This window comes from Acidobacteriota bacterium (assembly GCA_018268895.1).
Taxonomy (GTDB): Bacteria; Acidobacteriota; Terriglobia; order Terriglobales; family Acidobacteriaceae; genus Edaphobacter.
Genome location: JAFDVP010000007.1, coordinates 57,672 through 115,012, shown reverse-complemented (window position 1 = coordinate 115,012; position 57,341 = coordinate 57,672). Strand labels below are relative to the sequence as shown.

At 61.0% G+C, this 57,341-nt stretch carries 54 protein-coding genes and 2 pseudogenes (2 of these 56 cut by a window edge); 28 read left to right on the top strand and 28 right to left on the bottom strand.

The genetic code is table 11. The features are described 5' to 3' along the window. Positions 1–422, top strand: partial view of an MBL fold metallo-hydrolase gene (locus tag JSS95_08060; protein MBS1799762.1) — the 3' end only. Its footprint begins 496 nt before the window's first position; the window shows 422 of its 918 coding nt (coding positions 497–918); its start codon lies off the left edge, out of view; its stop codon occupies positions 420–422. Between the two features lie 218 nt (positions 423–640). Here JSS95_08060 and JSS95_08055 read toward each other — a convergent pair whose 3' ends face one another. After that, on the bottom strand, positions 641–2,143 hold the full coding sequence (locus tag JSS95_08055) for a galactose oxidase (GenBank protein MBS1799761.1): 1,503 nt from the start codon (positions 2,141–2,143) through the stop codon (positions 641–643). A 257-nt stretch (positions 2,144–2,400) separates the two neighbouring features. On the opposite strand from JSS95_08055, the pseudogene JSS95_08050 reads away from it, so the two are divergent. Continuing rightward, a pseudogene (locus JSS95_08050) lies at positions 2,401–3,359 on the top strand (tyrosine-type recombinase/integrase). Positions 3,360–3,537: 178 nt separating this feature from the next. Here the strand turns inward: JSS95_08050 and rpmA are convergent. From rpmA to JSS95_08025, 5 genes and pseudogenes are all read right to left on the bottom strand, one after another. Next, positions 3,538–3,801, bottom strand: coding sequence for a 50S ribosomal protein L27 (rpmA, locus tag JSS95_08045; GenBank protein ID MBS1799760.1), 264 nt, complete (start codon positions 3,799–3,801; stop codon positions 3,538–3,540). Between the two features lie 113 nt (positions 3,802–3,914). After that, positions 3,915–4,220 (bottom strand): 50S ribosomal protein L21, encoded by a 306-nt coding sequence (gene rplU, locus JSS95_08040; protein MBS1799759.1) that lies wholly within the window; start codon positions 4,218–4,220, stop codon positions 3,915–3,917. 598 nt (positions 4,221–4,818) lie between these two features. Beyond that, positions 4,819–5,850: an L-glyceraldehyde 3-phosphate reductase gene (gene mgrA, locus JSS95_08035; protein MBS1799758.1), complete on the bottom strand. Its 1,032-nt coding sequence runs from the start codon at positions 5,848–5,850 to the stop codon at positions 4,819–4,821. A gap of 71 nt (positions 5,851–5,921) precedes the next feature. Continuing rightward, positions 5,922–7,159: pseudogene (locus JSS95_08030) on the bottom strand (hypothetical protein). Positions 7,160–7,283: 124 nt separating this feature from the next. Beyond that, on the bottom strand, positions 7,284–8,198 hold the full coding sequence (locus JSS95_08025; GenBank protein ID MBS1799757.1) for a UDP-3-O-acyl-N-acetylglucosamine deacetylase: 915 nt from the start codon (positions 8,196–8,198) through the stop codon (positions 7,284–7,286). A gap of 172 nt (positions 8,199–8,370) precedes the next feature. Between JSS95_08025 and JSS95_08020 the strand changes: the two genes are divergently transcribed. The 11 genes from JSS95_08020 (at position 8,371) to JSS95_07970 (ending at position 15,876) form a co-directional block, all read left to right on the top strand. After that, positions 8,371–9,519 carry a M20 family metallopeptidase gene (locus JSS95_08020; protein MBS1799756.1) on the top strand — a complete coding sequence of 383 codons (1,149 nt, stop codon included), beginning with the start codon at positions 8,371–8,373 and terminating at the stop codon, positions 9,517–9,519. A 171-nt stretch (positions 9,520–9,690) separates the two neighbouring features. After that, positions 9,691–10,071, top strand: a complete 381-nt coding sequence (locus JSS95_08015) for a winged helix-turn-helix transcriptional regulator (protein ID MBS1799755.1) — start codon at positions 9,691–9,693, stop codon at positions 10,069–10,071. Between the two features lie 21 nt (positions 10,072–10,092). Next, positions 10,093–10,548 carry an SRPBCC domain-containing protein gene (locus JSS95_08010; GenBank protein MBS1799754.1) on the top strand — a complete coding sequence of 152 codons (456 nt, stop codon included), beginning with the start codon at positions 10,093–10,095 and terminating at the stop codon, positions 10,546–10,548. 145 nt (positions 10,549–10,693) lie between these two features. After that, positions 10,694–11,200, top strand: coding sequence for a DinB family protein (locus JSS95_08005; protein MBS1799753.1), 507 nt, complete (start codon positions 10,694–10,696; stop codon positions 11,198–11,200). 31 nt (positions 11,201–11,231) lie between these two features. After that, complete coding sequence (locus JSS95_08000; GenBank protein MBS1799752.1) at positions 11,232–11,402, top strand: hypothetical protein; 171 nt, start codon at positions 11,232–11,234, stop codon at positions 11,400–11,402. Positions 11,403–11,482: 80 nt separating this feature from the next. Then, the gene (locus JSS95_07995) at positions 11,483–11,878 is read left to right on the top strand and encodes a GntR family transcriptional regulator (protein ID MBS1799751.1); all 396 of its coding nucleotides are present in this window, start codon (positions 11,483–11,485) and stop codon (positions 11,876–11,878) included. After that, positions 11,875–12,813: an ABC transporter ATP-binding protein gene (locus JSS95_07990; protein ID MBS1799750.1), complete on the top strand. Its 939-nt coding sequence runs from the start codon at positions 11,875–11,877 to the stop codon at positions 12,811–12,813. The genes JSS95_07995 and JSS95_07990 overlap by 4 nt, the downstream gene beginning before the upstream one ends. Beyond that, positions 12,800–13,537 (top strand): ABC transporter permease, encoded by a 738-nt coding sequence (locus JSS95_07985; protein ID MBS1799749.1) that lies wholly within the window; start codon positions 12,800–12,802, stop codon positions 13,535–13,537. Before JSS95_07990 ends, JSS95_07985 begins: the two co-directional genes overlap by 14 nt. 11 nt (positions 13,538–13,548) lie before the next feature. Continuing rightward, positions 13,549–14,283: a hypothetical protein gene (locus tag JSS95_07980; protein MBS1799748.1), complete on the top strand. Its 735-nt coding sequence runs from the start codon at positions 13,549–13,551 to the stop codon at positions 14,281–14,283. A 230-nt stretch (positions 14,284–14,513) separates the two neighbouring features. Further along, positions 14,514–15,074, top strand: coding sequence for a sugar O-acetyltransferase (locus tag JSS95_07975; GenBank protein MBS1799747.1), 561 nt, complete (start codon positions 14,514–14,516; stop codon positions 15,072–15,074). Positions 15,075–15,276: 202 nt separating this feature from the next. Further along, complete coding sequence (locus JSS95_07970) at positions 15,277–15,876, top strand: single-stranded DNA-binding protein (GenBank protein ID MBS1799746.1); 600 nt, start codon at positions 15,277–15,279, stop codon at positions 15,874–15,876. Positions 15,877–16,023: 147 nt separating this feature from the next. On the opposite strand, the gene JSS95_07965 is transcribed toward JSS95_07970, so the two are convergent. Next, positions 16,024–16,689, bottom strand: coding sequence for an RNA polymerase sigma factor (locus tag JSS95_07965; GenBank protein MBS1799745.1), 666 nt, complete (start codon positions 16,687–16,689; stop codon positions 16,024–16,026). 318 nt (positions 16,690–17,007) lie between these two features. Here JSS95_07965 and JSS95_07960 point away from each other — a divergent pair, with 318 nt between their 5' ends. Continuing rightward, a complete protein-coding gene (locus tag JSS95_07960; protein MBS1799744.1) occupies positions 17,008–17,463 on the top strand; it encodes a DoxX family membrane protein in 456 nt (151 codons plus the stop codon). Positions 17,464–17,492: 29 nt separating this feature from the next. Beyond that, the gene (locus JSS95_07955) at positions 17,493–17,834 is read left to right on the top strand and encodes a hypothetical protein (protein ID MBS1799743.1); all 342 of its coding nucleotides are present in this window, start codon (positions 17,493–17,495) and stop codon (positions 17,832–17,834) included. A gap of 119 nt (positions 17,835–17,953) precedes the next feature. Here JSS95_07955 and JSS95_07950 read toward each other — a convergent pair whose 3' ends face one another. The 4 genes from JSS95_07950 to JSS95_07935 all read right to left on the bottom strand — a co-directional run bounded on the left by JSS95_07950 (position 17,954) and on the right by JSS95_07935 (position 22,598). Then, entirely contained in the window at positions 17,954–18,928 is a 975-nt protein-coding gene (locus JSS95_07950; GenBank protein ID MBS1799742.1) for a methyltransferase domain-containing protein, read from the bottom strand. 437 nt (positions 18,929–19,365) lie between these two features. Then, positions 19,366–19,806 (bottom strand): hypothetical protein, encoded by a 441-nt coding sequence (locus JSS95_07945; protein MBS1799741.1) that lies wholly within the window; start codon positions 19,804–19,806, stop codon positions 19,366–19,368. Between the two features lie 180 nt (positions 19,807–19,986). After that, positions 19,987–20,754, bottom strand: coding sequence for a hypothetical protein (locus JSS95_07940; protein ID MBS1799740.1), 768 nt, complete (start codon positions 20,752–20,754; stop codon positions 19,987–19,989). Between the two features lie 353 nt (positions 20,755–21,107). Beyond that, positions 21,108–22,598 (bottom strand): Smr/MutS family protein, encoded by a 1,491-nt coding sequence (locus tag JSS95_07935; GenBank protein MBS1799739.1) that lies wholly within the window; start codon positions 22,596–22,598, stop codon positions 21,108–21,110. Between the two features lie 1,474 nt (positions 22,599–24,072). Here JSS95_07935 and JSS95_07930 point away from each other — a divergent pair. Next, complete coding sequence (locus JSS95_07930) at positions 24,073–24,642, top strand: zinc ribbon domain-containing protein (protein MBS1799738.1); 570 nt, start codon at positions 24,073–24,075, stop codon at positions 24,640–24,642. Between the two features lie 225 nt (positions 24,643–24,867). After that, positions 24,868–25,857 (top strand): porphobilinogen synthase, encoded by a 990-nt coding sequence (hemB, locus tag JSS95_07925; protein ID MBS1799737.1) that lies wholly within the window; start codon positions 24,868–24,870, stop codon positions 25,855–25,857. A gap of 185 nt (positions 25,858–26,042) precedes the next feature. Here the strand turns inward: hemB and JSS95_07920 are convergent, their stop codons facing one another. From JSS95_07920 to JSS95_07875, 10 genes are all read right to left on the bottom strand, one after another. After that, on the bottom strand, positions 26,043–26,693 hold the full coding sequence (locus JSS95_07920) for a Bax inhibitor-1/YccA family protein (GenBank protein MBS1799736.1): 651 nt from the start codon (positions 26,691–26,693) through the stop codon (positions 26,043–26,045). 252 nt (positions 26,694–26,945) lie between these two features. After that, positions 26,946–27,692, bottom strand: a complete 747-nt coding sequence (locus JSS95_07915; protein MBS1799735.1) for a PEP-CTERM sorting domain-containing protein — start codon at positions 27,690–27,692, stop codon at positions 26,946–26,948. A 211-nt stretch (positions 27,693–27,903) separates the two neighbouring features. Continuing rightward, positions 27,904–28,242 (bottom strand): hypothetical protein, encoded by a 339-nt coding sequence (locus JSS95_07910; GenBank protein ID MBS1799734.1) that lies wholly within the window; start codon positions 28,240–28,242, stop codon positions 27,904–27,906. Positions 28,243–28,611: 369 nt separating this feature from the next. Then, positions 28,612–30,615, bottom strand: coding sequence for an SMP-30/gluconolactonase/LRE family protein (locus JSS95_07905; GenBank protein ID MBS1799733.1), 2,004 nt, complete (start codon positions 30,613–30,615; stop codon positions 28,612–28,614). A gap of 17 nt (positions 30,616–30,632) precedes the next feature. After that, positions 30,633–31,064, bottom strand: a complete 432-nt coding sequence (locus tag JSS95_07900) for a GNAT family N-acetyltransferase (GenBank protein MBS1799732.1) — start codon at positions 31,062–31,064, stop codon at positions 30,633–30,635. Positions 31,065–31,203: 139 nt separating this feature from the next. Then, positions 31,204–31,746, bottom strand: coding sequence for a phage tail protein (locus JSS95_07895; GenBank protein MBS1799731.1), 543 nt, complete (start codon positions 31,744–31,746; stop codon positions 31,204–31,206). A 236-nt stretch (positions 31,747–31,982) separates the two neighbouring features. Continuing rightward, positions 31,983–34,040: a DNRLRE domain-containing protein gene (locus JSS95_07890; GenBank protein MBS1799730.1), complete on the bottom strand. Its 2,058-nt coding sequence runs from the start codon at positions 34,038–34,040 to the stop codon at positions 31,983–31,985. Between the two features lie 275 nt (positions 34,041–34,315). After that, positions 34,316–35,914 carry an acido-empty-quinoprotein group A gene (locus JSS95_07885; GenBank protein MBS1799729.1) on the bottom strand — a complete coding sequence of 533 codons (1,599 nt, stop codon included), beginning with the start codon at positions 35,912–35,914 and terminating at the stop codon, positions 34,316–34,318. After that, positions 35,911–37,008 (bottom strand): c-type cytochrome, encoded by a 1,098-nt coding sequence (locus JSS95_07880; GenBank protein MBS1799728.1) that lies wholly within the window; start codon positions 37,006–37,008, stop codon positions 35,911–35,913. The genes JSS95_07885 and JSS95_07880 overlap by 4 nt, the downstream gene beginning before the upstream one ends. A gap of 78 nt (positions 37,009–37,086) precedes the next feature. Beyond that, entirely contained in the window at positions 37,087–37,989 is a 903-nt protein-coding gene (locus tag JSS95_07875; protein ID MBS1799727.1) for a sugar phosphate isomerase/epimerase, read from the bottom strand. A 490-nt stretch (positions 37,990–38,479) separates the two neighbouring features. On the opposite strand from JSS95_07875, the gene JSS95_07870 reads away from it, so the two are divergent. Together JSS95_07870 and JSS95_07865 are read left to right on the top strand one after the other, a co-directional pair. Further along, on the top strand, positions 38,480–41,644 hold the full coding sequence (locus JSS95_07870) for a TonB-dependent receptor (protein ID MBS1799726.1): 3,165 nt from the start codon (positions 38,480–38,482) through the stop codon (positions 41,642–41,644). A gap of 159 nt (positions 41,645–41,803) precedes the next feature. Beyond that, the gene (locus tag JSS95_07865) at positions 41,804–43,831 is read left to right on the top strand and encodes an FAD-dependent oxidoreductase (GenBank protein ID MBS1799725.1); all 2,028 of its coding nucleotides are present in this window, start codon (positions 41,804–41,806) and stop codon (positions 43,829–43,831) included. A 55-nt stretch (positions 43,832–43,886) separates the two neighbouring features. Here the strand turns inward: JSS95_07865 and JSS95_07860 are convergent, their stop codons facing one another. After that, positions 43,887–44,375 carry a hypothetical protein gene (locus JSS95_07860; GenBank protein ID MBS1799724.1) on the bottom strand — a complete coding sequence of 163 codons (489 nt, stop codon included), beginning with the start codon at positions 44,373–44,375 and terminating at the stop codon, positions 43,887–43,889. 92 nt (positions 44,376–44,467) lie between these two features. Here JSS95_07860 and JSS95_07855 point away from each other — a divergent pair, with 92 nt between their 5' ends. The 6 genes from JSS95_07855 to sugE all read left to right on the top strand — a co-directional run bounded on the left by JSS95_07855 (position 44,468) and on the right by sugE (position 47,760). After that, positions 44,468–45,022, top strand: a complete 555-nt coding sequence (locus JSS95_07855) for a YraN family protein (GenBank protein MBS1799723.1) — start codon at positions 44,468–44,470, stop codon at positions 45,020–45,022. Continuing rightward, a complete protein-coding gene (locus tag JSS95_07850; protein MBS1799722.1) occupies positions 45,013–45,513 on the top strand; it encodes a DinB family protein in 501 nt (166 codons plus the stop codon). The genes JSS95_07855 and JSS95_07850 overlap by 10 nt, the downstream gene beginning before the upstream one ends. Positions 45,514–45,595: 82 nt before the next feature. Next, positions 45,596–46,177, top strand: coding sequence for a TetR/AcrR family transcriptional regulator (locus tag JSS95_07845; GenBank protein MBS1799721.1), 582 nt, complete (start codon positions 45,596–45,598; stop codon positions 46,175–46,177). Between the two features lie 39 nt (positions 46,178–46,216). Continuing rightward, positions 46,217–46,768 (top strand): cupin domain-containing protein, encoded by a 552-nt coding sequence (locus JSS95_07840; protein MBS1799720.1) that lies wholly within the window; start codon positions 46,217–46,219, stop codon positions 46,766–46,768. 167 nt (positions 46,769–46,935) lie between these two features. Next, complete coding sequence (locus tag JSS95_07835) at positions 46,936–47,247, top strand: hypothetical protein (protein MBS1799719.1); 312 nt, start codon at positions 46,936–46,938, stop codon at positions 47,245–47,247. Between the two features lie 186 nt (positions 47,248–47,433). After that, complete coding sequence (sugE, locus tag JSS95_07830) at positions 47,434–47,760, top strand: quaternary ammonium compound efflux SMR transporter SugE (protein MBS1799718.1); 327 nt, start codon at positions 47,434–47,436, stop codon at positions 47,758–47,760. Between the two features lie 21 nt (positions 47,761–47,781). On the opposite strand, the gene JSS95_07825 is transcribed toward sugE, so the two are convergent. Next, positions 47,782–48,081, bottom strand: a complete 300-nt coding sequence (locus JSS95_07825) for a hypothetical protein (GenBank protein MBS1799717.1) — start codon at positions 48,079–48,081, stop codon at positions 47,782–47,784. Positions 48,082–48,301: 220 nt separating this feature from the next. Between JSS95_07825 and JSS95_07820 the strand changes: the two genes are divergently transcribed. Further along, positions 48,302–49,978, top strand: coding sequence for a tannase/feruloyl esterase family alpha/beta hydrolase (locus JSS95_07820; GenBank protein MBS1799716.1), 1,677 nt, complete (start codon positions 48,302–48,304; stop codon positions 49,976–49,978). Positions 49,979–50,084: 106 nt separating this feature from the next. Next, positions 50,085–50,861, top strand: a complete 777-nt coding sequence (locus tag JSS95_07815) for an SDR family oxidoreductase (protein MBS1799715.1) — start codon at positions 50,085–50,087, stop codon at positions 50,859–50,861. Between the two features lie 44 nt (positions 50,862–50,905). Here the strand turns inward: JSS95_07815 and JSS95_07810 are convergent, their stop codons facing one another. The 3 genes from JSS95_07810 to yidC form a co-directional block, all read right to left on the bottom strand. Beyond that, positions 50,906–51,439 carry a DinB family protein gene (locus JSS95_07810; GenBank protein MBS1799714.1) on the bottom strand — a complete coding sequence of 178 codons (534 nt, stop codon included), beginning with the start codon at positions 51,437–51,439 and terminating at the stop codon, positions 50,906–50,908. Between the two features lie 76 nt (positions 51,440–51,515). Continuing rightward, entirely contained in the window at positions 51,516–52,211 is a 696-nt protein-coding gene (locus tag JSS95_07805) for a CPBP family intramembrane metalloprotease (GenBank protein MBS1799713.1), read from the bottom strand. A 539-nt stretch (positions 52,212–52,750) separates the two neighbouring features. After that, a complete protein-coding gene (gene yidC, locus JSS95_07800) occupies positions 52,751–54,571 on the bottom strand; it encodes a membrane protein insertase YidC (GenBank protein ID MBS1799712.1) in 1,821 nt (606 codons plus the stop codon). A gap of 157 nt (positions 54,572–54,728) precedes the next feature. On the opposite strand from yidC, the gene JSS95_07795 reads away from it, so the two are divergent. Continuing rightward, positions 54,729–55,166, top strand: coding sequence for a cupin domain-containing protein (locus tag JSS95_07795; GenBank protein ID MBS1799711.1), 438 nt, complete (start codon positions 54,729–54,731; stop codon positions 55,164–55,166). Positions 55,167–55,189: 23 nt separating this feature from the next. On the opposite strand, the gene JSS95_07790 is transcribed toward JSS95_07795, so the two are convergent. Together JSS95_07790 and JSS95_07785 are read right to left on the bottom strand one after the other, a co-directional pair. After that, positions 55,190–56,869 (bottom strand): hypothetical protein, encoded by a 1,680-nt coding sequence (locus JSS95_07790; protein ID MBS1799710.1) that lies wholly within the window; start codon positions 56,867–56,869, stop codon positions 55,190–55,192. A gap of 367 nt (positions 56,870–57,236) precedes the next feature. Continuing rightward, a protein-coding gene (locus tag JSS95_07785) for an ABC transporter ATP-binding protein (protein ID MBS1799709.1) crosses the window boundary here: on the bottom strand, positions 57,237–57,341 show its end. The gene runs 660 nt beyond the window's last position; 105 of the gene's 765 nt are visible here — the last part of the coding sequence; its start codon lies beyond the right edge, outside the window — the gene reads right to left on this strand; its stop codon occupies positions 57,237–57,239.

The window sequence follows — 57,341 nt, the reverse complement described above, 5'->3', positions numbered from 1 at the left end:
ATCGCGTCAGCTACCTCTCACCCAACTACGACCCGCTGATCGCCAACGGCCAGATGACGCTGCTGACCAACGAGAGCATCGCAAAGAACCCCGAGATCGTCCCCGGCATCTCCGTCGAACTCTTCCCCGGCCACACAGCGCAGTTGATGGGCGTCCACATTGAGTCGAAGTCACACGCAGGCAAAACCGAACACGCCTGCTACATCTCCGACCTCATCCCCACCTCCGCGCACCTCGACCCCACCTGGGTGATGGGCTACGACCTCGACCCCATGACCTGCATCGCACAACGCAAGCGCTTCTACCAACGAGCCATCCCAGAAAAATGGCTAGTCGTCTTCACCCACGACCACCTCACACCGATGGCGCAGATCGAGCTGAACGAAAAGGGCAAGCCCGTCGTCGCTGACTCCGCGGTGTAGCGGTCTTTGCCTGTCACCCAAATCTGCGGAAGATTAGTCAATGTAAGCGCGTTTATCGGCACTAATCCCCAGTGCGAGTCTCAACTCATGTTCAATGAGTGCATTGCCCTGTTTACCGACAACGCACAATCGTTTAGACCACTCGACCGACCCCTTCGTGGCATCAAACGCTTCGTTTCTGCCGCGGCGTAGTCCGTTGCCTGCTAAAAGACTTTTCGCTACGGGGTGTAGCTCCACAGATCATTCAATAGCCCATACTGTCCAGTCGAGTCGTGGCCAGACCCTCCGTAGAGCCATAGATTTCCGTTCGAATCGACCCAGGCGACAGATCCAGAACGCCCCCCGGGCGTATTCGATGCTGCTGCTGTTCCCTGCGTTCCGTATGTTCCAGACGGCCCGCCTGTCCCGCCCTGAGCAGGACCAACAGAATTGCTTCCGCTTTGCCACGTCCAGGTTTTGCTCGAAGTATTGAACTCCCACAGATCATTTAGAGATCCCGCCGTTCCATTTGCGTCGCATCCCAAGCCGCCAAATAGCCACAGATTCCCGCTGGCGTCGATCCACGAATTGGCAGCGTTGCGACCGCCGGGTGCATTCGCGGTTGCACCTGTCCCCTTCGTTCCATAAACTCCCGCCACGCAAGCGCCCGGTCCACCCGTTACTGCGCTACTCCCACTGATCCACGTCCATTCCTTCGTCGAAGAGCTGAACTCCCACAGATCGTTCAAATCATTTGCCGACCCGGCGGAATCGTATCCAAGTCCCCCGAATAGCCAGAGATTGCCGTTGCTATCGGCCCAGGAAACTGCGTTGTCGCGCGCCCCGGGGATGTTCGCGCCGGAAGCCACGCCTACCGTGCCGTAGACTCCTTTGGCATTGATCGCGCTGCCACCGCTCACCCAGGTCCATTCTTTGCTAGAGGGGCTGAACTCCCATAAATCGTTGAAGCTGCCAAAGACCCCATTGACGTCGAGCCCCTGGCCTCCGAATAGCCAAAAGTTGCCGCTGTTGTCTTTCCACGGGACCGCATTACTGCGAGCGCCGGGAACGTTGGTTGGCGCTGCCACGCCGAGGGTGCCATAATTCGCTTTTCCGAGAACCAAATTGCTTCCGCTTACCCAAGTCCATTGTTTCGTCGCGGGAGCATATTCCCACAGATCATTCAGATAATTGCCTTGCCCCGTCGAGTCGTAACCCTGGCCACCGAAGAGCCAGAGATTGCCGCTGGCGTCAATCCAGGAGACAGCCGCGCCACGCCCGCCCGGGAGATTGTTCGCGGACGGTGTGCCTTCGGTGCCGTAAACGCCGTACTTGTTGCAGGGCGCGGGGCCGCATCCCCCTACCCATGTCCATTCATTCGATGCTGGGCTGTATTCCCACAGGTCGTTTTGCGATCCCAGGGTTCCGAGAGGATCGAAACCTCCGCCACCGAATAGCCAAAGATCACCGCTGCTGTCAACCCAGGAAACGCCGCCCCCGTTGGGATTGTTTCCAGCGGCTGCGACGCCCTTCGTACCATAGACGGCTGATACGGTAACGGCAGTATCGCTGCCTTCGACCCAGGTCCACTCCTTAGCGTTTGCAGGTGGCGGAGTTCCGCCGCCAGAGCCTCCAGTGCTAGTACTTCCACCACCACACCCAATGCCAAGAAGGAAAACAAAACTTAAACAAAGAGCCCCGACTTGCCGTGGGCAGCGCTGAGTTTCTTTCGGCAGAGTCACATCGTCCCTTTCGCGATAAACATCAATTGGAACACTTTTGATTAGTATCGCAGTTTTACGATCGGTGCCCAGGCCTTGCAAAGCAACGATCACCTCCATCGGTGGCATTCCACTATGCGGAGAACGGGCTCTCCATGTCGCACTTGTGACCTTCCCCAAAAATTCATCGCCTCCGCGCTTCCCGACATAGCCATAGCTCTATGTCGGTGGAAGGCCTACAAGGCTTGTGTATACCAGCGGCAATGGAGGCCGCTCGTATGCGCAAAAGAAAAACGCGGCCAATTTGCCGGAAGATCGTTCTGCGTCTCCCCGATCTCGATCACGCAAAGCTTTCAGTACTCGACAGTCTGAGCTCCCCGAACTCCAGGCGCAACTACAAATTCGCCATGGAGCAGTTCATTAGTTGGTATTGCTCCGAACCACGACTCGCCCTGAACAGGGCAGTGGTGCTTCGATTTCGCCTCCATCTCGAGTCTCTCGGATTGGCAGCGGGAACCATCAATCAAAGACTCGCGGCTGTCAGGCGGCTCGCCTACGAGGCGGCTGATTCGGGACTGTTGAGCCCGGAATTGGCTGCGGGAATCAGGCGTGTGAAAGGCGTGAAGCAGTTGGGTTCTCGAGCCGGGAATTGGCTAAACAAGAATCAAGCTGAACAACTTCTGGAGAAATCAGACGGAGAGGGCCTGCGCTGCATGCGTGACCTCGCCATGATCGCGATCCTGTTAGGCTGCGGACTTCGGCGAGCTGAACTGGCGTCACTTCGCAAGGACGACATCCAGGTTCGACAAGGCCATTGGGCGATTGTGGATCTCGTCGGCAAAGGCAATCATATCCGCACCGTCCTATGCCGATCTGGGTCAAGGCCGCGGTTGATCGCTGGCTCACCGCAGCAAAGGTCGCAGACGGCAGGATTTTCCGGGCGGTGAGCCGGCACGGAACAGCGTGGGGAGAGGGAATCTCGGAGAATGTAGTCTGGTATGTCGTTCGGAACTGCGCTAACCGAATTCACCTCGAACATCTTGCCCCCCACGATCTTCGCCGGACCTGTGCCAAACTGTGCCACGTTAACGGTGGCGAACTCGAGCAAATCCAATTTCTCCTCGGGCACGCTTCGGTGTTGACCACTGAGCGGTACCTCGGGTGCAAGCAGAACCTGGAGTCGCCGGTGAATGACCGCTTTGGATGCCTATTTTCTGCGGGCATCGATTCGCGATAGGACGGTAAGCATCAATCGAGAAAGTCACAGCTGTACTAAGGACGATTCTCAATTGGTGCTAAATCGCCGAGTCACTCATTGAGGAACTGATTACTACCGAGAAGTCGGCTTCTCGGTAGTATCAACAACAAAGAGCCCTGCCGAAGCAGGGCTCTTTGTTTGAAGCTTATAAACGCGCTTATGCGGTAGCGATCGGCTCGATCGAGACGAAGCGGCCGTGCTGTCCCCGGTCCTGGAACCTGACCACGCCGTCGATCTTGGCGAAGAGGGTGTCGTCCTTGCCGCGGCCGACGTTGAGGCCGGGCTTGAGCGGGGTTCCGCGCTGGCGAACCAGGATGGAGCCGCCGGTGACCGTCTGGCCGCCGAAGCGCTTCACGCCAAGGCGCTGCGCGTTGGAGTCGCGACCGTTTTTAGAAGAACCTAGACCTTTTTTATGTGCCATTGCTATTGCCTCATTCTGCGCCGCTCAGGGGCAAGCGCCTCAAATCTGTCCACCACAGTTGTCATTCCGACCGGAGCGAAGCGGAGTGGAGGAATCCGCTTTTCGTCCTCCAGTTAGCCGACGAGGATCTCGTTGATCTTGACCTCAACGTAGTTCTGGCGGTGGCCCTGCATCTTCTTGTACTGCTTCTTGCGCTTCAGCTTGAAGACGAGGATCTTGTCGCCGCGGCCTTCGCCGAGAACCGACGCCGTGACCTTCGCACCCTTCAGGTTGCTGACGAACTTGCCCTCTTCCTTCGAGACGGCGAGGACGTCCGAGAACTCGACATTCCCCTCGGTCTGGCCCGTGGTCTCGATCTTCAGGGTGTCGCCGGGAGCGACCTTGTACTGCTTACCGCCGGTGCGAATGACTGCGTACATGACTTCAAACCTCTAAGCGCGCGATCTCTGTTACCTGAACAGGAGCGCAACCGCTTCCTTAATGGAGTTGTGCTGCGGGGCGCATACGATCTTCTCAAGCCAAACAGACTGAACCCGATGGATCGGCTCTAAGCCTGCCGTCCTCACCCTGCGACCGCAGGGATGAACTCCTGCAACAGAGATAGAGACACGCTGGCTGGTGCGCCAAACTTAATGAGTTTACCGGGGTTTTCGTTCGGGGTCAACGGGATATGGACGCAAATGCCCATTAATCAGTGCATTAACCACGGCATCTCGCGTAAACGATGGCACTTATGGCAGGGTGCTGCATATTCTCAATGCCTGGAGGTGCTGAAGAATCTACGTCCGTGTCCTCCTGAGCGGAGTTTTCCGCATCTTCTTGCGGAAAAACGGAGTCGAAGGACCTGCGTTTTGCCAATGCCGACACGACTCTAAATCGCGAGGCATCCTGCAAAGACCGCAGATCCTTCGACTCCGCTACGCTCCGCTCAGGATGACACGGTAGGAAGGATTGCTCCTCTCGGGAGACGGCACCTTTCAGGAGGCGGGGCTCTGACCAGGGTGGCATTTGGTTCAGCTATGCCGTTCCCTCGCGCGCACCCTTCCAGATGTCGAGCCCGCCGTCGGTTGCGTAGCGGTCGATCTCCTTCAGTTCGGCCTCGGTGAACTTCAGGTTCTTCACCGCGTCCAGCGAGTCGTCGAGCTGCGTCACATTGCGCGCGCCGATCAGCGCCGAGGTCACGCGCGCATCGCGCAGCACCCAGGCGATGGCCATCTGCGCCAGCGTCTGCCCGCGTCGCTTTGCGATCTTGTCCAGCGCACGCACATGCTTCAGGTTGTCCTCGCTCAGCATCTTTTTGCTGAACGAGCCGCCGCCCCCTGCACGCGATGCTTCAGGAACGCCCTTGAGATATTTACTCGTCAGCAGCCCCTGTGCCAGCGGCGAAAACGCGATGCACCCCGTACCAAGCTCAGCGAGTGTCGCCAGCAGCTCATCTTCAATCCAGCGGTTGAGCATGGAGTACGACGGCTGGTGGATGAACAGCGGCACGCCTTCGCTCTTGAGGATCGCCGCGGCCTCGCGCGTGCGCTCCGGGCTGTAGGACGAGATGCCTACGTAGAGCGCCTTGCCCTGGCGGACGATCTGCGCGAGCGCCGACATTGTCTCCTCCAGCGGAGTGTTCACGTCGGGCCGGTGCGAGTAGAAGATGTCGATGTAGTCCAGGCCCATGCGCTTCAGGCTCGCGTCGAGCGAGGCGATCAGATACTTGCGCGAGCCGCCGATGCCGTAAGGCCCCGGCCACATGTCCCAGCCGGCCTTGGTGGAGATGATCAGCTCATTGCGATACGGCGCGAGGTCCTTCTTCAGCATCGCGCCGAAGTTCTCCTCCGCCGACCCATAGGGCGGGCCGTAGTTGTTCGCAAGGTCGAAGTGCGTGACGCCGCGATCGAAGGCGCGTCGCACCATGGCGCGCCCCGTCTCAAAGACGTCGGCGCCGCCGAAGTTCTGCCATAGGCCAAGCGAGACGGGAGGAAGCACGATGCCCGAGCGCCCCGAGCGGCGGTAGGCGTGCTGTTCGTAACGCTTCGGGTCGGGGACGTAGGCCATCTCTTACTCCTTCGCAGATTCCGAACACAAGGATATGTCATGAGAACGCAGATGCTGAACCAGTACAGGGTTCAACGCTTCAATGCGTCGGGACGGAGTTTTCCTATGCGGCCTTTGGGGCCGACAACGAAGGGTAGCGAGAGGGCGTTCCAGTTCTTGTCGGCGTCGGGGGCATCTTGTGGTGAGGGGCGAAGAGCGTTCCAGTTGCGGCCGTCGTCGCGGGAGATGTCGGTGCCGTTGGGGCCTACGGTGATCCAGGTTCTGGTGGCCGCGTCGTAGGCTACGGCGCTGCGGTAGCCGTGGGTGGGGTTTGGGCGGCTTGCCACCTGTCTCCAGGTTCACGAAAGGTTTTGATGGTCTCTTCGGTACGCGCAGCAGTTCCAATCTTTCTTTCGTGCTCCGCGTAGTCTCCACCTACAGCGACGAAAAGAATTCTTGTGTTGCAATGCGGCTCCGAAATAAGGAGGTTTTTGTTTGTTCTACGGAACTCTTCGATCTGTGCTTGAGTAGGACAGTCCTCCAACATTGTCCGGTATGCCAGGGAGAATATTCCTGCTGATGGACCGGATGCCATCGGAACCTCTGAGACGTGGGTATTACATTCTCCGAGGTGGCCAAACATGTAGCAGATAGAGCTGATGACTCGTGGTTTTGGAATGCTGCCTCCCGTTGCAAACGCGAAGCCATAAGGTGGAAGTTCGATGAGGGACGAGTTGCTGGCAGCGAATAAGGACTCGCCGGGCAGAGGCAGCGGCTCTGGTGCCTGCTGTCGATTGTTCTCGTTGGTTCGGATGCGTTTCAGAGATTTGCTGATCCCGAAGCCCGGTAGGTTAATGACGAAGGGGTGCAGCAGGGTGAACTTCCCGTCAACAGGGTCGCCAACGACTCGCCCGCTGTAGTCGGTATCAGGGTGGGTAGGATCCGGGGCGCCGATGACCGCATCCCAAAAGCCTTCTTTGTCCGGATTGGTGAAGACGAGCTTCCATGTCTTGCAGGCGTCGGTGGTTTTGTAGAGGCGGGAGAGGTCTCCTTTGCCGGAGGACATGACGATGGCGGTGTTCTGGTCGAAGGCCTGGATGCCGCGGAAGTCCAGCTTTTCGGCGTCGGGTGGCGTGGCGCAGCGCTGCCATGTCTTGCCGTCGTCGGTGGTGCGGAGGACGGTGCCCTCGGTTCCGCTGGCCCATGCGACCCCCTGGCCGATGGCGTGGATGCCTCGGAAGCTGGCGGTGGAGTGCGAGTCCTGTATCTCGAACTGGGCATGTGCGATGGAGGGGATGGCAAGAACTGCGGCTAGGAGTACAAGGCGCATGTGGGGATGAGGATAGCAGTAAACCCACATCTCAGAATCGAGATATGGGCACCCGCGCACGGTTCTTGGTTGTCAGCAGCACTGCACCAATACGAAAACCGCTATAAGCTATCCGGTAGTCTTGTTACGCCGTCACCGGCTGAAGCCGCGCCAGCACCGGCTCCGGCTCGCGCAGGCGATTGTACCCATGCGCCAGCTCCCACGCTGACCGGTCGCGCAGCAGCCGCTGAACCAGCGCCGTGTGCATCGCATGACCTGCGCGCTCGGCCACCACGCGGCCTTCAATGCGGCGGCCCGCCAGCGCCAGGTCGCCGATCAGGTCGAGGACTTTGTGGCGGACGAACTCATCGCTGAAACGCAGCGGCCCGTTCTCCACGCCCTTGCGCGAAAGGATGATCGCGCTCTCGTCGGAGACGCCGCGGATCAGCCCCATGTTCCTCAGCATCGCCTCGTCTTCCTTGAAGCCGAAGGTGCGCGCCGGTGCAATCAGCCTTGCATAGTCGCCCGTCGCCAGATCGCCCTGGAACGTCTCATAACCGATCGGCTCGGGGAAGTCGATCGTGTAATCGATCGCGTACCCCTCGCCCGGGTAGACGCCGATAAACTTGTCGCCATCGCGCACCTCGACGGCCTTCAGAATGCGCATGTACTCGCGTCGCCGCCGCTGTTGCTTGATCCCCGTCTCGTCGAACGCACGAATATAAGGCAGCGCGCTGCCGTCGAGGATCGGCACCTCGAGGTTGTTGATCTCGACGATCACGTTGTCCACGCCGTAGCCGATCAGCGCCGAAAGCAGATGCTCCGTCGTCGAGATCAGCACCGAGCCGCGCATCAGGCTGGTCGCATAGCTCACCTTCGCGACGTTGCGCCCCGTCGCCGCAATCTCGAAGTTGTCCAGATCGATCCTGCGGAAGACGATGCCCGAACCCGCGGGAGCCGGAACCAGCCGCATCGACACCGGCGCTCCACTGTGCAGCCCAACCCCGCTGAACTCAACCGCCGACCGGATTGTGCGCTCAAAGTGAGGCTCGGGTCCCACGAAACAGGTTCTCCGTTAGAAACAAGTTGGGCTGCAGACACCCGGCTGCTCTAGAATTCCAGCTACTAGGTTACAGACAGGTCAACGGAATTTTGTGTTGCAAAATAGACACACTTTCGTTCTCTCTTCGACGCATAAACCTAGATAAATCAAACAGGTATAAATACTTAGCATGGACTGCGCAAACATCTTCGCCCGTACCCAGTCGAAGTCCCCCTGGCTGCTCTCGCGCCTCAAAGAGCTTGTCCTCGTCGAAAGCCCAAGTGAAGACCTCGCAGCAGTTAACGCCGCCATGGAACTCGCTGCCGGATGGGCGGAAGCCCTCGGAGGCCGGGTCAAGCGCCACCGCCAGAAGAGCTTCGGCGACGTCTATGAACTGAAATTCGGGGAACTGCGCTTCGGCCCAAAATCCTCCAGGCAGAAGCCCATCCTGCTGCTCGGCCACCTCGACACTGTCTGGCCCATGGGCACCCTCAAGTCGATGCCCTGGCTCGAGGCCGGCGGCAAAATCTACGGCCCCGGAGTCCTCGATATGAAGGCCGGAGTTGTCATGGCGCTCACCGCCATCTCTGTCCTCCGCGAGCTTTCCCTGCTCCGCCCCGTCACCCTCCTGCTCAACTCCGAAGAAGAGGTCGGCAGCCCCGTCTCCCGCCCCATCACCGAGAGGCTGGCGAAAGAATCTCAAGCCGTCTTCGTCCTCGAACCCGCCCAGGTGCTCGCCCTCAAGACAGCGCGCAAGGGCATCGGCAACTACCACGTCCACGTCAACGGCATCGGCGCGCACTCGGGCGTCGACTTCGAGCGCGGCCACTCCGCCGTCCTCGAGCTGGCGCGCCAGATCGAGAAGATCTCCGCCTTCACCGACTTGAAGTCCGGCCTCACCGTCAACTGCGGCGTCATCTCCGGAGGCACCCGCTCCAACGTCATCGCCGCCGAGGCACGCGTCGAGGTCGACGTCCGCATCGCCCGCGCCTCCGACGCCAGGAAGGTCGACCGCTTCTTCTCCTCCCTCAAGCCGTTCGACAAGCACTGCAAACTTACCGTCACCGGAGGCATCAACCGCCCTCCCATGGAGCGCAAGGCTGGCACCGTCGCTCTCTTCAAGCAAGCTAAAAAACACGCTGCCGGACTAGGCTTCGAGGTCGACGAGGCCTCCACGGGAGGAGGCTCCGACGGCAACTTCACCGCAGCCCTCGGCGTCCCCACGCTCGACGGCATGGGAGCCATCGGCGCCGGGGCCCACGCCGCCCACGAACACATCGAGGCCAAACACCTCACCCCCCGCACCGCCCTGCTCGCCGCCATGATCGCCAGCACTTAGGCGTGTCATTCCGCACAAAGCGAAGTCGAAGCATGTATCGGGAGATGTCGTTCCGAGCGGACCGAAAGGCGGGCCGAGAGCGCCTGCCCTCGAGGAAGTCGAATAGGTATCTCCGCGTCGTTCCCGATTTCCGCTTGACATATTCCTATATAGGAATGTAATGTTCTGGTCATGGCACGAGCGAGCACAACATCGGACGCATTCAACGCAGTTGCCGAACCGCGCCGGCGGGAGATTCTGAGCTACCTTGCCGGAGCCGAGCGGCCGGTGGGAGAGATTGTGGATGCGCTGGGGCTGCCGCAGCCCTCCGTCTCCAAGCACCTGCGTGTGCTGCATAACGTAGGGCTGGTTCGTATGCGCTGCCAGGGCCGGCAGAAGCTGTACCGCACCAATGCCGAAGCGATCCGCCCGCTGCACGAATGGGCCGGGACGTTTGAGCGTTACTGGCAGCATCAGTTGAACCGCGTAAAAGAGCGCGCCGAGGCGATGACACGGCAGAGCGCGCAGGCAGTGAACATTGCAGTACCGAAAGATCCAGACTCAAAGAGCTAACAGACATAAGGAGAAATAGAAATGGTTGCTACCGAACAGACTCTCGAAGACCTGACGGTCACGATCAAACAGGAGATCCATGTGCAGGCACCGATGGATATAACCTTTGCCGCTCTGCTGGAACAGTTGGGGCCGGACAACGAGACGCCCGACGGCAAGTCTCTCAACATGAAGATCGAAGCGTGGCCAGGAGGAAGATGGTATCGCGACCTGGGCGAAGGCAACGGACACTTCTGGGCGAACGTTCAGGCGATCAAGCGACCCTCGCTGCTGGAGTTTTCCGGGCCGTTGTTCGCGTCGTTCCCCATGGTGTCGAACGTGCAGTACCGGCTGACCGAAGTCGATGGCGGCACGCTGATCTCCTTCAAACACACGGCACTCGGCTTCATCCCGGCAGACGTCAGGGCGGGGATGGACAAGGGCTGGTCTGCAATGCACGCGCGTGTTCGTGAGAAGGCCGAGGCATCCGGTAAATAGGTTTCGGCTTGTCGCCATCGGCAGGGCTCATCCCATCCTTCGCAGCCGCGAAGGATGGGGCACCCAGTCGTTGATCTTCACTGCCGGGACGGTCTCAATCGATTTCACTCCATCAACCCGCATCCAGAGATGCGAAAGGAAAACTATGTCCATTGCACAGTCGTTGCTCGCAGAGTTTGAAGTTCAGGCGCCGATCACACGGAAGTTCCTCGAACGGCTTCCCGAAGGCAAACTCACCTGGAAGCCCCACGCCAAATCGATGACCGCCGGTCAACTGGCCTACCACCTTGCCTTCGTACCCGGGGGCGTCGTCCGTGGCGCCGAGAAGGACGTGATCCCCCCGCCCGGTTTCCAGTTTCCGCAGCCAGAAACAGTGCAGAGCATCCTCGAAGCCTTCGACCAGAGCATTGCGACGGTTCGCGAGGTGTTGCCGGGCTTCGACGATGCCGCGATGAACGCAACCTGGCGCATCGTCGACGGCGAGAAGGAGATTGCAGCCATGCCGCGCGGCGCTTTCCTGCGCAACATCATGCTCAATCATTGGTATCAGCACCGCGGCCAGTTCGCGGTTTACCTGCGGCTGCTCGATGTTCCCGTGCCGACAAGCTGGGGCCCGAGCGCCGACGAGCGCTCCGTACTACAGCCGTCGTAACCGGTACGCGACTCATTGGGGGAGGCGACGAATGCTCGTCGCCTTCAAACACGCTGTACTCGGTTTCATTCCGGACGACGTCAGGGCGGGGATGGACAAGGGCTGGTCGACGATGCACGCGCGCGGCGGTGAGAAGGCTCAGGCGCAGGCAGGTAGGGCTTCGGGATCGCCGCAGGGTTCATCCCACCCTTCCCTCTCGTGAAGGGTGGGGCACGCGGCCGCGTGCCAAAAATTCAAAACTTAATTGCACATGTGTACCATGACTATGGTACAGTCATCTCCATGATCTTTCGATTGAACTCGTCTTCAGGGCATCCCTTGTATTTGCAGTTGATGGAGCAGGTGCGACATGCGGTGGAGACCGGCGTTCTGCAGGACGGCGACCAGATGCCGGGCATTCGCACGCTGGCCGAGGAGTTGGTGATCAGCCACAACACAGTGGCCAAGGCCTACACGGAGCTGGAGCATGAGGGGCTGCTGGAGCTTCGTCATGGGTCGGGCGCGTTTATCTCGGCGCCGCGGGGTGCGAGATCGCGGGCGGCCAAGCTGGTGGAGGCTCAAGGCAAGGTTCGCGATGTGGTGGAGGAGCTTCGCGGCGATGGCTTCGCACAGGATGAGATTCGGCGGCTGTTCGAATCGCAGCTGATGCAGACGAAGCAGACTGTGAGGAGATCATGATTGCGGAGCGCATCATACAGACCGCGGAGCTGACGAAGGAGTACGGCGGGTTTCGCGCCGTCGATCGCTTGAGCTGCAGCGTGCGCGCGGAGCGGATCACGGGCTTCCTGGGACGCAACGGCGCGGGCAAGAGCTCGACGATCAAGATGCTGCTGGGGATGATCCGGCCGACTTCGGGAAGCGGCACGGTGCTGGGGCTGCGCATCGACGACGCGAAACAAAGCATCGAGATACGGCGCAGGATCGCTTACGTCGGCGAGGACAAAGGGCTGTACGGCTACATGACAGTGGCGCAACTGATCCGGTTTACGCGCTCGTTCTACACGGACTGGCAGCATGACGTGGAGAAGAAGCTGCTGGCGGAGTATCGTCTGCCGCCGGACCGCAAGGTGAAGGCTTTGTCGAAGGGGATGCGGACGAAGCTGGCGTTGCTGCTGGCGCTGGCCCGGCGGCCCGCGCTGCTGATTCTGGATGAGCCGACGGAGGGGCTGGATCCGGTGTCGATCGAAGAGCTGCTGCAGACGCTGGTGCGTGCGCCGATGAATGGCACGACGGTCTTCTTCTCGTCGCACCAGCTCTCAGAGGTCGAGCGGATTGCGGACGACATCCTGATGATCGACCGCGGCGGCGCCGTTCTCGACATGCCGCTCGAACAGATACGCGAGAACTATCGCCGCATCTCGCTGGGGTTTACGACAGCCGCGCCGAAGCTGGAGGCGCTGCGCGGGATCGAGACCATGCGCAGCGACGGAAGACAGATCGCGATTCTTGCGAGCAGCAATGCGGATGCGATTGCCCAGCACGCGAGGGAGCGCGGAGCGGTGTCGGTGGATGTCGCGCCGATCAGCCTGAGGGAGATCTTTCTGGAGACGGTGCAGGACCGCAACCGGCAGGACCAGCAGAGGCATCGGGAGCGCGAAGATGCTCTGGTATAAGTCATGGCGCGAGACGCGGACCACAGTACTGTGCGGTATGGCCGCGATGGCGGTGGCGTGCGTGGCGATCGTCTACTACCAGCAGACGATGCGCGACCACGCCGACGCTCCGATGACGTATGCGCACTATATCTGGAAGTCGGTTTACAGCAGCATCGGGCGCGACCTGTTTCTGATTCTCTCGGTGATTCTGGGCAGCGGCGGGCTGTTGCAGGAGAAGGCGCATGGCACGTCGGGCTTTACGCTGGCGCTTCCGGCGAGCAGAAGAGACATTGTCTTCAGCCGCGCGCTGATTGGTTACTGCGGTGTGATTGCGATTGCACTGGTGCCTGCGTTGCTTCTGCCGCTGGTGTCGCGCTGGCAGGGGCAGATGTATCCGCTGGAACAGACGCTGAGGTTTGCGCTGTTGTGGGCTGGAGTGGGGGCGGTGTTCTATGGGTTTACGTTTCTGCTGGCGCATCGCATCGAGGGCGACTATATCGCCGTGCTGGTGGCGATTCCATCGCTGATGCTCTACGGCGTGCTTCTGCATCTGCCGTGGCTGGCGCGGTTTCGCATGTTGGACATCTTCGACCTCATCAACGGCGACGAAATGCCTTTCTTCAACGAGGCACAACACGTGCTGACAGGGCCGATGCCCTGGCCTGCGCTCGCGACAATTGTTGTCACAGGGCTCGTGTTTGTGGAGCTCGCCTCGCGCAGCGTACAACCCCGGGAGTTTTAGGAGAGCTACAGATGCTTTGGTACAAGGCGTGGCGCGAAAGCCGGGTCCGTTTCTTTCTAAGCGCTCTGCTGATTGCAGGCATGTGCCTGGTGTATACGCTGCTGGAAAGCAGACTGTATCCGGCCGGGCCCCGCGTGCATAACTACACGCAGTACATTCACTGGACGGTGTTTGGAGGCGCGACGCGCGGCATCTTTCAATTGACGTGTCTTCTGCTTGGGCTGGGCGGATTGCAGCGCGACAGGAAGCAGGGCACACTGGGCTTTACGCTGGCGCTTCCGGTGGGCCGCGCGAGTCTTGTGCTGTCGCGGGCCGGAGTGGGGCTGCTGCAGATCGCCGCGCTTTCTTTGATCCCGGCGTTCGCGGTGACGGCGGGTTCAGCCATGGTGCATCAGGAGCTGCCGCTCGCGTATGGCATACGCTTCGTTCCGCTGTGGGCCGCGGGCGGAGCTTTTACGTTCGCCATCTCGTTCCTGTCGTCGGTGATTCTCAGCAGCGAGTACGTCTCGCTGGCGGTGGCCTACATTGTTTATATCTTCTACCTGGCGGGATCGCGGCATCCGCGGCTGGCCCCATACCATCTGCATGTGGCTGACTTTATGAGCGGGCTGCTGCCCAGCTATCTCAACCGCGCGACAATGCTGTGGGAATCGACCTATGCGCTTGCTCCGATTGCGTGGTTCTTCGTTGCGTCGTTGACACTGATCGGCGTTGGCATGGTGGTGACGGCGCGGCAGGATTTGTAGGCGCTGGATTTGTGTCGCGCCTTCGGCGCTTTGCTTCCGTGAGATTGTCAACCTGGGCCTTTGGCCCAGGCTGGCATGTTGCGGGTCGTTGGCGCTGAGGGACGAACTGCTCCTTTGGCGAAGATAACGTTGGCTTCAGTTAATGCGAGGATGAAAAGGTCTCGGGCATCATGCGGGATGCGAGGCCTCGAGCGCGATGCAACAACGGCCAACTCTGGCATGATGTGAGGATGAGGAACTCAGAGCAATTGACGGAAAAGCAGAAGATGATTCGCGGCGAGCTTTATATCGCCACCGACCCTGCGCTTACGGAAGAACGCGCGCGTACGCAGGCCGCTCTGCTGAAGCTGAATGCCGCGGGCGAGGCGGCGCAGCGACGCGGGTTGTTTGAGGGCCTGCTGGGCTCGATGGGCGAGGGCGTGGAGATTCGCTCACCGTTCTTCTGCGACTATGGCTACAACATTCATGTTGGCCGCGGCGTGTTTATGAACTTCAACTGCGTTGTGCTGGATGTAACTCCGGTGCACATCGGCGACGGCACGCAGATAGGGCCGGGGGTGCAGATCTACGCGGCGGACCATCCGCGCGACTACAACGTGCGGCTGTCAGGCCTGGAGAACGGCAAGCCTGTCGCGATTGGAAAGAATGTCTGGATCGGCGGCGGCGCGATCATTCTGCCGGGAGTGACGATCGGCGATGACGCGATCGTCGGCGCAGGCAGCGTAGTGACGCGCGATGTGGCCGCGGGTGCGACAGTGGCCGGAAATCCCGCGCGGTTGCTGAAGAGCTGAACTCTGAGAGCGGCCCGGAGTCCGCCTTCCCGCGCCCTCGACGCCGCGCCGCGACCACGAAAGCGGGCCTCGCAGGAGTAGATGCTTGTAGACATTCCGTATACTGTCACATTCCTGCATCTTTCCGGTGCGGTTCTGCGTCTCAAGTTGCATCCCTCCGTGAACCTGTGCCCTCGAAATTCCGTATACTGGACAAGTACCAATGGAAGACCTGGAAGTAAAAAAGAAAAAGGTAGCTGACTTCCTCCAGACCATCACCTCCCCAGGTCGTCTGAACTTGAAGTTCAACATCCTTGCCTGCAACGGCCAAGTGCAACCCAACACCAGCTCCTCAGCCGGTGAAGCCGCTCCTGCCTCCGATTCCGCCTCCAACTCTGCCGATATTTGTGTCGATCTCTCCGGCCCCGACGTCTCCCAACTGCTGGCCCGCAATGGAGAGCTGCTGCTCGCGCTCGAGCACGTCGCCGCCAAAATTCTTCGCTACGAACACGACGAGCACGACCGCATCTCCTTTGACGCCGACAACTACAAGCTGCTGCGCCACCAGGAACTGGGCCTCGCCGCCGAGGCCGCCATCGACCGCGTCCGCCGTACCGGCGAGCCCTTCAGCTTCGCGCCGATGAGCTCGCGTGAGCGCCGCCTTCTGCACCTCGCGCTCGCGCCCTCCGGACTTCCCACCGCCTCGTCCGGCGAAGGCCCGCGCCGCTTCGTCGTCCTCTATCCCGAGGGCGAAGCTCCGCCGCCGCCGCCAAACCCCACTGACCGCGCGCAGGCGATTCGCCAGCGCTTCCGCCGCAGGTAAGCGGCAGGATATTTAGGAACCGCACTGCATCAACCAATGCGTTTTCCGCCTCAAGTTCTCAAGAAGAAGTGATTGAACCAGAGGTAACGCTCAAGCCGGCACCTTCAACCTTAGGGACTTCACAGCAAAGGGTGGGAGGGCCATTGTCTACATCTCCGCATCCAGCCGCTCCAGCACACGCATCACCACGCGATCGCACCGCGCTCCCATAAACGGAAACGCGTTCTTCCCCTGGCCTCCCACGCGCGCGCACAGGCGCTCGCGCATCATGGCGTGTCCGCGATGCAGGCGGACTTTTACGTTCTCTTCGGTCAGATCCAGCGCCTCCGCTGTCTCCGCCGTACTCATCTCCTCTACATCGCGCAGCATGATCACGCTGCGGTACTGGTCGGGCAGGTCGAGGACGGTCTCCTCCAGCAGCCTGCCAAGCTCTCCCGCGGACGCTCTCTGCTCCGGATCGGGCGAAGTCTCCACCATCGTCATAGAACCCTCTGCACTGAACTCCATCTCTTCGATCGGCACCGTCCGTCTGCGTTTCGGCAGGCGGCGCAACGCCTCGTGAATAGCAATGCGCGTCAGCCACGTGGCAAACGACGAGTGACCCGCAAACTGGTCCAGATGCCGGTACGCGCGCACATAGGCGTCCTGCATCACGTCCTCGGCCTCTGCGTCGTCGCGCAGGATCGCGCGTGCAACCCGGTACAGCCGCTGGTTGTAGCGGCGCATAAGGATCTCGTACAGCGCGGTGTCTCCGGCGCGTATCCGCTCGATCACGCGCTGGTCGGTCCAGCCCTCCAGACGCGCCCGCTCCATCTCCTGCCTCGTTTCCATGTCTCTCCACCGATAGAGTCCGTCTGGAGTAAAAGGTTACAACTCCTGAGTGGAGCCACACGTGCCGGGTGTCCCATCCTTAGATGCAAAGCAGCTAAGGGCGGGATCGACGGCACTTATGAAGCGCAGGTTCCGAACCGGTTACACTCCCACCCTTCACTACATGATGGATGGGCACCTGGACGTTTTTTCACCTGATCGCGGTAGAACGAGCAGGAAAACGACCCAACTCCCATCCGCATCCAACAAAATGTGTAACCAATTCGCTCCCACCCGCTCCATACCTACGGAGGGAAGAATATGGACTCCCGCACTTCCGCAGCAGCCGAACCCAACGCCTACCTCAACCGAAGCTGGTGGGCGCTCCGGATCGCCCTGGGCGTTGGCCCCATCGCCGCCGGCATCGACAAGTACTTTAATAAGCTCACCGACTGGGGGATGTATTTGAGCCCCGTCGCCACGAAGGTTGTCCCCGTCAGCACTGCAACCTTCATGCACACCGTCGGCGTCGTCGAGATCATCGCCGGCATCATCGTCCTCAGCCGCTGGACAAAGATTGGCAGCTACATTGTCATGGCATGGCTGCTCGCCATCGCCGTCAACCTGGTCACCACCGGCATGTTCTACGACCTCGCCGTGCGCGATATCGAGATCGCCGTTGGCGCCTTTGCGCTCTCGCAACTCACCGCGCTGCGCGAACTGCACGCTCTGCCCGCCGCCGAGCCTGCAACTCCGCTCATTCCCGCGCATCGCTGATATTTCTGCAACACAAAAGGAGAACCGCCATGAAGAAACTCGTCTCGCTGCTCACGCTCGCCGGTCTGGCCGCCATGCCCGCGCTGGCCTCCGCCGCCAGCTACCACGACGTCTCCGTCGTCGACGTCAGTTGTTCCAAGAAGGCCGCCGCCGATCCCGACGCCCACACCCGCGAGTGCGCCCTCAAGTGCGCCAAGAGCGGCTACGGCATCATCACCAGCGACCAACACTTCCTCAAGTTCGACGCTGAAGGAAACAAGAAGATCACCGAAGAGCTCAAGGCCTCAGGCAAGAAGGACCACCTTCGCGTCAACGTCGAAGGCGACGTCGAGGGCGACACCTTGAAGGTCAGCTCCGTATCCCTGCTCTAAACACAAACTTCACTCTCCCGGATAACAAGAGGCCGCGCTGTATGCGGCCTCTTGTTATTGTTCTCTCCCCAGGCACCCTCAACCCGCCACAGAACCGAACTCCCACACATCCGATACAGTTAAGGCTTGGTTGCCAGCACCAGCGGCGAAGGCCCCGGCGCCTCCAGCAGACGTGCGTCCTTGAAGCCCGCCTCCTTCAGCCACCCGGCGATCTCCTCGAACGAGAACGTGTCGCCCTCATCCGTATTCACCAGCATGTTCGCCGCAAACAGCAGCGAGCCGACTGGCCCTTTGCGATCGCCGTTCACGAGAAACTCCGCGATGGCGATCGTTCCTCCGCTCTTCAGCGCGGCAAACGTCTTCTTCAGCAACGCTCTGCTCTTGCGCTCGCCCTCCGAATGCAGGATGTGCCCGAGCGTCGCCACATCATGGTCGCCGCCAAAGTCCACCGTATGGAGATCGCCCGCGATAAACGAGAAGCGGTTCGCCAGACGAAAGCGTCCCACGACCTCCTGCGTCGCCGGCAATACGCCCTCCCAATCGACCGCGGTTACCGTTACGTTGTCCGCGCTCTGCGCCAGACCGATGCCCCACACGCCGGAACCTGCGGCGAGGTCCAGCACCTTCGCCACGCCCTTGCGCTGGCTCAGGGCAAGGTGCTTGCCCAGCACTGTCGCCGCCGGATAGCTCAGCGGGAAGATGTCCTTCACAAAGCCCTGAAAGAACTCGCTGCCGTCGCCCTCCTGGTTCACCGCCTTCGCGGGCCTCCCCGTGGCGACCACATCGTTCAGTTGCAACCACTTCGGAAGCAACTGCCCGCTGGTGTGTTTGAAGATGCCTCCCTGAAAGCCGGGCTTCGTGCTGACAAGAAACGTCTCGCTCTCGGGAGTCAGGACATACTTCTCTCCCTCCTTCGCAAGAAACCCAAGTCCCACCAGAACGTTCATCACCGAGCGCAGACCGCGCTCCGAAGCGCCTGTCGCCGCCGCTGTCTCTTCCAGCGTCTTCGGTCCTTCGTCGATCACATCGAAGACGCGATGCTTCAATGCCGACTCAATCACCAGAGTCGGTACATACCCCCAGGCAAACTGCATAATACGTTCCGGCGTAACAGGTGCGGTTGTGCTCATCACTACGTATCCCTCTTTCACGGTCGTTTGAATTTTGCCAGGCCCGGCACACGAATTGTATCTATTGATGGCGCCACACTCATTCGCGATTCCGCACTTCGTCACATCAATTCGTAACCGGACGCGCCATTACCCAACGCTGAGCGATGTGCTTTAGCAGATGTGGGGCCGGTTGCGTGGAGAGGTCGAAGAGCGGCAGAGTGCGGGGCGCTCGCTTTCCTTTGTCATTCCGTAGCGTAGTGGAGAGCTTGTCCTGAGCGAAGCGAATGGGAATCTGCTTTGGTTTTGTTCATCCCACCCTTCGCACGATACGCGAAGGATGGGGTACTCGAATGTTTGGGGCGGGCCGGAGGAAAACAGATTCCTCTGCATTACGGAACGACAAACAAAAACGAAAGGCCTTACTTCGGCAGGTACTCCGAAGGGATGCGCGCGGCTGGGGTCTCGGAGTCCCAGAGGACCTCGACGATGTAGTAGCGGCTGCCGCTTTTGAGCAGCTCGATGCTGTTGATGCCGCGGGCGAAGGGCATTGCGTCGTCGGCGTTGTGGCGCGACTCGTAGGTGCTCCAGACGTGGGCGATGTTGCCGAAGCGCTGGACCTGGTTGTTGATGCCGCGCTCGAAGAAGCCTTCGGCGGTCATGTGGGGGCCGGCGCGCTCGATGTAGCCGTCGATGGTGAGGACGACGGCGTCGGCGCGGTGCGTCTCGCGGTCGGCGCGCGAGGGGATCAAGCGTCCGTCGGGAAGGAAGAGCGAGCGCATGCGGTCCCAGTCGCGCGGCTGGCCCTTCGGGCCGGAGATGACAGAGTAGAGCGCGTTGACGATGGCTTCGATGGAGCGCACGTCCTCGGGCCTGGCAGTGGGCCATGCGGGGTGACCCGCGAGAGAGCCTTTGAGCGGAGGCGGCGGAGGCTGCACCGGCGCGGTGGGCACAGCAGGACGCTGCGCGAAGGCGGCGTTGACTGCGAGAAGGATGAGGATGGCGAGAGGCTTCATCTGGGTGTCCCGAATCGGAGTGTCTGTTTATGGCAGCTTCAACGTCTTCTTCGCGCGCGCATATTCGTCCGCGGTCAACTGCACCAGGAGAGGCTTGCGGCTGAGGTCGAGCCATCGCAGCAGCGACTCCATGTTGGCTGGGGCCATCGCGGTGCAGCCCGCAGTGCCGTGTCCGGGGCCCTGCCACAGGTGGAGAAAGATGCACGAGCCCCCGCCGCGCACTGGCGCTTGCGAAGGCGGCGCTGCGATGTTGTTGTGATCGACGACGATACCCAGACGGTAGGCCTCGCCGGTGTCGCGCATGTGCTCGGAGCTCTTCCAGTCGACGGAGGCGATCTTCGAGCGATCGACGAGGCGGTTGTAGTGCTCGGAGTTCACATCGTCGACGCACTCGATCGAAGGCGTCAGCTCGAGATATTTGAGCTTTGTGCCATCGAGCGCGGTGGTGGCGTCGCCGAATGCGGTGCCGAGCAGAAAGACCCCAGCGGGAGACTTGCCGTCGCCCTCCTTCTTCACCGGGCCGGCGGAGGCGGGTTCGGCGACCGGCATCACTCCCGCGCCCCAGCCCAGGCCGTGCTTGCCGACGACGATGGCGAAGGCGTCTCCCACGGGCTGCCACGCATCGCGGACGGATTTGCGTTGATAGCGCTGCATGTGGCCGTCGACGGAGTCCCAGCCGGGCGTGGTGACGACGATCAACTGCGTTGACGAGGACAACGGAGCGTTGTCTTTGGCGGTTGCGCTCACGGTGGCGACCCCCAGCATGAAGCAGGCGAAGATGGTTCGAGGTGTCATTGCCGACAGTGTAAGCCTGCGGTTGGCATCCTGCGAAACATGCAGATTCTTCCTAATTATTTGAATTCTCATCCTGAGCGAAGCGGCGTAGCGCGCAGTCGAAGGACCTGCATTCTGCTCCCTGGGTAAGATGTTCGGGGTGCCCCATCCTTGCCAAAGGCAAGGGTGGGATGAATTGGCTCGTGCCGGGTAAGAAGGTATTCATCCCATCCTTCGCGTTGCGAAGGATGGGGCACCCGAACATGTAGGTCCTTCCCTTCGCCTTCGCTCAGGGCAGGCTCTTCGTTACCCTTCGCTCAGGATGACAAGGTTGTGGCTGTGCGATGGCGTGTGGCTGTGCGGTGACTGCCGCATCACTGGCGCAGCTCGACTTCGGTGGCGCCTTGTCCGCCCTGGTTCTGCGGGGGCTCGGTGATGTTGGCGACGTGCGGGTGCGAGCGCAGGTAGTCGCGCAGGGTGCGGCGCAGGACGCCCATGCCGGTGCCGTGCACGATGCGGATGCGGGGCAGTCCGGCGAGGAAGGCGCGGTCGAGGAAGCGGGCCACCTCGTCGTGGGCCTCGTCGGCGGTGCGTCCGATGACGTTGATCTCGCTCGACATGTAGTCGGGGTCTTCGACGGTGGAGACGGTGACGCCGCCGCGTTTGCGCGCAGCCTCTAACGGCGTGACGACCTTGACCTGTTCGACTTCAGCGATGTCGTCGATGGGCACCTTCATCTTCATGGGGCCGATGGAGACCTCGAAGGTCCTGGCGTCGATCACGTGCTCGACGCGAGCCTGGCGGCCGAGCGATTTGAGTTTGACGAGGTCGCCCACGGCGGCGCTGCGCACGATGTGCGGCTGTGCGTTGGGGTCGTTCCTGTCGGCGCCCGTCATGTGGGCGACGACGGTGGAGTTGAACTGCTGGCCGAACTCGCGGCGCGCGCGGGCGAGCGTGGTGGCGGAGTCGCGCTGGATCTTCTTCGCGACGGCCTTGTCGTCGATGGCTTTGACGCTTTCGCGAAGCTGGTACTCGAAGTCGTTGAGCAGCGAGTCGAGCTTCTTTTCGAGCTCGCGCGTGCGCTGCTTGATCTCGGCGCGGCCTTCGAGGTCGAGGCGAATGCGCTCCTTCTGTAACTCCTGCTCGCGTTGTTTGATCGTGTCGCGTTCTTCGCCGACGGCGACAAGCTGTTGGTGCAGGCGGTCGAGGAAGGCGGCGATGTCGGCTGTTTGCGTGGAGAGCTGTGAGCGCGCGGCTGAGATAATCGCGGGCGAGAGGCCGAGCCGCGCGGCGATGTTGAGTCCGGCGCTGGCACCGGGGACGCCGAGGCGCAGCTTGTAGGTCGGCGTCAGTGTCTCCTGGTCGAAGCCCACGGCGGCGTTGAGCACGCCTGCGTTTTTGGCGGCGTAGACCTTGAGCGAGGTAAGGTGCGTGGTGATGCAGCTCCAGACGCGCGCGCGAAGAAAATGCTGCGACACCGCGACTGCGAGCGCCGCGCCCTCCTCGGGGTCGGTGGCGGAGCCGAGTTCGTCGAGCAGAACGAGCGACGACGAAGTGGCCTCGCGCGAGATGCGGCCGAGGTTGACGACGTGCGCGGAGAAGCTCGACAGGTTGCGTTCGATCGACTGCGCGTCGCCGATGTCGGCGAAGATGCCGGTGAAGAGCGGGAGCGTGGCCTCCTCAGCGGGGACGGGAACGCCTGCCTGCGCCATCAACGCGAGCAGGCCAATGGTCTTGAGCGAGACAGTTTTGCCGCCGGTGTTGGGGCCGCTGACGATGAGCTGGCGCGCGTCGTCCCGCAGTTCGACCGTGAGAGGGACGGGATGTTTCGCCTCTTCGCCTGCGGCGCGGGCCTCGGCGATCATGCGGAGCTCGAGCAGCGGATGACGCGCGTTGGTGAGCGAGAGGTGGGGAGTGGTTGTCTGTTCTCCGTTGTCAGTTCTCAGCCTGGGTGCCCCATCCTTCACGAAGTGAAGGGTGGGATGTACAAAGCCGGGCGCGGGGTTTTGTTCATCCCATCCTTCGCGGTGAGACTGCGAAGGATGGGGCACCCGAGTGCTGGGGGCTGGTTGAAGAGAAGCAGATTCCTCCGCTTCGCTACGGAATGACAAGTGTGAAGAGGTGTGGGATGGGGCGAGATCGCTGTTCGTGAAAACAGGCCGCGCGCAGTTGAGGTCGTTGGCGAAGCGCGCCCGCGCGGCATGCGATTCGACCTCGGCGAGGATGGCGGAGCCGGTGAGAATCGTGGGCGCGTCGGCAGCGAGCGCGCGCGTCATGGCGACGAGGATGCGGTGAATCTCCGACTGCTCTTCGTCGAGCAGGCGAACGAGCTCGTTGTTCTGCTCGATGGTCTCGAGCGGTTCGACGAAGACGGTCTGCCCTGACGAGGAAGAGCCGTGCACGACGCCGGGGACCTTGCGCTTGTGCTCCGAACGCACGGGGATGACAAAGCGGTCGCCGCGTATGGTGATGACGGCGTCCTGCGTGCTGCCTTCGGCGGCGAGACGTGTGAGCGCGCGGCGCAGGCTCTCTTCGATGGCGCGGTGCTGCTGCTCCATGGCGCGGCGGATGCGGCGCAGCTCGGGCGAGGCGTCGTCGGAGAGTGAGCCGTCGGGCTCGATCTTACCGCGAAGCTGCCGCAGCAGAGGAGTGAGGTCGGAGTCGCGGATGGGGAGGGAGAGTTCGGCGATGCCGCTGGTCGTGCCGGGAATATCCTGCGAACCCACCTTAGCTTCGCGAAGGTGGGGCACCCAGTTCTGTGGCTGGTCGAGCAGCAGGCTGCGCCAGGCGGCGATGCGTTCGGCGACGGTGACAAGCGAGAGGATCTCGATGGCTTCGAGCGCCGCACCTTCGATGCGCGCCTTCTCAAGCAGCGGCGTGGGGTCGAAGAGGCCGTGGAAGTCGAAGCTGCCGCCGGAGGCATAGAGAGCGCGCATCTCATGGGTGCGCTGCTGCTGCGACTCGATCCATGCAAGGTCGGAGGAGGGTTCGAGAGCAAGCACCCAGGCTTTGCCCAGCGGGCTGAAGGTGCGCGTGGAAAGATAGTCGCGCAGGCGCGGCCACTCCAGCGCGGCGGCAGAAGATTCGGCGAGCGGAGAAGGAATATTCGCGGCTAAGACGGCAGGATGCACGTCTATTATCGTAATCGCCTGTAAGGGATGGTACTGGAGCATTGTTCATCCCACCCTTCGCTGCTGCGAAGGATGGGGCATCCGGGCATTCTGCAAAACCCATATCTCAGAATCGAGATGTGGGGCACCCGCACCCGGCAGCATGGAACTGTCCGTCGGCTTTGTGCGTAGCAGTGGTTGGACCCGAGTCACCGATAGGAGGTGCAGGATGGTCTGTCAGGCATGTGGTGGCCCGGTTGGGCCGGATGTAAAGTTCTGCGCTCGCTGTGGAGCGCAGGTGGCGGCTCCTCCGCCAGCTCAATATGCGGCGCCGGCGTATGGCGCGCCTCAGCAACAGTATGCGTATGTCCCTCCGCCGATGATGATGGTGTCGAGGGTGCAGAGGCATCTGCAGACGCTGGGTACGGTGTGGCTGGTGTACGCGGCGTATCGCGTGGTGATGGGACTGTTCGGGATGTTCTTCGTGCGCGCGGTGATGTATCGCCGGTGGAGCGGCGGAGGATTTCCGTTCGGCCATCACGGTTACATGTTCGGCCCGCCATGGATGCACTTGATGCCGGTGATCATGGCCTTCCTGGTTGTGGGCTCGGTCCTTGCGGCAGTGGTCGGCTACAGCCTGTTGGCGCGCAGAACGTGGGGCCGCGTACTGGCGGTCGTCGCGGCGGTGCTGGTGCTGTTCAAGCCGGTGATGGGAACGGCGCTGGGAATCTACACGCTGTGGGTGCTGGCCCCGGCCGTCTCCGGGATTGAGTACGACGCGATCGCGGAGCCGGACTGAAGCGGAGCGTAGCGGAGAGCCTGCCCTAGCGAAGTCGAATGGGAAGGACCTGTATTTTCACTCTCACAGCAACGAATCCGCAGGTGAAAAAATGCAGGCCCTTCGACTGCGTCCTTGCTTCGCAAGGACTACGCTCAGGATGACAAGTTGGGTGGTTGTTCCGTTTTCATCCCTCTTCATCTGTACTACCCGCGGTCGATTCTTCCCGACGCGTAGACTGGAAGCATGAACTTTCCTGCCGTAAGAATGCGCCGGCTGCGGCGCACCGAGGCGATGCGTTCGCTGGTGCGCGAGACGCGGCTCTCGCCTGAGTCGCTGATCTATCCGCTGTTCATCTGTCCGGGCGAGGGCCTGCGCAAGCCCATCGCTTCCATGCCCGGCGTATATAATCTGTCGGTCGATGAGGCGCTGAGGGAGGCGGAGGTGTGCGCCGAGCTTGGTATCGGCGGCCTTCTGCTTTTCGGCCTGCCCGCGAAGAAAGACGAGCAGGCGACGGGAGCGTGGGCCGACGACGGTATTGTGCAGACGACGCTGCGCGCGATGAAGCAGAATCGCAGGCTGGACAAGCTCGTCGCCATCGCCGATGTGTGCCTGTGCGAGTACACGTCGCATGGACATTGCGGAGTGGTCGCCCACGACGGCGAACATTTTCATGTTGAGAACGACTCGTCGGTGGCGATTCTCGCGAAGACAGCGGCGTCGCTGGCGAAGGCGGGCGCGGACGTTGTCGCTCCCAGCGACATGATGGACGGCCGCGTGGCGGCCATGCGTTCTGCACTCGACGCAGCAGGCCTCGAGCAGACGCCGATCCTCAGCTATGCGTCGAAGTTTGCCAGCGCGTTCTACGGGCCCTTCCGCGAGGCGGCAGACTCGGCGCCGCAGTTTGGCGACCGGAGGAGCTACCAGATGGACGGGGCCAATCTAAGAGAAGCCATGCGCGAGATCGGCCAGGACCTGGCCGAGGGCGCGGACATGGTGCTGATGAAGCCCGCGATGCCGTATCTCGACGTCATCCGCGAGGCCCGGCAGCGCTACGATGTGCCGATGGGAGCGTACCAGGTGTCGGGTGAGTACTCGATGCTCCATGCGGCGTTCGAGCGTGGCTGGCTTGAGCCCGAGCGCGCGATGATGGAGTCGCTGCTGGGAATCCGCAGGGCGGGCGCGGACTTTATCGTGACCTACTTTGCGAAGGATGCCGCGAAGGTGCTGGGGTAAAGCGTACTGCCTCCGCAGTTCACCGAGGCCTGAGCGGAGTGCAGCGGAGTGAAGGACCTGCATTTTGCTTCCCTGTGAACTATGAAGAATGAAACTACAGGTCCTTCGACTGCGCGGCTTCGCTACCCTCAGGATGACAATTTCACGTCTATCTGTGAAGTTTCCTCATGTGCCAACGCCGGTATTTAGTCGCGGCTGCGGCGTCCGCCCATCAGTTGCAGAACAGCCATGAAGATGTTGATGCCGTCGAGGTAGATCGAAAGCGCAAGCATGGTGGCTGACGCTCCGTCGCCGCCGGCGCGGATGCGGGCGAAGTCGGCGACGGTGAGCAGCGAAAAGATACCGAGCGTGAGCCAGCTATACGTGTCCGGCGAGAGGAAGTGGAAGAACATGCTGGCGATGCCTGCGATGATGAGCACGAGCAGCGCGGCCATGCCGATTCCGGCGATGCGGCGGTAGTTGATGCTGAACAGATACGATATGCAGCCCATCACCGCCATGCCGCAGCCAGTGGTTGCGGCGGCGTTGAAGACCAGGCCGGTGCCGAAGGCGCGGATGTAGCGCTGGATAAGCGGGCCGATCTCCCAGCCCATGAAGTAGGCGAGGAAGAGGAACAATCCGAGCGCGACGGCGGGACTCTGGCGGCGCGTGAGGTTGATGGCGAAGATGAGCCCGATGACGGCGATGAAGCCGACGAAGGTTCCCCAGGCCGGCGCGGTGGCTACGCCGAAGGCCGTGATGAGGAAGCCGAGCGCGGTAATACCGAGCACCTTGGCGAGCAGCGACGAGGTCTCCTCGCGCGCGCCTTCGATGGTGATGGGGTAGTTCTGGTTCATGCGGTAGTCGTAATCGTTCATTGCCATAGTGTCTGTTCTGCTCCAGCGTTCTCAACACTATGAGACGCCTTTACCGGCAGTTTGTCACTCACACCTCTCCCCTGCTCCGCGAAACAACTCAAAACAGGTGAGTTGATGCCTGAGTCTGATCGCAAGATATTGAAAAGATTGGCCGGTTGATCCGATCCGGATAGAGAAAAGAAACCCACCTGTGAGATTGAGGCGTGGGCCGGGTGTGAGCCGTCCTGTTGATCAGGCACGATCGCCGAGGAGTTTGCGGCGGAGGAGCGGCAAAGCTGTCAATCCCATGCCGAAGAGCGAGAGCGTTGCGGGCTCTGGAACTGTGCTTGGTGTGCCTGGAGGGTTGTCGGTGAGGGTGGAGTCCTCGCCGATGGTGAAGGCATAGTAGCCCTCATAGTCCGGCGTGGTGAAGGTGAGGCTGCTGTAGGTGCCGATGAACTGGACGATGCCGTTTCCTTCTTTGCCAAAGATGCTGTTGCCGGAGATGACCAGCCCGGTGCCGCCGTATTCAGCCGAAGGGCCGCCGCCGAGGTCGTTGAAGGGATCGCTGGCGGAGAAGTTGAAGTAAGCCGGCGTGCCTCCGGCGCCAAGGCTCCAGATGGCGAAGATGGGGTCGGCGACGGGCGTCGAGAAGGTGATGGTCTCGTTGTAGGTCTGCCCGCCCTCAAGCTGCACCACATTGTTGGACGCCGGAGGAGCGTTGCCGACGACGCCTCCGGTGAAGGTGCTGACTGGCGTCCAACTGGGATAGTTGGTAAGCAGCCCGCTGGTCTGTCCGGAGTAGGTGACGGTGATGGTGCCGTAAAGAGAGCTGTTGATGGTTCCCGTGGCAGAGCCCGGGGTGCTGCTGCCGGAGGTCGCCTGAGTCCAGTGAGCCCAGGCAATGGTATCGGCGTGTGCCAACGGAGTAAACGTCAAAGCCGCTCCCACAAGAAGAGCAGGCAAAAAATAGGCTGCAAACAGTCTGAGTGGTTTCATAAGGAGCTCCTGTATAGAGCTATCGAGCCAGCAAAGATGTTTGGAACAAGAACTTCGGAAAGTTTCGCGCAGCCGTTTTACTGCAAAAAATTGCAAGGGTGAGAGCGCATTCAACTGCGTTCAGCACAGAGCGAGACCCACTCATGCCGTGCGCGCATAGTGGGTCCCGATTGTTTGATCCGATTTGATGTGTAAGCCCGCCCGCAGAAAGCTATTTCTGTCTGGCTCCTGCGTGTTTGTCGAAATCTTCACGGGTGGGTTTGGTGGCGGTGTTCGGTCGTGCGACGTTGGGGGTTGCACCCCAGGAGTCGCAGGTCTTGGCGTACTTGCCCTTGCCTCCACAGACGATGCCGCTGCCGTCGCCGTTCAGGCAGCCGTAGACTCCGTTTTTATCTGGAGGAAAGTAGACGCCGCCCTCCTTGTTACCGCAGCGGCCCTCAACCTGCGTGGGGGAGTTTCCTTTGATGGGCGATGCGTGGGCGGGGTGGGTGAGCGCGAGAACACCGACGAGGACGACAGGGGATACCAGGGCCGGAATCTTGAGGTTCATGCAGGACTCCTTGGTAGAGATGTCGTATTGCGTGGCCGAATTGGGTAAGAGTACGCCTGCCAACGGTTACGGGCAAGTCGGCAGTCTTACGGTGACGATGTGAGAACGGGTGGTTCGGTAAGATGTAGGCCCACCAAGCCTGTCCTTCAGAGTCAGAAGTGCGATGCTACGAGCGAAAACGGGCCTGTAGTGTCCACGACCTCTTTGGTGGACGCTACAGGTTTTCGGTTCTTACCTCAACTATCCACCTGTCCCAACTCGACAACCCGGAACCGCCTGGACAGAAGCGGTAGCGACCATTTCCATCCATACCACTGGCATTAGGAGCATTTCGAACCTCATGCGTGCGACCCTGTCCGTCTGCTGCCGTTATTGAACGATCAACGTAACCGTGGTTGTGTGCTGCAAGGTTGTATTGGCCGCACTGGTGGCGGTTGCCGTAACCGTAATGGTGTAGCTCTGCGGATCCGGCGGGAAGCCGCCGCCGCTGCCGCAGCCAACCAACCCGAAAACGGCCGCGCTCCCGATCAATATGAGGAACGCGCTGAACAGGGTGCGCGGCATCCGGGCAAACCGCGCGCGGATACGCCTGTTCCGCAACAGCGGCAACAGGAAGACCACCGCGCTCATGGGAAGCAACGGTGCCTGCATCGGCGATGTAGGCGAACTCTTTGCGGTCTTAAGCGCTGTAGTTTTAATGGCCATGCTAAAGGACGTCGCCGCGCTGCCTGAAGGGATAGTTGCAGGCGTAAAGACCGCGGTCGCACCAGCAGGCAGGCCCGCGGCAGTCAACGTGATCGGAACATTCAGAACGCCGTTCTGCGGCTGCAATGCAAAGTTGAAGGTAGCTGTCTGTCCGGCGTTGACGGTCTGGGTCGCCGCTCCGGTAGCGGTGAGGGTAAAGTCTGTAATCGGCGGCGGCGTTACTGTGAGCACAAAGACGCTGCTTGTAATCGCCGGATTCAAAGCATCGCCGGTGTAGTTCGCCACCAGGCGATGCACTCCGGGCGACAGCGCAGCAGTGCTGATCGTTGCCAGATTGTTTTTCAGAACTCCTGAACCGGCTGTAGCGGAGCCGCTGGTAATGTCGAGCAAGTCGATCTGCCCTGTCGCGATCAAGCTCGCGTTACTGAAGGTCGCCGTCAGCGAGCCGCTGCCCCAGGCAACTGTGGACGCGCCACTGAGCGTCAGGCTCTCGGAGAGCCCCTGGCCGCCTCCAGTGCCGGAGTTCTGACCTGCAACCGTATGAATCGAGCCATCTGGGCCGACTACGCGAACCAGTTGATTGTTCGTATCGGAGAGCGCGAAGACGCCCGGAGCTTGTGCCGCCGGAGCCCGTGGTGTATCGAGAATTGCGTTGACCGCCGGTCCGCCATCGCCGGCAAATCCCTGCGAGCCGTTCCCGGCCACGGTCGTAATGTTTCCTGTCGTCGCGATCAGACGAATACGGTTGTTATCGCTGTCCGCAACATAGATGTTGCCCTGCGCATCGACGCTTAGTCCGCGCGGGCGGGCCAGCAAAGCGCTCGTTGCCGCTCCACCGTCGCCTCCATAGGTCTTGCTGTTGCCTCCGGCCAGCGTCGAAATCACGCCAGCCGTATTGACGACACGCACCCGCTGATTGTGTGTGTCCCCGATGTAAATCCTGCCCGCCGCATCAACCGCTACTCCGTTCGGAGAGTCGATCCCCGCAGCGGTTGCCGCTCCGCCGTCGCCGGAGAAGCCTTGTTCTCCATTCCCGGCGACCGTGCCGATCGTCGTGCCGCTGATCTTGCGGATGCGATGGTTGCCGGTATCGGCGATATAGAGGTTGCCGCTCGAATCCACCGCCAGCGCAGAGGGATTGCTCAATTGCGCGGAGGTCGCAGCGCCGCCATCTCCGGAGAAGCCCGCACCGTTGATCCCCGCAACTGTGCTGATTGTTCCGTTGCTCACCTTGCGGACGCGCTGATTATGCGTGTCGGCAATATAGATATTTCCCGCAGCGTCAACCGCCACGCCAGCGGGGGAATCCAGCAGCGCGCCGGTGGCCGGTCCGCCATCTCCGGCAAAACCCTGCTCCCCCGTTCCCGCTACGGTCGTCACAATACCGGCGAGGTCGACTTTGCGAATGACGTTGTCGTTCAGGTCCGCTATATAGAGATTGCCTGCCGCGTCATATGCGATTTGAGCGGGGGCGGCCAAAGGAGCTGCTGTCGCCTGTAAATTATTCGCGGGCCCATTCTGCGCCTGCGCGCTGAAGCTTCCTGTCGCGAATCCCATGACCAGCGCCACCGTCAACCAGCCAGACGTCAGATGCTTCAGCTTCAACTGCTGCCAGTTCGTCCCGCTCGCTCTTACCATCTCCGGCTTATCCGCCTTCTCGAACTGCAAATCATTCCTTGTACTTTTCAAGCTCTCGCCCCATCCCAGCGCATCTGCCTGCGCAGATGATCTTCGCCCGCCACCTCAAACCCGAGCCGCCGGTAGAGCTTTTCCGCCGGGCTGCCCTTCAAAACCTGCAAGCTCATCTCCCAGCCCCGCGCCGCGCATTCGTGCTGCAGTTCCCGGATCACCTGCGTTCCGAAGCCCTGCCCCTGCTTTTCCGTCGCGATCGCGAGATCGACCAGTCGCATTCCACCTTCCGCACGGTCCGCCAGAACTCTGCCTATCCGGATTCCGCTCTCTGTGCAGAGAATCTCATCCACCGCCATGGGATAAGCCGCTCTGTAGCTTGCCTGGCGAAGCCGGAACTGCATTTGCACAAATACCTCGCGCTGCAACGCGTCCATTCCGGAGCGCGTCAACTCCTCGGCGCGCGTCTGCGCATAAAGCTCCAACAAGAATCCCTCATCTGCGACCGACGCCGGTCGCCGATGAATGCTCGCTTCCCGTAATTGAACTGCTGCCGCCATCAGGTTCGTTTGCCTTGAATTCGAATGCAGCAGTGTGCCGGAAGGTGTTCTACCGGCACACTGCCGGTTATGCACGCGACGGAAAGATTCCCTGGAGCGCGATGATGAAGTTGACGCACAGATACGGCTGGATATTGCTGTGCGGCTGATTGCCGCCCGCGGCTGAAACTGCCGTGGGAGCCAAAGTTCCTGTAGCGGCAGTCGAAACATAATCGGACACTGGAACCGGGCTCCTGCCCGATCCGGAGTTGCCTTGCGCCAGAATCGCATTGGTTGGATCGGCAACCGATCCCGCCTGGTTGCTGACCCCCACCAAATGGTTATGCGACGGCATTTGAGTCGACAGGAGAGTTACAGTTTCGGTGCCTGCGGCCTCGCCGATGGTGTATGGGGTGAGACCTGCTCCATTGCCTTGATGAATAGGAACGCGGCCTTGAAGATTGGGCAGCGCGAAGGTTCTTATTCCGTCTCCTCCGTACATCGTGCCTAGCAAGGAAAATAGCGCCTGGTTCTGGTTGATCGGCAATAGTTGTCCGTTGCAAAGCGCCCACCCATTTGCCGCGAAGTTCCACCCAACCATCCTGATCTCGCCTAAAAATGGTTCTGCCATGATCTGTAATTCCTTTCGTTCGTTGATGCTTCGCTCTACTTCCTCATGCTGACCACCCTCGGGTGGAGCGGCTCAATTGCATCAACCTGAGAGAAATCCTTTCGGAAAACCAGAGCAAAATGCTTGCGATCGTCCTGAATTGCATCCTCAGTACCGGGCGAGCAAGCTGGCTGTCTCTTCCCGCTCCGGCTGATACTCCGTCGTTCGCCTTGTCTCCTGGCGACAGAGACAAGTGATTACTGACAAACCAGGCCGACAGTGATCATGTTGTATGGAGGTCCCGCAGTCTCGGTGAAAGCGATACTGATGCTGTCTCCTCCGACTACCGAGAAAGTATGCGTGATGTCCCGGCAACTGGAAGCATTCCCGTTCGTCGTTACGGAACAACTCATCGACGTCGCCGCCTTGTTCTTGTAAACCGTGATCGTCGTCGTGTCGGAACCGGCGGCATAATAGTTATTGACCCCGACGTTGAGAGCACTCATCGTGCAGGCAATCGGCATAGCCACAAAATTCGTCGTTGTCGAAGTCCCGATTGAGCCGTTGCTAGTGAAACTTACCGAGCTGCTGAGGGGAGATATGTAGTATGTCGATCCCGGAGATGGCTCTCCATTCGTAAAGGAGGTCACAAAACTAACAGCATTAACCCCGCTGCCATTGGCCCCCGCCGGTCCCGCCGGCCCAGTCGCACCCGTTGCGCCAGTCGGCCCACTTGGTCCAGTCGCACCCGTAGCGCCATTCGTGCCGTTGGTTCCGTTTGTTCCAGCCTTGGCGAGAAGCGCCCATTTCACATTGCTGATGTCCGGCTGGAAGCCGACGTTGCCGGCTACCAGAGAGATATAGCTGGAACCGGTGTACGAGACTGCATCGCCCAGTGCATAGGTCGTTGCGATGTTCCAGGCACCTTGGAAACTGACTGGGGGGCCTTGCGGTCCTTGTGGGCCGGCAGCTCCCGTCGCGCCGGTGGCTCCCGTCGAACCTGCTGGACCAGTGAGTCCTTGAACTCCCTGTATCCCTTGCGGGCCGGTGGCTCCAATCGGGCCGGCAGGACCGGTGGCTCCAGTCGCGCCAGTAAGACCGGTTGCTCCCGTAGGCCCGGTCAATCCAATTGGACCAATAAGGCCGGTAGCGCCAGTCGCACCCTGCTGGGCGAGCAGCGACCACTGGGCCGGAGAACTGTTCGGCTGATGGTTGATATTGGCGATCACCAGAGAGATATAACTGGAGCCGTTGTACGAAACCGCATCGCCAAGCTCATAGGTTGTCGCATTGCTCCACGCGCCCTGGAAGCTGACTGGAGTGCCTTGCGGACCAACAGCTCCCGTAGCGCCGGTGGCTCCAGTCGGGCCTGCTGGACCAATGGGGCCTTGAACTCCCTGTATCCCTTGCAAGCCGGTGGCTCCAGTTGGACCGGCAGGGCCAGTTGCACCCTGCTGGGCGAGCAACGACCACTGGGCCGGAGAACTGTTCGGCTGATGGTTGATATTGGCGCTCACCAGCGATATATAGCTGGAGCCGTTGTACGAAACCGCATCGCCAAGCGCATAGGTCGTAGCGTTGCTCCATGTACCTTGAAAGCTGACCGGGGGCCCCTGCGGTCCTGTCGCTCCCGTAGCGCCCGTTGCCCCGGCGACTCCTGCTGGACCGGCAGGCCCCTGAATTCCCTGTAATCCCGGAACGCCCTGCGCACCCGCGGCTCCCGTGATTCCAATCGGCCCGGCAGGACCGATTGGTCCCTGCGAGACCAGCGTTACGTCGAGCCGCGCAACATGGCCAGTCTCGTCATTCTCCTTGCTGTCGAAGAGCACATTGGCCGCACTCGATGCCAGCGCAAACCCGGTATCGTTGGCCGATGCATTCAGCCACGCCTGCACCTGCGCCGTTACATCGACGGAGATAAACTGTCCGGGAATGGAGACCGGAAAGCTGCCGATCGAGCTTCCCGTCGCCGGTGCCGTCGTCGCAGTCACGCTGTATTCACCCCAGGGCACCGATACAGGCGAAACACTCACCGCGCCCGCGGCGTTCACTCGGTTCACAAAGACGGTCAGCAGCGCGCGCGATATCTGCGCCGAGGTCGTTCCCGCAGGCAGCGTCTTCAGATCGAACTGAAGGAAGGCGATATTGCCATTGCCGACATACAGATTCGAAAGCGCGCCATAGTTAACGGAAGCGTGGGCGGAGTTAACGCTCGCATCGCCGCTCAAAGTCACATCAAGGGCAGAGGCCTCGTAAACGCCGGAAGAAAGCAGGCCGAGGCAGAGTACGAGCCGCACGAATCCAAATCGCTTCAAAATAGACACTCCTATCAACAGACCAAATATGGTTGAAGCCTAAAGGCCGCAGCACCACCGAGAACCAGGAAGAGATACAGTGAAAAGCGGGTGCGCAATTCCATTGCCACGCCGTAAGTGTTCCCTTATCAAGGGATACGTTGCCACCTTATAGGGAATTGGTCGCTATACTCGTACAACTTTTGGGGTATATGCGGCTCCAAAGGAGCACGATCCGATCACGGTTCAGAGTGGGCTACTGACGAACTCGCCAGTAGCACCTCCTGTATCGCCGCTTAGTTCATGACGAAGGCAAACAGCTTGTCTCCCGCACCAACGAGCAGGTATTGATGGCCATCCAGCTCATACGTAATGGGGCCGTTCGACATTCCTGTGCTCAAGTTGGCGTGCCATAGCGGTTGGCCGGTGGTCGCATCGAGCGCGACAAGATTGTTGTTCGGATCGCCCGCAAACAGGAGGTTTCCAGCCGTGCTGAGCAGCCCGCCCTTGTTGCCTGGTGCCTCCCACGGGTGGCTCCACTTGATCTTGCCGGTGCGATAGTCAATGGCTTCGAGCATCGTCTGAGACCAACTTCCCATCTGATGTCCGCCCCAGCCCTCCGGCTTGTCACTATCGTCGTAGATGTAAAACATCGAATACGAGCGCGTGGCGTTCACGTAGAACAGCCCCGTTGCGGGGCTGTACGTCGGCGGCTCCCAGTTCACTCCGCCTGAGGCGTCCGGCGAAACCAGTACGCCGGGGATCTGAGGCTCTTTGGCGGGGTTGGGAATCGGCTGCCCTTTGGCGTCCAGACCCTTGGTCCAGTTCGTCTTCACAAACTCGGAACTGACATAGTTCTTTCCTGTCTCGCGATCCAGCACGAAGAACCAGCCGTTGCGGCTTGCCTGTGCCAGCAGCTTGCGCGGTTTGCCATCGATCTCGCCGTCGAAGAGGACCGGCGTCTGCACCGCATCCCAGTCGTGGGTGTCGTGCGGCGACGGCTGAAAGTACCAGGCCATCTTTCCGGTATCGGCATGGAGCGCCACGATGGACTCCGTGTAGAGATTGGCCCCCTTGCGTCCGTTGGCGGCAATCACGGGCTGCGGATTGCCCGTACCGACGTAAAGAAGATTCAGCTCCGGATCGTAGGTCGGTGAGATCCAGGTCATGCCACCGCCGTGTGCCATCGCATCGGCATTGGGCCACGTCTCAGACCCAGGCTCGCCCGGTTTGGGCACAACCGACCAGCGCCACTGCAATGCGCCCGTCTCCGGATCGTGGGCCTCGAGAAATCCGGGGCGGTCCAAATCGTCTCCGCTGACGCCGGTGATGACATGGTTCTTCACCACCAGGGGAGCCACCGAGCCGTAATACATCTGGTCCAGGTCGCAGACGGGCTGGCTCCAAAGTTTCTTTCCATCGGCCAGGTTCAGCGCGACGAGGTTGCAGTCCGGCGTCTCAAAGTACAACGAATTGCCCAGGATGCCGACACCGCGATTGCCGATGTGGATGCCGCCCTTCGAGGTCCACTCGTAGTGCCACAATGCGCGGCTGGTTCGCGCGTCAATCGCCCACACGTGGTCCGGCACCGTAATGTAGATGACGCCGTTGACGACTACCGGCGTACCTGCAATCCGCCGGAGCATGCCTTCACCCATATTAGGTAGCTGATAGAGCCACGCAAGACTCAGCGACTTCACATTCCTGTCGTTGATCTTGGTCAGCGCGCTGAAGCGCCTGCCGGAATAATCTCCGTTGTAAGTCGGCCAGGAATCCGGTGCCGGATGAAGCAGTGCCGCTGGATCGAGGCCCCCGCCCGTCTGCTGCACCTGGCCTGCGACCTGCATGGAAGCAAAGGTGGACAAGGCAAGAAAGAGGGTCGAAAGAAGCTTCATTGCAGGGTCTCCAGGTAAGACACGACGTCGTGAATGTCCTTGTCGGTGTATATGTCGAGAAGCGCCTCATGACCGGCATACGGATTGTGCTTCTCTACCTTGAGAGCGGGGCTGCGGGGGAAGCTGTAGTACCGGCCTTCCGCATCTCGCAGGGAGACATTGAAGCTGTCGATATTCGTGGCCATTCCGGTCACCGCTGCTCCGGAGGGCGTTGTAACGGTAATGGTTCTTACACTGTGTTGACGGGAGGCCGTGCCCTGCTTCGTGATCACGCGATTCTCTGGAAACACGACCTTCTGCTGTAGAGCTGGTGGGGCGTACTTACTGCCGACGTGCGCAAGATCGCCGGTTGCCGAGTGGCACTTCGCGCACCCTCCAGCGCCTTCGAAGTAGAGCTTGCCCGCTTTAGGGTCGCCTACCAGAATATCCAGCGGATGGTTGTTCGGGCCTGAACGAAGCGTGTCGCCGACCTGCTGATGCAGGAAGTGAGACAGGTCCTCCACCTGCTCTTTGGTCAGATCGACCGGCTTGCTTTTCGGGTGCCCCTGCGCAAGATATGGCCCAATCGTACTGCCGTAGCGATCGTGCAGCACCACGACCGACCGCACCAGATCGGCGCCACGACTGCCACCGCGCGCACGTGTTCCGTGGCAGGTAATGCATTGCGCAATATAAACCGTCTTGCCCCGCGCGGCAGCCACTTCATCGACGACTTGTTTGTCGTTGGGGCCAACTTGATCCATCATGCTGGGCTTGCGCGGAGTCTTGGCTGTCTTCTCCGGAGCTGTGGCTGCGCCGGCTTCACCATTCAGAGGAAACGCCGTCGCGAGATAGCTGACGATCTGGTCGTACTCATCATCGCTAATCTTCGCTCCACGTCCGATCATGTTCGAGACGGTCGTACCCCATTGCTCCCGGCTCATCCTGCGCCCGGTAAACATCTGCACGTTGTGGCAACTCGAGCAGGCGCGCTGGACGGCTTCGCGGTTCGCACCTTCCGGCAACTGAGTTCCGGATGCCTGCCCGGAAGCGGCCGCTGGAGCCAGACTCGCCGTCAGTAGAAGACAGAGACCGATCAATCTCACGAGAAACATGCTTATTTCGCACCTGCAACAGTCAAAATCAAAATCGTCTCAAACCATCTGCATCGCATTTTTGAGGAAAAGCACCGGCTAAGCCGAGGAACGCATCTCGCCAGACAGAATGAGAGCAAAGCGGCGCCGCATGTCCTTCAGGTAGTCCGCGTCACCCGAGCTGAGTTCGAGCGTGGCCGTCCCACGATAGCCAATCTCTTCCAACGCTGCATAGACGGCAGTCCAGTCGATGTCGCCGTCTCCCGGAGACACCCAGCGCGCCACATTGGCGCCGCTGGCCTTATCGTGCCGGAACGAAAAGTCCTTGATGTGCAGCTTCACAATCCGCTTGCCCAGAGTGCGAATCCAGTCCTGCGGATAGCCGTAGAGCACAACGTTGCCTACATCGAAGTAGGCGCGCACCCGCGGGGAGTTGTACTCGTCGATGTAACGCGCAAACTCCAGCGGACTGAGCAGAAACTTGTTCCAGACCTCTTCGAGGGCGAGTGTTACGTTTAGCTCTTCGGCCAGCGGAATCAACTTGCGAATGGCTACCTGCGAGCGCGTGTACGCATCCTTATACGCGGTCTTGGGATTCACCACGCCCGGCACCAGAAGCACCGTCGAGGCCCCCCAGAGATGCGCATTTCGAATGGAGGTGCGCGCTCCCTCCAGGCTCTTCTCCACCTCCGCAGGATCGGAGGAGGAGAACGGATACTTCCAATGATCCATATTCATCACGGAGTGAATCGGCAGGCCGACCTTCTCCGAAGCGGCCTTCATCGACTCCGCCTCGGCCCGATCCGGTGTCGTAGGGCATTCGATCTGCTCAAAGCCGCAATCCCTGGCGAGTCGAAAACGCTCCAGAACCGGCAGGGCCGTGGGAAGCATGTTGTACTCAACGGCCATATGAATCGGCAGCCGGGTATTGGCTCGAGCAGGCAGGGTGGACATCACAGTCAGTGCGGCGGCGTTCTGCAGAAAGCTTCGGCGATTCATCATGGATGGCTGAAATCCTCGCATGTTACGGATAGCGTGTGCAAGACAATCGGAACCTACCGCAATGCAGCTTTAAGTTTCGGTCACCGGGCCGATTCGATTCATGCAGCGCACTACGATCTGAAAAACCTCAAGCAGATTGCGTTCGCAGCCATCAATAACCATCGAAGGTGATGTTCGGACAACGAAACAGGATCATCTTTCTTCAACTTCTCACCCTGAAACAAGCTCAACGACAGCGACTTTAGCATCTTTTTAGAGCTTTTTACAATTACACAATCTTTAATTGGCTGCAAAAAATTATTAAAAACAGTTGCTAAGAAGCAAAACGTAATCAATACTTGCTCCACACGCCGCAAACATTGATTTTTTGAGAGGTCACCCCATGTTCCATCTCAACGCCCTCCCCAGCCCCTGCAATATCCCCCGACATTCACCCAGATGGACCGCAGTCCGGTTCCTTCTTATGGCACTTCTGGTTTTGGGGTCTACCGTGTCAGGAAGATCCCAGACTGTAAACGCAACCTTGCGCGGCACCGTGATGGATGCGACCGGCAGCGTCGTCACGAAAGCTCAGGTCGAACTCTACGAGCCCTTGACCGGCCAGAAAGTACGCGCGGCGACCTCAAACGACAATGGCGACTTTGAGCTCAACGAATTGAAGCCCGGCACCTATGAGCTTCGTTGCAGCGCTCAGGGCTTCAAGCAGTTTGTGGCGCAGAACATCATCCTCGACAGCGGACAGGTACGCCGCGTAAACCCATCGCTCGCTCTCGGCGCGACGACGGAAGAGGTCACCGTCTCGGCGGGAGCCGCTGTCATCTCGACGGAATCGTCGACGCTGGCTGGCTTGTTTACGGCGAAGCAGCATGACGATTCGCCGCAGGTCACCATCTATCCATCGACCTACGCCATGTTGACGACGCTCTCCGGCGTGCAGGGCGGCACGGGGTCGCCGATCGCAAATGGCCAGACACAGCAGCAGCAGTCGCAGACCTTCGACGGCATCGCCAACGACCTTCAGGGCAACCAGAGCAACAACGCCAACTTCTTCGAGCAGGTCTCGGCTTCGCTCTTCAATGCTCCGGCCGAGAGCGCCGTTCCCGTACAGATCAACCTGGTGACCAAGCGCGGCACCAACAAGTTCCACGGTAGCGCCAGCTATCGCATCTACGATTCCGTCTTCAACGCGCGCGGCTACTTCACCACCGTTAAATCCCCATACCTGCAGCACGAATGGAACCTTGAGGGCGGAGGCTACATCTGGCGCGACCGCACCTTCTTCTACGGCCAGTGGTTCGCCCAGAAGATTCCGCTGGGCTACCAGGCGCTGGCAAACGTTCCCACAATGGCGATGCGCTCCGGTGTCTTTGCAACACCCATCATCGATCCGCAGACCGGCCAGCCCTTCCCCAATAACACCATTCCGGCCTCACGCATCAGCCCGGTAGCCAAGGCCTTTCAGGACAACTACATTCCCGCCCCGAACAACGGCCTGGCGACAGCTCAGGCCAACAACTACGCCTTCCAGTTCCCCTTCAACACCGATCTCTATCGCGGCGACTGGCCGATGGCCCGCATCGACCATCAGTTGACCAAAAACAACACCTTCTTTGTGCGCTGGCTGATGCGTCAGACGCCTTATGTGCTGAACAACGGCCTTCCCATCCTGGTGTGGACCCGCAACCGGCGGCATCAGCAGTGGGCCGCTGGCGACACGCATCTGTTCACGCAACAGCTGGTGAATGAGTTCCGCTTCGGCTACTCCACCGACTACATGATCGACGGCCAGACCAACGCCGGGCAAACGCCTCCCGACGGCGCACAGGTGCTGGCCAAAACCGGTCTGCAGGGATCGAACCCCAGCAACAGCAAGGGACAGGGGTTCCCCAGTATCTCCTTTGGCGGTTCTGGTTTCACTGCTTTGACGAACGTCGCCGGAGGCACCAAAGCGAACAACCATATAACGACATTCGCCGATACGCTCACCTGGCAAAAGGGCCGCCATGTTGTGAAGTTCGGAGGCTCGGCGGTCCACTTCAGCAACTTCTACGGCTTCGTCAATGACTACGGCACGTTCAGCTTCAACGGCTCTATTACGAAACCAAGCACTGGTGCCACCCCCGCATCGGCCTACGCTGACTTTCTGCTCGGTCTTCCACAAACGAGCCAGCGCACCAATCCGCTCAGCGGCCGTACACAAACTCTGAACGAATACGGCCTGTTCGCACAGGACTCATTCAAGATCTCGCCGAAGCTGAACATCGATTACGGCCTGCGCTGGGACATCTACGGTACACCCTCCGCAGCCGACCACCTGATGTACAACTTCGACCCGACGACAGGAAACGTCGTCGTCGATCCAGGCGGAATCTCGAAGGTGAGCCAGTTCTATCCCAAGACGATCACGGTCCAGTCCGGCAACGTGCGCGCTCTGGTCGATAAAGGCAACGTCGCTCCGCGTGTAGGTGCGGCCTATCAGGTAACGAGCCATTCCGTCATACGTGGAGGCTACGGTCTCTATATCTCGCGTCTGGGAGCTTCCAACGCATTCAACAACTTCCTCCCGATCAATCCTCAGCTTGGGTCAACCGGACCCTTCTCGATCAGTGAGGTCTACAACAACAACACCAATGGCTGCTTGTTTTCCTTCCCGAACCCTTATCCTTCCTGCGCCGGCGCGACGCCTCCCAGCCAGAGCATCCTGGGCTATCCGCGTCAGGCCAGCCACGGTCATATTCACCAGTTCAGCGCGACCTACGAGATCGAGCTGCACAACACCGGCTTCCGCGTCTCGTATGTCGGCTCCAGGAGCACGGGGCTGAACTATTCGGTGAACATCAACAAACCTCAGCCGAGCACAACGACTTGGACGGCATCGCGCAACCCCTATCCGCAATTCGTATCGGCGACGCTGGTCCGCTACGACGGCAACGCCAATTACAACGGTCTGCAGTTCGATGTTCGTCGCCGCGTCGGCTCGTTTACCTTCACGGCCAACTATTCCCTGTCGAGCAGCCAGGCAAATTTCCTGGACACGGAGAACCCGTACAATGTGCTGTCCCGTTATGCGAACGATGGCCTGACGCGACGGCACTACAGCTCGGGCACACTGACCTATGCGCTCCCGTTCGGCCACGGCAAACGGTATCTGAACGGAGCCGGAGGGATGACGGACCGTGTCGTGGGCGGCTGGTCGACCAATGTAATCACCTATCTGGCGTCGGGCACCTGGTTTTCGCCATCGTTTACCGGTTCCGACCCCTCAGGCACCAACACTCTGACTGGCCTGCCGGATCTGGTCGGCGATCCGAACAACATCTCCGGTGGCAAGTCGAAGACGAACTGGTTCAATCAGGCCGCCTTCGCTATTCCGCAGAAGGGAAACTTTGGCAATGCGCTGCCGTTCAGCCTGCAGGGCCAGAACCTCTATCAGACGCACGTCTCGATCATCAAGAGCACTCCGATCACCGAGCGCGTGAAGTTCAACTTCGTCACGCAGATCTCCAACCTCTTCAACCACGCGCAGTTCGTCAACCCCAGCGGAAGCATCAGCTCCGCGACCGGCAATCAGTTCACCAGCCAGATTGGAACCTTTGGCGGGTATGAGGTGGCAACGCCGCGGAGCATTACCTTCCAGGGCGCGTTCGTCTTCTAGACCGCACTTGAAGTCTTTGCAGGGCCTCGCGGCTGGTATTGCGAGGCCCTTTCTGTTTAACGGCACCGGTTGGATCGGGTCAAGCATTCCCGTGTTGCTGCGACAGGATATGGGTGCCTTCTCAGTAGACTACTTATACAAACGATCCAGGGAGTATCGGTGAACAGGAAGAGAAGGCATCTGCGGCAATCGCGTTGGATCCAACTACTGGCAATCGGCGCATGTTGCGTCACAGGTCTCTATGGCGAGACGGCGGGCGGCAACCACACGCTGCTCGATGCCATGCGCGTCTCTGCCGAAGGCGATGCAGCACAGGCCCTGGTCACACCCGCCGCCGGACCCGTGCGTCAGGTCCGCTGCGACATCGTCATCGTCGGCGCGGGGCTTGGCGGAGTCAGCGCTGCCCTTGCCGCCGGCGATCACAGCGTCTGTATGACCGAGCCCACCATGTGGGTGGGTGGCCAGGCGACCTCGCAGGGAGTCTCCGCCTTCGACGACAACAAGTGGATCAACACGACCGGCGGCACGACCTCCTATCTCGCACTCAGCAACTCCATCCGCAGACACTACGCCGCGTTTCGCCGCGACACCTCGCAGACCGTCGAGCAATCGATCTCGATCCAGGGGCCGATGTCGAACCCCGGCGGCTGCTGGGTCGGCCGCCTCTGCTTTGAACCCGAACCAACGGCCAAGATCCTCATGGACATGCTCGAGCCTTCGGTTCGCAGCGGAAGAGTTCAACTGTGGCTCCATACCGTTCCCGTCGAAGTCACGCGCCGGGGCGCGACGATTCGCAGTGTGCTGGCATACGACTTCGAGCGCTCGCAGTGGCTGCGGCTCGAGGGCAGATACTTCATCGAGGCCAGCGAGCTGGGCAACTTCCTCCGCCTCAGCGGCCTGCCCTTCCGCACCGGGGCCGAGTCGCAGGCCGAGACGCACGAGCGCGACGCCCCCGCGCAGGCCGACCCGCACGCCGCGCAGAGCTTCACCTACCCGTTCATCTTCGAGCGCCGCCCATCGCCCGAGGGCACAGACGAGCCGAAGCCCCCCGCATATGAGAGCTTCCTCAAGCACTACAGCCTTACCATCGACTACGGCCACGGCAAGCTGCTGACCTACGGCGTCTTCGAGGCGCGGCCAAAGATGCCGGGCTCATTCTGGGTCTATCGCCGGTCTATCGACGCCTCGCGCTTCAACCCGCAGGCCTTTCCCTACGACCGCAGCATGATCAACTGGAACAGCAACGATCACTGCGACGCGAACCTGCTGGGCGACGATCCTCTGCTCCAGGCCCGCGCCTTGCAGGACGGCAAGCGCGCCTCTCTCGGCTTCGCCTGGTGGATTCGTCATGCCGTTCCGCGCGACGACCACTCCGGCGCAGGCTATCCCGAACTCGCCGTTCTTCCGCACGCCATGGGAACCAGCGACGGACTCTCGCAGCATCCATACATCCGCGAGTCGCGCCGCATCGTCCCTCTGCGCACCATCGTTGAAGAAGACCTTGCAGTCGATTTCCAACCCGGCTCGCGCGCGGCGCACTACCCGGACTCGGTCGGCATCGGCTGGTATCCCATCGACATCCATAGCTGCGAGCACAAGGACTTCACCTCACAGACCAGGCCCTACGAGATTCCGCTTGGAGCGCTGATCGCGCGGGACGCAACCAACCTGATGGCCGTCGGCAAGACCATCGGAGCCACGCATATCACCAACGGCGCCTATCGCCTGCACCCCACCGAGTGGTCGACGGGCGAAGCCGCCGGAGCAACACTGGCGTGGTCGCTCGACCATGCCGTCACCCCTCGCAGGCTCGACGCCGATCCATCGCAACTGGCAAAACTGCAACGAGAGCTGGTCCAGCGTGGGCACCCCGTCTTCTGGTACGACGATGTGCCCGTTGACTCAGAAGACTTCGCCGCCATGCAGATGGGTGGCGCGCGCCATTGGTGGGCCCCCGACAGCCAGACGCTTCACGGCAACCCCGAAAGCCCCGTAACCAAAGGAGAAATCGCCAGCCCGCTGCACATCCAGGCATCTCCCGATACTGACACTGCACAGTGGGACGATCTGCGTCGCGCGGGAGAGCGTGTCGGCTCACGCTCGGGAACCATCACGAGAAGAGAACTTGCATCGTGGATGCTTGAACGGATGGACGCGCGTTCCGGCGGCAGGCCAGGCAATAAATAATCTATGCAGTGTTGCGAATTACAAAAAACCGCACAGCTGATTTATCGAAACACCACTAGTTGTACCCCAGCTCATGCGGCGCGGGGTAGGTCAGCGTCTTGTCCTTCTTCTCGTACCACATGAAGATCTTCTGGCCGCCGTTCACGCGCACAGCCACGATGATGCCGGTGCCGAAGGTCCCCGTGCCGTCGGTCTTTGAGATATCGACGTGGTGCGAGGTGATGGGGCCGACCGGGCTCTCCGTCGTCCAGTCTTCGGTGAAGCGCTTCAGCGTGTAGTCGTACTTCTCCGGGTGTTTCTGCCAGTCCGGGTCGCTCATCCACAGGGCATAGGCTGTGTTGTAGTCCTTGGCCTCGAGCGCCGTGAAGAACTTGTCAACCTTGTGCTCCGCTGCAAGGTTCGTGAAGAACCAGCCATGCCCCAGCAGGTAGCCTCCTACGCCTACGGCCGCGGCCAGCAGCACCAGCGCAATCGAGCCGAAGATCAGCGCGGTCTTTCGTGTCTCGCCCTTGGCGTCGTACTTCGGAGCATTCAACAGCGTCATCGTTCCACCTCAGTCGTCCCCTCGTTATATTAGATGCTTCTTCTCGCGCGAAACGTTTCCGCTCCGGCCGCGCGTGGATATAAGCTGGACGCATGGGACACTCCCCACTCCCAGGCACTTCGCCGCGTTCTTTGCGCACAGCGTGGATCGGCCTCCAGCAACGCATCCTCCGCAGCTTCGCTCGCAGATCGCGCTTGCGCAGCCGGCTCCCCGATCATCTTGCGACGGGGAGAGACGGCGAACGCGAAGCCCTCTTCTACCTTCGCCGGATAGGCTACACCGTTGTTGCACGGCGCTGGCGCAACCCCAAGCTGCGCGGCGATCTCGACCTGGTCGCATGGGACAACAACACAGGCGACCGCGCCACACTCTGCTTCATCGAGATCAAGACGCGCACACGCCACGACGCCGTTCCCGCCGAGATGGCCGTCGACGATGACAAGCAGCAGACGCTTCGTCAGCTAGCCCGCTCTTACATGCGCAGGCTGCCCAAAGCGGCGCAGCAGGCGCCGATGCGCTTCGACGTGCTCTCCGTCTATTTGGAACCGGCTGGCCAGGGCCGCTCCGAAACACGCCATCCCGAGACGAATGATGGGAACGCAATGCCTGACTTTGTCCTTAATAAAGGAGCCTTCCAATGGGCGTGACCTACACCCAGCCAACCGACCCTGAACGGCTCGACCCCGTCGAACTCAGCGAACGGCTCTCGTCCGTCATCCGCTCCGCCGTTCCCTGGCTGGCCATTCTCTCCGAGGCCGACTCCATGGTGCCGGAACGCGCAGGCAAGTGGTCGGCAAAGGAGATCATCGGCCATCTCACCGACTCCGCCGTCAACAATCTCTCCCGCATGGTCCGTATGCAGATCGGCCCCGAGCGTCTGCCGGGCTATGCGCAGGACGCATGGGTCGAGCTCCAGCGTTACCGTGAACGTGGATGGTCTGAGGTGCTCGCCCTCTGGTTCGCGCTGAACGAACACATCGCCTGGACCATCCGTCATATCGACCGCAGCAGCCTTATAAACCAGGCATCAGTCGCCGGGGAGATCGTCTCCCTCGGCTTCCTGATCGAGGACTACATCGCCCACATGGACCATCATCTGGCCGCTCTCAAGGCATGGTCACGACCGGGAGAAGCGTAAGCGGTAACTTTTTACCTGCAAAAATAAAATCTTTATTCACAAGCAATTTGACAGCCATATGCTCGTTTGACAGAATACTGTCATGAGTTTGGCTACACCCACCCTTCGCGATCGACAGACTGCCGCCACCCGTGAGCAGATTCTTGAGGTCGCCATGCAGCAGCTAGGCCAGGGACCGCGCGGCACCTTCTCGCATGAGTCCATCGCCGAGGTTGCAGGCATGGGTGCGCGTACCGTCTATCGCCACTTCCCCGACCGCGCCAGCCTGCTGCACGCATTGTGGGACCGTCTCCGCGAGGCCACCAGGGTCAGCTTCCCCACTTCGGAGCGCGAGATCCTGCCCATGGCCCGCGCCGTCTTTCAGGAGTTCGACGCCAACGAGACCCTTGTTCGCGCCGTGCTCACATCGCCAGCCGGAACCGAGGTCCGCGAACGTGGAGGCGTCGAAGGACGCGCCGCATTCGAGCAGGCCATGGCTCCTTTACTCGACGGCGTGCCCGAGCCCGAACGCTCGCGCATCGTTGCCGTCTTCGTTGCAATCTACAGCGCTCAATTCTGGAACCTGCTTCGCGAGCGCGGTAAGTTATCGGGCCCCGACGCACAGGAAGCCGTTGTATGGGCCCTCTCCTCTCTCCTGCGCGCCACAAAAGTTAGTCCGAAGTAGGTTTTCACGCGACTAAGAAAGTGAACGCTGCATTGACTTATGAACAAATCCGAGAAGATAGAAATCCTCGGCGTTGAGATGGAGTGGAAACTCACCGACGCCGATACAGGCAATCGATACTGCGTACTCGAGGCCACGGTTCCCCCGGGCGTCGTTGTACCTCCGCATCGTCACCCCGACCACGAGGCATACTTCATCCTTGAGGGAGCGCCGGAGTTCGCCTCCGAGCGCCCGAACGGACTGGAGTGGTGCTTCTCTACCCCAGGCGAGATGGTCGACATCCCGCCCATGGCCGTACACGGCTTTCGCAACCCCACCAGGTCCGACGTTCGGATGCTGATCACCTGCACACCCAACCTCGGCCGCTTCTTTGAAGAAGCCGGCCTGCCCTTCCAGCGCGAGAGCCCCTACCGGTTTACCGTACCGTCGACGGAGCAGGTCGAGCGCGTCCTCGAGATCGGCGAGCGCTACGGGCATGTCTTTTCGTCGGAGAGACCCGGCCGGTGCACCGTCAGCCCGCGTCACCACGCGCTCGACCGCCTGCTGACGCACCCGATGCTGCCGGACCTGAACCGCGCTTACCTGTTTTAGAGAGCACGGAGAACGTGCCGGCTTATACTGTCTGCCTTCCTGACTCGCGAAAGACAAGAGACCCAGCCTCGGGAGGGCTGGGTCTCTTGTTTACAGGGAGCCTGCTTGACAAACGGCCTCAATCTACCGCACTTTGTGAGCGCCTCTTCCCGGCAGCAGGAGCCAATATGAACCAGCCAGCATATCCCTTTGGAGTTCTTGTCAGACGACCCGCGGCATTCCTTCCAATAGCAATGTCCCTCGCCGCGCTGGCCGTCGTCATCGTCACACTCTCCGTCTTCGGAGTCGAAAACCAGCCGAAGGATGAGGGAACAGCAGCACATGTCTGGCAGTTGCTCATGGCCGGGCAGGTTCCGCTGCTGGCGTTCTTCGTCATCAAGTGGCTGCCGCGCGCTCCAAAACCGACGCTCTGTGTCTTCGGTCTACAGGCCGGTGCATTTGTCGCTTCGCTCGCCCCGGTGTTCTTCTTTCATCTGTAGGAAGGACCTTCGAGAGACAAGAGACCAGCCTCGGGAGGGCTGGAGGCGGTTTACCGCAACGCAACGCTCCATTAAACTGAAACAAAGACGTCTGCCCACGTAACGGCAGGCGAGACCTTCAACAGGCAGTCCGGACGAGATGCGCCGTACCCGGTTAGGACAAGACGACGCGATCGGAGTCCTTTCATGTCTTCTAACTGGGTCATCCTTGTCATCGCCGGTCTACTTGAGGTGTGCTGGTCCGTCGGGCTGAAGTACACCAACGGCTTCACCCGTCTGCGTCCAACCATCTTTACCGTGTCAACGCTTTGCGCGAGCATGTACCTGCTGGCAAAGGCGAGCCAGGGTCTGCCTATCGGGACGGCCTACGGTGTGTGGGTCGGCATCGGGGCGCTGGGCGCGGCCCTCCTGGGGATCGTCCTCTTCGACGAACCGGCATCCGCCGCGCGCATCGGCTTCCTGGCGCTGTTGCTGATCTCCATCGTCGGCCTGAAGGTGACAAGCCACACCTGAGGCACTGCGCCCTCGCGGACGCTACCGGCCATGGCGGGGGGTGGGTGCCACCCTCCGCAGACCCGACAGTCCGCCAAGCAGGGCCGCACCGGAGAACTGGTGCTCTCCCGACCACTCCGGCAGGTTGAACGGTTTCCTGGGATGGGCGTCGATCGAGTTGATCCTGTTGTCGTGCTGCCGCACAAGCTCGCCCTGAATAATAGCGCGCATCGTCTCCTGCTCTGCTGGCGAGGTGCGTTCCCAGTAGAGCCTGAAGCCTTGGTTACACACGCTGCATTCGATGTCTTTCTTGTCCTGGGAGCGCTTGAGTAGTACCTGCATGTCTGGGGTGTTCCTCTGGTAGACGGTTAGAAAGCTCTAATCTACAGGGCATCGCAACCCCGGTGAATACCACGGAGGCTGTATGTGCCCTCCACCGCCACGCTCCGTTCATCTTGTCATTCCGTAGCGAGTGAAGGGTCCCTGCGAAAGTCGAACAGCAAGCTGTTTTCTGCTGCCTCCGCCTTCCTGAAAAACCGATCCGCTACAATCGTCCCCACACATGCTGAAGACCACGAGCGTACATTGTGTCCTTGCAAGGGGAGCACGAACAGCTCTTCTCACCTGCGCGGCCCTCTCCACCGGGTGGAGCGCCTGGGCTGCCGCGCAGACACCGGAAGCCGCGTCCGAGCGCGCCACCATCCAGATGCGCGCCGCCGCCGGGACGCGCGAGGCCTGCGAAGCGTTGCGTGGCCTGCGGCTCGAAGACACCACCATCGAGGTCGCCGGCATGGTCGACCCGGGGGCCTTCACTCCGCCCGGAGCGGCTACGCCGCTGCGCAACCTCCCCCGCTTCTGCCGTGTCATCGCCGAGTCGCGCCCTGCCGTTCGCTTCGAGGTCTGGCTGCCCCAGCAGAAGTGGACCGGCCGCATCGAGGTCGTCGGGAACGGCGGCATGGCCGGCACCATCAACTATGGCGGCATGGCCACCGCGCTGCGCCGCGGCAACGCCACCGCCAGCACCGACACCGGACACGTCGCCCAGCCCGGCAACGGCTTCGACGCAAGCTGGTCGATCGACCGCCCCGACCTGGTCGAAGACTTCGGGCACCGCGCCCTGCACCTGACCACCGTTCATGGCAAGCGGATCATCGCCGCCTACTACGGCCGATCGGCGGAGCACTCCTACTACGTCGGCTGCTCCAAGGGCGGCGGCCAGGGACTGATGGAGGCGCAGCGCTATCCCGCCGACTTCGACGGCATCGTCGCCGGCGACCCCGCCTACAACTGGACCCATCTCTACGCGGGCGCACATCTCTACTACTCGCAGGTGCTGCTCAAGGACCCCGACAGCTACATCCAGCCCGCCAAGGTCAAGCTGCTCGCCGATGCCGTCAACCGGCAGTGCGACGCCAAAGACGGCTTCGAGGACGGTGTCGTCGAAGACCCGCTCTCCTGCAAAGTCGACCTCAAGGAGATCGCCTGCACCCCTGGCCAGGACACCGGCACCTGCTTCACACCCAAACAGATCGAGTCCGTCAAAAAGATCTGGGCAGGTTCAAAGGACGAAAACGGCCGCCAGATATTTCCCGGTATCCTTCCCGGCGGCGAAGCCGGCTCCGGGGGATGGTCAGCCTGGCTCACCGGTTCCGCTCCGAAGAAAGGAACCCACTACAAGGCCGCCGACGGCTTCTTCCGCTATATGGTCATGGGCGACGAGAAGTACGACGCCCTCAGCTTCGACTACGACCGCGAGCGCGACCGCAAGATGCTCGAGCGGCTCGTCCCCGCCCTCAACGCCGACAACCCCGACCTGCGGCCCTTCATGCGCCGCGGCGGCAAGCTGCTCCTCTACCACGGCCTCAGCGACCCCGACATCTCCGCCGTCAATACCATCAACTACTACCAGCGCGTGGAAGACGTCACGGGGCTCAACACCCGGACCTTCGCGCGTCTGTTCCTCGTACCCGGTATGCAGCACTGTAGCGGTGGCCCCGGCACCGACCAGTTCGACGCCGTCGCCGCCATCGTGCGCTGGGTCGAAGAGGGCGAAGCCCCGGACAAGATCGTCGCCTCACATCTGACGCACGGCGCCGTCGACCGCTCCCGCCCGCTGTGCCCGTATCCGCAGACGGCCGCCTACTCCGGCACAGGGAGTGCCGACGACGCCACCAGCTTCACCTGCAAAGTCCCCGGCACCGCACAAAAGAAGGCCCACACCGAAGCCAAAGGAAGATAAAGGGGAGGGGGCGCAGGGAGGCTCTGCGGCCCAGGATGACGGCCTTCCTGAGCCATTGACCCCGCACGGCGACACTCCCACCCTGTTATCGTTGTCTCCTCGCACTATGCCTGAACCAAACCGCTACGCCACCTATCCCAGCCTGCGCGACCGCGTCGTCCTCGTCACCGGAGGAGCCACCGGCATCGGCGAATCCATCGTTGAAGCCTTCGCCCGCCAGCACTCCCGCGTCGCCTTTCTGGACATAGACGACACCGCCGCTTCGAGGCTGATCGAGCGCCTCGCCGCCGCCGGGCTTCCGAGACCGCTTTTTCTGCACTGCGACCTCACGGACATCAAGGCATTGCGGTTTGCGATTCGCGCAGTGGAGGATGAGCTTGGCGCCGTCGAGGTGCTCGTCAACAACGCGGCAAACGACGCCCGCCACACCCTCGAGGAGGTCACGCCCGAGTCCTTCGACCGCAGCATAGCCGTCAACCTGCGGCATCAGTTCTTCGCGGTGCAGGCCGTGGCCGAAGGCATGAAGCGCCTGGGCCGAGGCTCGATCATCAACATGAGCTCGATCAGCTGGGTCATTCCTTCGACCGGCCTGCCCATCTATATCACCGCTAAAGCCGCCGTCGTCGGCATGACACGCACCCTCGCGCACGAACTCGGCGCGCACAACATTCGCGTCAACGCCGTCCTCCCCGGGGCCATCCTCACCGAAAAGCAGCAGCGCCTCTGGCTCACGGAAGAGTACAAGGCCGAGGTGCTCGAAGCGCAGGCGCTCAAACGCCACCTCTACCCTGGCGAGGTCGCGCGCCTCGTTCTCTTCCTCGCCGCTGACGACTCAGCCGCTATCACCAACCAGAGCTGCGTCATCGACGGCGGCTGGATCTAGCACCAACCAAGTAAGACCGCGTCTTTCCCGGGAGTCCCGAGCGATCAAAGTGGACGGTTGCCGACGAGTTGCCATATCCCGGCGAGGTGATGGTCGTCGTGTTCGGCGACGAAGTAGAGATGGTCGACGAGTCGCATGGGCGTCTTCAGGCGCGGGTGCGGGATGGTGCGGGTGAAGGCCGCCTCGCCGCTATTGCCCTGAAGCTGCTCGATACGGCGGATCAGCTGGACGCGATGGGTGCGGAAGTTGAAGAGGATGTCCTCAAGCGGACGCGCGTTGTGGTTGGCGTCGTGGGTGCGGCGGTTCTGGAGATCGGTCGGCGTCAGCTCGGCGGAGCCGGTGGCGAAGTCGTTGACGCGGGTGAGCCAGAGGGGTTCGAGATCGACGAGGTGTCCAGCGTGCTCCTGCGGCGACCATTTCTCGCCGGGCTTTTCGGTGAGGACGCTCTGCGGGCGGTTGCGGAGAGCTTCGTCGAGGCGGGCGGGCGTTCCGCGGAGGCGCGCGACGAGGTTGGGCAGAAGCTCGGCGGGAAAGGTGAAGTCGAACTTTCTATCAAACCAGGCAGGTATCACAGTCATGGCCTTCTAATGATAGAAAGTTTGGCCGGGTTTCGGAAAGTGGGAATGCTGTTCGAGCTTCGCTCGAATGCCCACCTTAGCCGCTGCGCGGCAAAGATGGGGCACCCGGTTTTGTAGCGGTCCGCCAGTAGATGAGGGCGGCTGCGATTGCGATGCCCATGACGAGGATGTAGGCGGTGGTGGTATTGCTCTCGATGCTTCGCTCGAAGCCGGGCTGAGCTGCGATGTGGAAGAGGCCGGAGTCATCTTTCGCTCCGAAGAGCCACAGGGAGAGGTTCAGCGCGGCATGAGCGCCGATGGGCATGGCGATGCCTCGGGTGATGAGCGCGAGGAGGCCGAAGAAGAGGCCTCCGACGCCCGCTCCTGTGATGGCGTGGAACCAGGTGACGCCGCCAGCGACGTGCTCGGCGGCAAAGACGGCCGTGGCGATGAGCAGCGCGGGCCAGGGGCCGAGGTCGCGGTCGAGGCGGAAGAGCGGGTAGGCGTGGAAGGCAAGCTCTTCGCGGAGCGCTCCGAAGAGGAAGGCAAGCGTAGCGATAGCGAGCGGACCGAGCGGGAAGGAAGATGAGCGAACCCAGAGCGTGTGTCCGAGCGCGTGCGAGATGAGGGCCTGTGCGGCGCCGAGAGTGAAGCCGATGAGCGCTCCAAGTGCTAAACGCGGTGCGGTACGACCGCTGCGGCCAAGACCGATGCTGTCGAGGCGGAGACGGTCCCATCGCGCGAAGGCGAGGATGAGGCCGAAGGTAAGAGCGCTGGCTGCGAGCTCGACCATGACCATAGAGCGGTAACCGGACTGGTGCCCTGCGAGAGAAGAGACCATGATGAGAACGGCGGCGCAGGCGATCCAGAAGAGGAGTGCGCGGCCGAGTGCTGTGAGGCGCTGCCTGGAGGTAGTCAGTGCGGTGGCTCCCGTTGGAAGGATGAGTTTAAGACACTACCTTTTCTATACGCATGAAGAGGAGAAATGTTCGACGTTCTGAGCGCTTCATTTCCACCCATGCCTTTCGCATGGATGGGCACCGCGTTACCCAAAGCCCGTGTCTGGGATGAATCCCTTCCTCAAAGATTGTCATCCTGAGCGGAGAGTTATTGCGAAGCAATAACGCAGTCGAAGGACCCGCATTCTTTCACCTCGCCGATGGCTACAAGGAAAGTGCAAATGCGGGTCCTTCGACTCCGCTGCGCTTCGCTCAGGATGACAAGGGGATAAGGAGTTAACGAAAAGCAGATTCCTTCACTGTGTGAAGAATGACAAGACAAGTGAAAGGGCTCCGCGAACGGAGCCCTTCAAGTGTTGCGTTGTGACGATGTTCAACGTTTGCCCTGGATGACGGGTGCTCCGGCTTTGCGGCGCGCGCGTTTGGCGGCGATCTCGCGCATCTCCTTGCCGAGCGAGGTCTGGTTCATGACCCACTGCTGTGCGATACCGAAGAAGTTGCCGACCGCCCAGTAGAGGCCGAGGCCCGAGGCGTAGGTCCACACAAAGTAGCCGGAGACGGCTGGCATCATAAAGGCCATCATCTTCTGCTGCTGCGGGTCGACGCCCGGCGAAGGCGTGTAGTACTGCATCAGGAACTGGCTGACGACCATGACGATCGGCAGGATGTGCCAAGGGTCGGCGGCGGTGAGGTCGGGCAGCCATCCCCATGAGGCGTGGCGCAGCTCGACGACCTTGGGGATCATGGAGAAGAAGGCGAAGAGCAGCGGGAGCTGAATCAGGGTCGGGATACAGCCGCCGAACATGTTCACGCCGTTGTCCTTCTGGAGCTTCATGATCTCGGCGTTCATCTCGTTGCGCTTGGGGTCGTTGATCTTGTACTTCTTGTACTTCTCCTTGATGGCGTCCATCTGCGGCTGAATGCGCTGCATCTTGAGGCCGGACTGCATGGTCTTGATGCGCAGCGGAAGCAGCAGCACGTTGATGATGAGCGTCAGGATGATGATGGCCCATCCCCAGTTGCCGACGATGTGAGAGTGGATCCACTGGAGCGAGAGGAAGAGGACCTTGCCGACCGGGCCCCAGAAGCCAAACTCGAGCAGAGGCTCGAGCGAGACGCGCTTGCCGTCGACCGAAGTGGAGTAGATGTTGCGCAGCACGTTGACGGCCTTGGGCCCGGCGTAGATGCGCGTCTGGGTGTGGCCGTTGATGTCGCCGACCGCACCGCCGAGGATGGGGACGTTGATGGCCTTCGTCGACGGCGAGCTGGAGCCGAAGCCGGTGCGCTTGATGGTCTTGGCGACGTCGAGCTCGTTGTGCAGCGTGGCGAAGGTCGCGTTTGCCGGGTTGTCGGGTAGGAAGATCGCCGCGAAGTAGGCGTCGGAGACGCCGGCCCAGTCGAGCGGTCCGTTGATGGTGTCGCCGCCAGAGACCTTCTTGGGCGCGCGATGTTCTTCAGCGGCGCCGCGCGAGAAGTCAACCTGGGCGCCGGAGTAGGCCAGTGCGTTGTCCTGGTCGCCGAAGCCGCCGGGCCAGGCGAGCAGCGCGCGCACGGGCGAGCCATTGCGGGTGACCTGCGTATCGGCGTGGACGATGTAGGTATCGTCGAAGCCGAAGGTCTTGGTGACGTCGAGGCCATTGGCGGAGTAGCGGAAGGTAATGCTTCCGGGGGCGGCGACCTGGCCGGTGGCCGAAGGCACATAGAGCGCCTGCTTGAGTTCGGTGGTCAGCGCGGCATCGTAGGTGTAGAGCGAGAGCGGGTAGCCGTACTGGTCGGCCGCCTGGGTGTGGACGAGGTTCAGCGGCTTGTTGTCGGAGTCCTTATATTGCTTGAGGATCCAGCTCTTGACCTGCGCGCCGCGGTTGGTGAACTCGATGCGGTAGAGGTCGTTCTCGACGACGGTGGTCTGCTCGGCCGCGGCCTGCACGGCGGGGGCTGAACCCACCTTAGCCGCCTTCGGCGGCGAAGATGGGGCACCCGGAGCGACGGTAGGAGCAGATGCCGCGTTTTGCTGTGCGGCTGGCTGCGACTGCGTGGCCGCTGGGGCGTTGGGCGACACGGTCTTCGGGTTCGTCTTCTGGCGGTAATAGCTGAGGCCGAAGAAGACGGCGAGCATGACGAACATCATGACGAAGAGCGACCGGTTGTCGGTTCCGCCTCCGCCTTGCTGATTGGGGTTCTTAAACTCTGCCAAGGGTGTTCCTGTTCTGTGGTGCTGCTTGAGTGAACGCGCAAAGCGCGCGGAAAGACGCAGTCTCTATGGTAAATCAGGGGGAGACGGTCGCGGGGAAGGTTCACTTTCTACAGGGGATGGGGCCTGCTAGACTTTGGCGGGATCGAGAGGGGCATGAATGAGAAAAAAAGTGGGTACGTTACTGCGTCTAGGAGCGTTGGAGCTTCGATTTCATGTGGATGAGAACGACGGCTCGGGGGATTTGGTGATGTTTGAGTTCATGGTGCCTCCCGGAGCGCGAGTTCCGGAGCCGCACTTCCATGTGGCCGTGGACGAGGTAATCTACGGACTCGAGGGAACGATGACGACGATGCGGGACGGCGAGTGGCACGAGATCCGGCCGGGCGAGTCGCTGCTGATACGGCGGGGGCAGGTGCATCATCACGCGAACCTGGCGGATGTTCCAGCGAAGGCGATGGTGGTGCTGAATCCGGGCACGATCGGACGGCGGTACTTCGAAGAGATCGGCAAAGTGGTGAATGGGCCGGGCAAGCCGGACATGGTGAAGGTGCGGGAGATTATGACGCGGCACGGGCTGGTTCCAGCCGGGGCTTAGCTGGTTCGGAACAAGCTGTAGCGTCAACTGTTCAGCTTTAGCGAGACGATTTCGGGGAGAGGGTCTTCCTCAAAGACGAGTTCCTCGGTCTGGCGCGCCCGCGCACTGGTGACCAGGTGCATGGCCGCGGCTGCAACGGCAAGGACGAAGACCATGAGGAGGAACCCGCTCGCGCTATCGAGCATGCGGCCCTCAAAGCCGGCGGCCTGCTTGAGCCAGTAGATCGATCCCATCAGCGCTGCCCAGAAGACGAAGTGCAGGTTCGCCTTGCCGGGAAGATACGAGCAGGCGAAGGAGATCTTCTGGAAGGTGAAGAGGCATAGCTCGACGATGAGCGCACCGAGCAGAGCCATAGCCGCGATGTGTCCGGCAATCTGCAATGCCGCATAGTGCGTGAAGAATGCTGCGGAGAGGGCGAGCAGCACGGGAGCGACTCCCAGCAGGAGAAGCGAGATGCGCACGGCGCGATGGTACGTGTGCGCAGGACGCACCTGCGTGGCACGGAAGATCCAGTTGGCCTTGAGCGTGATGGGGATGGCGATGACGACACGCAGTGCAAGAACCGTCAGCGAGACGGTGAGGATGCTGGCCAGGAGGAAGGTCGTGCTGATGCTTCCGAGGGAACCCGCGAGTCCAATGAACTTTGTGTGGATGAAGCCAAGGATGATGGTCAGCCCAATGCCGACGTAGAAGCTGAGGATCATGCGGTGCTGGCGACTGCGCAGCAGCGTGCGCAGGCTGAAGAGGGTGATGACTCCAGCGAGCGAGCTGCCGAGGTTGAGTGAGCGTGCTCGCGTGGCAGGCAGGATGTCGGGTTGCTCGACGATGCGGGGCAACATGCGGAAGTAAGAGAGCAGAAGTGCTGCGAGCGCTCCGGCTGCGGCGAGGCCAAGTGCGTTCCATGCACGGTGAGCGAGCGGGACCAGTTCAGGGCGCATCGATCCGTTGAGCTGATTGAAGAGGCCGAGGAACCAGTAGGCGGGAAGCCACTGGAGCATGTGCTGGTTCTGCGGCGCACTGATTGCTGCGGGAGAGTTGAACGAAGGCCCGAGGAAGTAGGCAGAGAGAAGAAGACAGAGCAGGGCTGCCTGTAGGAATGAAGAGAGATGAAGGAACAACTGGCGAGGGAGCAGGTTGGCGGCGAGTCCCTGTATGGCGAGCTCGGTGAGCACGACAAAGGCTCCGGCGGCGAAGATAGTGAGCCAGTAGGCGGGCAGGGTGCGTAGCAGGCTGACCTCGCTGCCGAGGCCAACGGCAAAGACCATCGGCCAGCCGGCCCCGGCGAAGAAATTGAATGCGATGATGCCAAGCGAGGGGACGGCGAAGAGCGCGGCCAGCTTCGAGAAAAAGAGCGTGCTCGCGCGCACGGGCAGCGGGCCGAGCACGAGCACGTCGCGGCGGTCGGGAAAGGCGGAGTCCCAGGCGAGCACGGCGATGAGGCCGGCGATGGTCATCGTGGTTTCGATGAGATAGTGCTCGAACATGTACATCGCCGGGGCGGGCAGGGGCTCTCGTCCCCAGAGGATGTACGGGACAGGAAAGGTGCTGAAGAAGCTGATGGAGCCGAAGACCGCGGCGAACTGTCCCATGAGTCGCGAGGGGTCGCCATCGGTGGAGAGGATCTCGAGGTCGATGACGCGGAGGAGAAAGACGCGATAGAGGACGCGGAACTGGAAGAGGAGGCGGTGCAGGGATGATGGCATGGATGCTCTCCGTGATGGCTTGCCTGGTAAGAAAATGCAGGTTCTTCGACTCGCTTCGCTCGCTCAGAATGACAAGGCTTACAAGGTTTGGCGTTGTTCATTCTCACCCCTTCACTGCGTGAAGGATGGGGCACCCGGAGTTTTGTGGCGCTACGGGTGAAAAGCAGATTCCTCCACTACGGCCTGCGGCCTTCGGCCGGAATGACAATTTGTAAGTGCGTATGGAGTTCTGACAAGAGCGTTTGCGAATGCAAAGAGGACATCTGCTATGGCGACAAAGAGGTCTGCGATAACAGCGATGAGATCGGCCATGGCAATCATGACGTCCGCGATCGGAGCAGATAAGTCGTCATAAGTGGCAAGGTTCCTACGCATGGATGAGGTCCGCGATCTCGCGCGAGATGGCGTTGAAGTCGTGCTCGATGGCGAGCTGCGCGAAGATGCCTTCGAGCGTGGGAAGCTCCATCAGCGT

Coding starts and splice junctions, on each gene's coding strand:
- rpmA (MBS1799760.1), bottom strand. CDS start 3,801: ATGGCACATAAAAAAGGTCTAGGTTCTTCTAAAAACGGTCGCGACTCC.
- rplU (MBS1799759.1), bottom strand. CDS start 4,220: ATGTACGCAGTCATTCGCACCGGCGGTAAGCAGTACAAGGTCGCTCCC.
- mgrA (MBS1799758.1), bottom strand. CDS start 5,850: ATGGCCTACGTCCCCGACCCGAAGCGTTACGAACAGCACGCCTACCGC.
- JSS95_08020 (MBS1799756.1), top strand. CDS start 8,371: ATGGACTGCGCAAACATCTTCGCCCGTACCCAGTCGAAGTCCCCCTGG.
- JSS95_08015 (MBS1799755.1), top strand. CDS start 9,691: ATGGCACGAGCGAGCACAACATCGGACGCATTCAACGCAGTTGCCGAA.
- JSS95_08010 (MBS1799754.1), top strand. CDS start 10,093: ATGGTTGCTACCGAACAGACTCTCGAAGACCTGACGGTCACGATCAAA.
- JSS95_08005 (MBS1799753.1), top strand. CDS start 10,694: ATGTCCATTGCACAGTCGTTGCTCGCAGAGTTTGAAGTTCAGGCGCCG.
- JSS95_08000 (MBS1799752.1), top strand. CDS start 11,232: ATGCTCGTCGCCTTCAAACACGCTGTACTCGGTTTCATTCCGGACGAC.
- JSS95_07995 (MBS1799751.1), top strand. CDS start 11,483: ATGATCTTTCGATTGAACTCGTCTTCAGGGCATCCCTTGTATTTGCAG.
- JSS95_07990 (MBS1799750.1), top strand. CDS start 11,875: ATGATTGCGGAGCGCATCATACAGACCGCGGAGCTGACGAAGGAGTAC.
- JSS95_07985 (MBS1799749.1), top strand. CDS start 12,800: ATGCTCTGGTATAAGTCATGGCGCGAGACGCGGACCACAGTACTGTGC.
- JSS95_07980 (MBS1799748.1), top strand. CDS start 13,549: ATGCTTTGGTACAAGGCGTGGCGCGAAAGCCGGGTCCGTTTCTTTCTA.
- JSS95_07975 (MBS1799747.1), top strand. CDS start 14,514: ATGAGGAACTCAGAGCAATTGACGGAAAAGCAGAAGATGATTCGCGGC.
- JSS95_07970 (MBS1799746.1), top strand. CDS start 15,277: ATGGAAGACCTGGAAGTAAAAAAGAAAAAGGTAGCTGACTTCCTCCAG.
- JSS95_07965 (MBS1799745.1), bottom strand. CDS start 16,689: ATGGAGCGGGCGCGTCTGGAGGGCTGGACCGACCAGCGCGTGATCGAG.
- JSS95_07960 (MBS1799744.1), top strand. CDS start 17,008: ATGGACTCCCGCACTTCCGCAGCAGCCGAACCCAACGCCTACCTCAAC.
- JSS95_07955 (MBS1799743.1), top strand. CDS start 17,493: ATGAAGAAACTCGTCTCGCTGCTCACGCTCGCCGGTCTGGCCGCCATG.
- JSS95_07950 (MBS1799742.1), bottom strand. CDS start 18,928: ATGCAGTTTGCCTGGGGGTATGTACCGACTCTGGTGATTGAGTCGGCA.
- JSS95_07940 (MBS1799740.1), bottom strand. CDS start 20,754: ATGACACCTCGAACCATCTTCGCCTGCTTCATGCTGGGGGTCGCCACC.
- JSS95_07935 (MBS1799739.1), bottom strand. CDS start 22,598: ATGATCGCCGAGGCCCGCGCCGCAGGCGAAGAGGCGAAACATCCCGTC.
- JSS95_07930 (MBS1799738.1), top strand. CDS start 24,073: ATGGTCTGTCAGGCATGTGGTGGCCCGGTTGGGCCGGATGTAAAGTTC.
- hemB (MBS1799737.1), top strand. CDS start 24,868: ATGAACTTTCCTGCCGTAAGAATGCGCCGGCTGCGGCGCACCGAGGCG.
- JSS95_07920 (MBS1799736.1), bottom strand. CDS start 26,693: ATGAACCAGAACTACCCCATCACCATCGAAGGCGCGCGCGAGGAGACC.
- JSS95_07915 (MBS1799735.1), bottom strand. CDS start 27,692: ATGAAACCACTCAGACTGTTTGCAGCCTATTTTTTGCCTGCTCTTCTT.
- JSS95_07910 (MBS1799734.1), bottom strand. CDS start 28,242: ATGAACCTCAAGATTCCGGCCCTGGTATCCCCTGTCGTCCTCGTCGGT.
- JSS95_07895 (MBS1799731.1), bottom strand. CDS start 31,746: ATGGCAGAACCATTTTTAGGCGAGATCAGGATGGTTGGGTGGAACTTC.
- JSS95_07885 (MBS1799729.1), bottom strand. CDS start 35,914: ATGAAGCTTCTTTCGACCCTCTTTCTTGCCTTGTCCACCTTTGCTTCC.
- JSS95_07880 (MBS1799728.1), bottom strand. CDS start 37,008: ATGTTTCTCGTGAGATTGATCGGTCTCTGTCTTCTACTGACGGCGAGT.
- JSS95_07875 (MBS1799727.1), bottom strand. CDS start 37,989: ATGATGAATCGCCGAAGCTTTCTGCAGAACGCCGCCGCACTGACTGTG.
- JSS95_07860 (MBS1799724.1), bottom strand. CDS start 44,375: ATGACGCTGTTGAATGCTCCGAAGTACGACGCCAAGGGCGAGACACGA.
- JSS95_07855 (MBS1799723.1), top strand. CDS start 44,468: ATGGGACACTCCCCACTCCCAGGCACTTCGCCGCGTTCTTTGCGCACA.
- JSS95_07850 (MBS1799722.1), top strand. CDS start 45,013: ATGGGCGTGACCTACACCCAGCCAACCGACCCTGAACGGCTCGACCCC.
- JSS95_07845 (MBS1799721.1), top strand. CDS start 45,596: ATGAGTTTGGCTACACCCACCCTTCGCGATCGACAGACTGCCGCCACC.
- JSS95_07840 (MBS1799720.1), top strand. CDS start 46,217: ATGAACAAATCCGAGAAGATAGAAATCCTCGGCGTTGAGATGGAGTGG.
- JSS95_07835 (MBS1799719.1), top strand. CDS start 46,936: ATGAACCAGCCAGCATATCCCTTTGGAGTTCTTGTCAGACGACCCGCG.
- sugE (MBS1799718.1), top strand. CDS start 47,434: ATGTCTTCTAACTGGGTCATCCTTGTCATCGCCGGTCTACTTGAGGTG.
- JSS95_07825 (MBS1799717.1), bottom strand. CDS start 48,081: ATGCAGGTACTACTCAAGCGCTCCCAGGACAAGAAAGACATCGAATGC.
- JSS95_07820 (MBS1799716.1), top strand. CDS start 48,302: ATGCTGAAGACCACGAGCGTACATTGTGTCCTTGCAAGGGGAGCACGA.
- JSS95_07815 (MBS1799715.1), top strand. CDS start 50,085: ATGCCTGAACCAAACCGCTACGCCACCTATCCCAGCCTGCGCGACCGC.
- JSS95_07810 (MBS1799714.1), bottom strand. CDS start 51,439: ATGACTGTGATACCTGCCTGGTTTGATAGAAAGTTCGACTTCACCTTT.
- JSS95_07805 (MBS1799713.1), bottom strand. CDS start 52,211: ATGGTCGAGCTCGCAGCCAGCGCTCTTACCTTCGGCCTCATCCTCGCC.
- JSS95_07795 (MBS1799711.1), top strand. CDS start 54,729: ATGAGAAAAAAAGTGGGTACGTTACTGCGTCTAGGAGCGTTGGAGCTT.
- JSS95_07790 (MBS1799710.1), bottom strand. CDS start 56,869: ATGCCATCATCCCTGCACCGCCTCCTCTTCCAGTTCCGCGTCCTCTAT.